Raw genomic sequence first — 57671 nt, forward strand, 5'->3', positions numbered from 1 at the left:
TTTTCTGTATAGACAACCGTATATGGACCAGTACCTGCCGTAGCCGTAAAGGTAAGCTGTCCGGTGCCCGATCCGCATAAGGGACTTACCGATGTCAGGCTTCCCTGTGGAAGAGGATTAACCGTGATAACCGCTGAACCGCCCGTAAAGCCGGAACTTCTGGTACAGTTCGCATCGGTAACAGAAACCAGTGCGTATGTGGCCGATGCGGTAACGGGAGTAGTAAAAGGCGTAAAAGCTGTTCCGCTCACAACTCCTGTCGCTGTTCTGTTCACACCGCCGTTTTCTGTATAGACAACAGTATAAGGTCCTGTTCCTGACGTAGCCGTAAAGGTAAGCTGTCCGGTGCCCGTCGCGCAGAAAGGACCGTTTGCCGTTAAGCTTCCCTGAGGAAGTGGATTTACTGTAATAGTAACAGGATTGGACTCTATAGCAGTACAAGTTCCACTCTGTACTACAGCCTTAAATTGAGTTGTTTGTGTTAAGGCGCCTGAAGTGTAAGTAGTAATACCAGCTGTACTTGCAATATCTGTCCAAGTAGAAAAGGGACTAACAGAAGATTGCCATTTTAAAACTGTCCCTGTTTGTCCAGACAATGTTAAAGTCCCACTTGTAGACCCACTACAAATAGTAGCATTTCCCGTTACTGATCCTCCAATACTAGCTGGAAAAACTGTAAGATTTGCTGTATATGCAGTATTTGGTAACGTAAGTGTTGAGGAGCAAGTACCGGATGCTATTCTTGTTATAGATATACTGCTTGCACCAGCTGTGCTAAATCCTCCAACTGTAAAAGTTCCTACACCAGAAGCATTTACGGTCATTGCAACAGTTAATCCAGTAGCAGACGGACTACTGCGATTGTAAGTAACCGTATAATTTCCCTGAGGCAGAAGAGTTGTAGTAGATGTTACTTGCACTGAAGAATATCCATCAGTTACACAAGTATTACTTGCTGTTGTTGCTGTAATATTATAAGTAGGACATGTATAAGTTATCTTTATCTGTCCATTTGCCCCATTTCCACCATTAAAATTACCAGCTAACAAAACCAAACCGCCACCACCGCCACCACCTGGCACAGCACCATTGGCTCCATTTCCTGCTAAAAGTACACCTGCACCACCGGCTCCTCCGCCTGCAACAGCAGCTCCACCACCACCCAATCCAATTCCAGGATTACCATTTGAGGCAGTACCCGCACTACTTCCACCCCCTCCTGAATATACAGCTCCAAGAACAAGACTTCCATTAGCTCCGTTTCCTCCTGAAAAATTAGTAGCTGGAGCTGTTGTAATACCTGCACCACCTAATCCACCAATACCTGGACCACCACTTGTTCCACCTTTACCTCCATTTGCAGTTACAGTTGAAAAAATAGATGCAGGTCCATCAAGACCACTTGCTGTAGTTCCTGTAGGCCCGACACCAACCGTGTAATTTATTGTTGTATTTGGAGTCACAGAGATTGTAGCTTTGCTATAACCACCACCACCTCCTCCTCCTCCTGAAGTGCCATTATTATTTCCTCCTCCAGCGCCACCTGCTCCCCAACATTCTGCAGTTACAGATGAAAGACCAGCCGCAACTACAAATGAACCACTCGAAGTAAAAGTATTAGTAGTTTGAGCTTGCAAAGTGTTGGAAAAAAAAATTAAAAATAAAATCAGAAAGTATTTAATGTCTCGAAAGAAAACAAATTTTAATTTTTCTTTAGTTTGCTTTCGAAATTTCGTAAGATTAAAGAAATTGAATGTAGTAAGTAAATCTTTTTTCATATCGTGGTATTTTAAATTGAAAAAAATTCTAACTCAAACAAGATTAACTAATGAAAAAAATTTAGGTGATTTTTTTCTCAATTAATTAAAGCCGATAAAAACAGCTTAAAACTGCATTTTCTAAAAAAACATAAATCAACTTAAGCTCATATAAAAAACTAGCTTTTAATCTAATTTTATTACACTTAATCGATTAAAAACTATAACAAGGTACGATTTTATTTACACACTAATTCACAATGTAGTATTAAACATATAATTTTAACAGCTAAAACGAATAAAATACAAAAAATAAGAAAAAACTGTTAATTTAAAACAAAAATCACAACAACTAACTGATTTTAAACATATTAAAAACACGGAAAGCCTTTTACAAAATTTGTAAAAGGCTTTCTTAAAATCTTTTCTTAATGAGATATTTATAGAATCAAAAAATCACTTTTTTAGAAGTCATTTCACCATTTTCATGAATTACCTTAACTAACAAAACTTGATGTGAAAAGTTTAAATTAGTAATGATTATCTTCTTCGTGTCTATTTTATCTTTTTTATACAATCTATTTCCTGCAATATCATAAATTTCAACTTTTTCAAGATTCTGATTCAAAGATTCAATGGTTATTATTTGATTTTTAACTGATATCAATGCACTGTCTAATTCTTTTTCATTTCTTTCAGTTCCTAGAGTTTTGTCTGTATAGATTATTGAAAAACGATCATTGAAGGTTCCAGCTTCCGAAATGAATTTGTAGGGTACATTACTAATATTATGAACTTTGTCTAAAGTTTTATCAAATAAAAAAACAGCAACACTATCAAAAAAAATGTCCTGATGATCAATTTCTAAATAGAAAGTTCCATTCTCATTCGCCTTATATCCCAAACGAATTGAATCACTTTTGAGCAAAGGTTTTGCTCTTCCTTGGATAACGAGTTTCTTGTTTTCAATAATGCTATAAAAATCCAGTCCTTCATTTGAACTTAAAAATTCAGCATCATAAATCAAGTCCAAGTCATTTGAAGCTTCGTCTGCGTAACCCAATAAAATCTGTCTAAATCCATTATTCTCATCCTTTAGATTTAACCAAAAACGATACTTTTCTTCCTGAGTTGTCATCTCCATCTTTTCCGCAGGTTTAAGAAAAGTGCTATTACTTCCCGAAATTCGCATACTATTGTTAAATTCCAAAATACTAACAGTATTGCTTTTTATGAAAAAACCTTGTCCAGAAGCTATATTACCATCTGGAGTTTGAGTACTTACACCAGAGTTCAGCGCTGCCCTTGTTCCTACACCTCCTAAAAGGTTATAAGCAGCATAACTATCATTGGAATACTTGAGATTAAACGGCGGTTCATTATGTGTCCAAAAGTAAATGGCACCTTTTGTTTTTCCCAAATTATGCTTTAAAAAAGCATCTGCACTGATTGCGGATGGGTAAGGATTTCCAATCAAATAATAACGATTTGCATTTTCAAAATTCACTTCGACTTTTCCATTATTTGGGATTCCTTTAAAAGTACCTTCGAATATTGCACGTTCAGTAATAGAATAAGTCTGCGGTGCTCTAATATTGTAACCATGACCAGGAATCATAATCATTCCTCCACTATAACTAATCATCCAGCCCAAAAGCGGATCAAACCAATAAAATTTATCAAAAAGAGTTTCTGGAGAAAAATCAAATAACTTCTGATTCTTTACTGGTGAAGACCAAAATGTAAAGTCATATCGTACAACAGGTGTTGTTTTTCTTTTTAGATGAATAATTCCAGTGTTTATGATATCATCATCTGTTTGATATAAACTGGCAGCATTTTCTAAAACCAGAGTTCCCAAACCTGTATATGCAAATTCTATCCCTAAGGTGTTATTCTTTAACAATACAACCTTTTTACCTTCATCAATAGTACAACTACAAATGTTTGCTGCTGTTAAATTTGGATAATTTTCTTTGAAATACACCTCTTTTCCAGCCGAAGGAAAACCGTTTGACCATGAAATTCCGTTCCAAGTTGTTGCATCGACGCAAAGTTTTAAACGAGCAATTCTATGTTTTGTAATGTTAGAAACAGCATTAAAATTACCTCCAATTAATAATCTATAATTTTTTGTAAAATTCATTGTGAAAAGCGTATTATTTAAATCTGCTTCAAAAGAATTATCATAACTTCCTGATGGCATCAATCGAATAAGTCTTGAAACGATAGCATTTTTATAAGTACCCGAAAAAGTTCCGCCTAAAAGTATTTTTCCGTCCGGCTGTAATAAAATACTTCGCACATCTCCTTTACTAAAACCTGTTCCAGATTCGAAAGTTGAATCAAGACTTCCATCATTGTTTAATCTAAGAATCCTTTTTTGGGAAACTCCATTGAAAGTTAAAAACGATCCACCAACAATTATTTTGTTATCAGGCTGTATTGCTAATGCATAAACATATTTATCAAAGCCATCATGAATCTTAAAACTATTATCAATACTTCCATCAGAATTTAAACGTACTAAACCTGCAAAAGGAAAACCGTTAAAAGTTTTAAAATGTCCTCCTATCAAAATTTTTCCATCGGGTTGTATCATTACCGTTTCAACAATTCCATCTGCACCGGATCCAGTATTAAAATCTGGGTCTATTAATCCACTCATAAGCAATCTTACAATTCTTCCAGAATTCACTTCCAATCCATTATATTTTGTAAAATTTCCTGCGACTATAATTTTTTGATTGGTTTGAATTGCTAAAGAATAAACCTGTCCATTACATCCTCCTCCTATGTTAAAAGATTCATCAATTTGTCCATTTTCATTAATTCTAACAATTCTGTTAATCGTTTTATCATTGTATTTCGTGAAATTACCAGCTAAGATTATTCTTCCATCTGCTTGTAAGACTGTCGTCTTAATCAGATTATTGGCTCCCAAACCTTTATCATTAAAGCTTTCATCATTAGAACCATTCTCTAAAAGACAAGTAATTCTTGAAGCTATTTCTCCATTAAATTTTTTAAAATTTCCTCCAACAATACTCTTCCCATCTGGCAGAGGCAAAATGCTGAAAACTGAATTGTCAAAACCAATTCCTGAAGACAAATACGAGGTATCGTGTTCTCCTTGATTATCAACCTTAGCCAATCGTCCTTGATTTAATCCATCAAAAACAGAGAAAGAACCGCCAATATACCAAGAACCTTCTTCATCAAATTCTAAACTTAAAACTGAAGCCGAGGCCGGTCCTGAACCAATATCAAAATCTGATTTCAATGTTCCATCAGCATTTAGAAATACCAGTCTATTTACCGTCTTATTATTGTAAAGACCTGTGAAAGATCCTCCAATCATAACATCTCCATTGCCATTGGTTTTTATTACCTGAACACCTTCTTTACTAAAACCTGTACCTGTTTGAAAACTCTCATCTATGATTCCATCTTCATTTAAACAGACTATTCTGTTTGCCGAAATATCATTGTAAGTGGTAAAATTTCCACCCAAAATAATTTTCCCATCAGGACGTAAAGCAATGGCATTTACATCATCATCAAATCCATTTCCATAGTTAAAACTTTCATCAACACTACCATTTTCATGAAGCTGGATTATCTTATTTGCGGCAGTAGTATTGAATTTAGCAAAATTACCTGTTAGGATTATTTTATTGTTAGGTGTTATGCGGACATGGGTGATATTTAGAGCCGAACCGTTGCCTGTAGAAAATGAGGAATCTAGCTTTCCATTCGGAAGTATACGTGCCACTCTATTAACTGTAGTGGCATTATATTTTGCAAAGCTTCCCACAATTATTATTTTACCATCTTCCTGCATGGCGATATCATAAACAATTGCTGTAGCGGCAACTGTTACTCCAGCTGCCCCAACAGTTGTATCAAAACTGCCATCATAGGAACCATCAGGATTTAAACGAATAAGCCTTCCAGCACTAACTCCATTATAATTTGTAAAACTTCCCCCTAGAATAATTTTACCATCTTCTTGTAAATAAGACGCATAAACTTTACCGTTGAAACCTGTACCAGTATTGAAACTGTCATCAACTGATCCGTCAGGATTCAAGCGCGTAAGATAGGTAACGGGTGATCCATTTAAATTTAAAAATTCACCTCCTACAATTAAATTTCCATCTTTTTGTAAGAGAAGTGTTCTTACCGGAGCATTAAATCCGTCCCCATTTTGTCCGTCATCTTTTGTATTAAAAGTAATGTCTACTTTACCTTGCTGGGCAAAAAGGCTTTCATTAATAAATACAAAAAGAACTAAAACTTGTAAATAAAGTATTTTTTTAATCATAACGATATAATAAAAGTTAATATTTGTAAGTATTAAACTAAAATTATAAAGTATTACGAAAAAGCACAATACCAAGATTTAGGGATATTTCAATAAAAAAGTCCATTCATAAAATGAATGGACTTTTTAAATTTATCGGATGTACTATTTTACAAATTACTATAAATAATTTTCTTAGTAAATGAATGACCGTTTTCTAAAGTAATCTTCACCAATAATGCTTGATCACTTGATTGTAAATTCGAAATCTGCAATTCTGATGAATTCACATTATTTTTATTATACAGTAACTGTGCACCAATATCAAAAATGTTCACGTCCCTTATTGTTTCTTTTGAAGAAGTAATTTTTACTACTTTATTTTTTACAGAAACTAAAACACTATTTTCTAAACTTTCAACATCATCAACTCCTAATGTCTTGTCCGTGTAACGTATTACAAAACGGCTGTTGAATGTTCCTGCCACAGATGTAAAGGTGTAATCTGCAAGACGCAGGTTGGTTGTTTTTCCAGTTGTTTTATCTTCTAAAAAAACATCCTGGCCGTTATTGAAAATTCCGTCTGCATGATCGATTGAAATAGTATAATCGCCTTGTTTTGCAACCATGTATCCAAACGTAACAACATCTGTATCAACAAAAGGAAGTGCACGTCCCTGTATGATTAATTTTTTAGACGAATTGATGCTGTAAAAATCTGCCAGAGTATTTGCTGACATTGATACCGCATCGAAATCAGTATCCAGTGTGTTGGTTGCTCCTGTAGCATACCCGACAAGAACCTGCTTGAAGACATCTTTCTTATCGGACATATTCAGCCAGATGCGGTGTCTTTCAATGCCTGATGCGGTAGTTTTAAAGAACTGTGAATTCTCGCCTTTTTCTCGCTGGCCGTTGTTGAAAACTATCGTATTTGTCGGCGGTTTTATGATGAACCCCTGAGCAGCCCCGATATACCCGTCAAAAGTAGTTCCATTGCCGACATCGATATTCCCCATGCTGTTAACCGCAACGAAGTCATCGTTGTAATGAAATAATCCATCTGCACCTTTCACTGGAAGATTTACGTGTGCCCAGAAATACAATGTTCCAACCCCTGAATTATCGGCTAAAAACTGGGCCGAATTTATGGCAGAAGGATATGGATTTCCGATCAGGTTCCATTTGCCGGGAGCGACAATTACATTGTAATCACCGTTATTAGGAACACCTGTGAATACTGCTGTAAAATTTTCTCTATCTGTTAATGAAACAGTCTGGGGAGCCCTTATGCTGTAGCCGTAACCGGTAAGCATATCCTTTGTTCCGTTATAAATAATTTCCCAGGCTGATGCAGTGCCGGTGGTATTAAGATGGAAATATTTATCGAATAAAGTCAGCGGAGATAAATTGTACATTTGAAAACCTGCTTTTTCAACCGGCATTGACCAGTAGGTTGCATCGTAACGGCGTACAAAAGTCTGTCTTTCATAGACTATTTCTCCCACATTCGCCACATTATCTTTCTGTTTTAGACTGGCTCCGCTTTTAAAAACGAGTTTACCATTTGATGTTACTATATTGGTAATATTTAAAGTTACTCCGTCAGGAACAATAAGGTCTGGATCTGATGGACCATTTGGAACATTAATCGTAAGTGAACATGCATCAATATCCGCTGCCAAAGGATTACCAAGCGCAGAATTTATAATAACACTTTTAGAACTGGTAGGAGGTCCGTTTGACCAGCTTGCTCCATTCCATGTAGTTGAAGATTGATCTAAAACAATCACCTCCGTTTGTGCTGACGCGCAAGTCGTTCCTGTTTGAACTGTAAAATAATAAGTTCCCACTGCTAAACCTGTTACTTCATAAGTTGTTCCCGTAGAACTTGCAATATTTATAGTTGCTGATGCATCCCCTGTCTGATTAATTTGATAAGCACCAGACGAAGGCAGATTTCCTAAAATTACTTTTCCTTGCGCTAAACAGTTTACGTGTGTTATAGTTTTTGATGGGGCTGTTTGTAATGGACGTACCGTAACTGTCCAACTTCCCGTTGATAATGTCGAACCGGTATTACAAGTTCCATCGTGTGCTGATCTTGTATATGTCGTTGTTGTGGTTAATCCTGCTGGAGGTGTATATGTGGCGCTATTTGCACCTGTTATATTAACTCCATCTGCCAGCCATTGATAAGTAATTACTCCGTCGCCACCACTTGCAGCTGTAGTACTTCCAATTTGAGAAGGATTTTGTCCAGAACAAATTGTTTCTCCAGTTGTTTGAATTGCCCCTGCTGTAAATTGAGAGCGAACGGTTACAGCCCAGGCATTTGTAGAGTTTGTAAATGCGCTACAAGTTCCGTCTTTTGCCTGACGTCTGTACCATGTATTTACTGTCAATCCAGCTGGTGGTGTATAAGTAAGAGTATTACTTGAAATTGTCGTTGGTGTGGTAAATGCAGCATCTGTACTACTCTGCCATTGATAAGTAATTGTTCCATCACCACCGCTTGCAGCTGTAGTATTTCCAATTTGAGAAGGATTCTGTCCATAACAAATTGTTTGTCCTGTTCCCTGAATTGCTCCTGCAGTAAATTGAGGACGAACGGTTATAGTAGCACCTGCCGATATATCAGATGCTATTGCTGTACAATTAGCATCACTTAAAGCTGTAATAGAATAAGTTGTTGTACTCGTTGGATTAACATTTACATTGTATGGATTTGAATTAGTAGAAAAAGTACCCGAAACACTTCCATATGTGTATGATATATTCCAAGGTCCTGTTCCTGTAAATTGAACAGAAACTGGTGTACTTGTACCGTAGCATGTCGTTGTTGTACCGCTTATAGTTGCTGTAGGTCGTGGATTTACTGTAATTACAGCACTTCCTGTTCTACCTCCTGCAACAGACGTACAATTTGCATCAGATAATGCAGTAACTGTATAAGTCTTTGTACTTGTAGGATTAACACTAAATGTATATGGACTTGCTGTGATATTATTAACATTTGTAGAAGCTGAACCATCTGAATATGTCAAATTCCAAGGTGCAGTTCCTGTTAATGCAACAGAAACTGTCGTACTTCCACCGTTGCAAATTGGAGTTGTACCACTAACATTTGATGTAGGTAGCGGATTAACTTTTATCAAAACAATTGCCGATGTACTAGAACACCCATTTGAAGTTACTACTCTTCTATAATATGTGCTTTGCGTTAAAATTCCTGGTGCGTAATCTTTAGTATTACTACTTGCAATAGGAGTAAAAGTCCCAGTTGCCGATGTACTACTCTGCCACTCATAACTATAGGTACTACCTCCAATTGGATCACTTCCTATTATAGTACCAGGTGTTGTTCCTGCACATATTGGCATAGAATAAGACGCATATCCTTTATAGTTTTTAACAGTGCCAACACATGGATCTCCGAAAACTCCATTACTTGCTAAGAAAGAAACGGTATTAGAATTTCCTAAAAGACGCGTTTCTGTTGCTGACTGGCTCGTATTAGAATGACAACTTCCAATTGAATATGCACCACAATTACCATCTGGCAAACCATAACTAGCAAATTGAACAGTATTAAAATAAGTACCAGATGGAGCAACAAAATTTACAGTTCCATTTTCTGATGCGAATCCACAAACTGATCCTGATGTACCATTTGAATATGAAATGGTATTATTTCCAATTCCAACGTTTATAGTCCCACTCGTAGTAGCCGCAGCACAAGAATTTCCCGTTGTTGCAACATTATAAGTAAATTGACCTGTAACTGTTGGTGTTCCGCTAATTGTTAAAGTAGTCCCACTAACTGAATATGTAACTCCGGCAGGCAATCCTGTAATAGTTGCTCCAGTAGCTCCTCCTCCTAAAGTCATCGTTATGTTAGTCATTGTATTGTTTTGACAAACATTTCGATTCGCTCCTGATGTTATAGTGTGAACAGAATTAATAGTTACTGTTCCACCTAAACTTGCAGGAGTACATGGTGTTGTCTGCCCAGTAGTAGCGACACTGTAAGTTCCTCCTGCTGTAGGAGTACCACTTATTGTGACTGTACTTCCGCTTACATTTGAAGTCAAACCAGCAGGAAGACCTGTGACATTTACACCAGTTGCTCCTCCTCCAAAAGTATATACTATGTTTGTTATTGCTGTACCTGGACAAACTGTAGGTGATGCTGTTCCACTTGTTAATACCAAAGTAGCCGCTGGATTTACTGTAATTGTACCATTTGCGGTAGTAGCAGTACACGGAGATGCTTGTCCTGTTGTTGTAACAGTGTAAGTTCCACCTGCTGTTGGCGTCCCACTTATTGTCAATGCATTTCCACTTATACTTGAAGTCAAACCTGCTGGAAGATTATTGACGCTTGCACTAGTAGCGCCTCCTCCAAAGGTATAAACAATGCTTGTAATTGCAGATCCTGAACAAACTGTTTGCGATCCAGCGCCACCTGACCTTGTCAAAGTTGCCGCTGGATTTGTCGTAATAGAAATTGGATCGCTGCTGTATGAACACGACGCACTCGTAGCCGAAGTTACAGTTCTTCTATAATAAGTAATATTTTGAGTCGCATTACCTGTAATAGCCGCTGGCGTATAATCTTCACTAGTCATTCCTGTACCAGTAGTAACGTTTGACCATGGTCCCGCAGCACTTGCTGCAGATTCCCATTGAAATCTTACAGTAGGATTTACTGCAGTACCATTATATTGATAAGAAGATCCGTCTATTAGGCCAGGAGTAGTACCGCTACAAACAGTAGTCGTTGCTGGTGCAGTTATTGTATTAGAACTGGCATTAAAAGGCGTCATACTAAATTCTACTACGTTACTTCCAGAGTTTTCATAATAATCAAGTACCAGTACACTACTTCCTGTAAGATTTACAAATACATTTGAATAAGTTGTAGCCGATTGTTCCCGCCATTCGTTGGCAACCCTTACACCGTCAATATACAATCTAACACCGTCATCACCTCTCACCGTAATCAAATAACAGCCGGTTTTTGTTGATTTCATTCTATAACGTACCGCAAATTGTTCTGTACGAATAGAACCTCTCTGAACTCCACCTGAAAGAACAGGAAAACATACATCATTACCTCCAAAACTTTGTGTGATAGACTCTCCTGCTTCATTATAATAACCTACATATTCTGCTCCACTAAAAGGAGTTGTTGTAGTTACAGAAGTGGGTGAAGTACCTCCAGGAGGTGTCGTAGCACTTGTCCAATTATAAATATGTCCTCTCCAAGTATTATCTGTTGTACCTGCTAATGTCTGGTCGTCTAAAGTATTTCCAACTGAAATTAAAGAAAGAGTTAACCCTCCAGTTCCCGTAATTCCATTATTAGAACAACTGCCTGTAGATACAACAACCTTTACCTGTCCTGAATAAGGTGCAACCCAATTAGTAATAGTAGCTCCAGTACTACCAGTATTGGTTGCTGCAGGTGAAACATCTGCATCTGTTGTCGCATTCAAAATATTTATTTTTTCATTATTCCCTGAAAAAATATCTCCAACTTGAAATGTATAAGTATATCCTTGAATAACATTTAACAATGCGTACTGACCAGCACTTATATTTGCTGTTGTCTGTGTATTATTTGAATCAACACAAAATGAATAAGTAGATCCTATTTGAGAAATTGGAGTATTATTTCCATTAATTGTAAAAGTTGCTGGTGTTCTAGTACATGCTGTTCCACCAGAAGAAGCATAAAAAGTAGTTGTTCCTAGTGTATTAGTATCTGCCAATCCACCAGCAACTCCCACAGGATTAAAAGGAGAACCTCCGCCAATCAATGTTCCTCCAGAGTTATACCATAAAATTGGTGATAAAGTAACCTGCCCCCCTGATGGAGGTGTTACGGTCCATGTATAATTACCTGAATAGGCCCCTGAACTTCCTGACCAAGTTGTTGAAATCAAAGTATAAACTGTACCCGCTGTTAAATTTACAGTCAATCTCGGTTCAGTCTCAGGAGCTGTATCATCATCAGACCCTATCCACGTTCCTGTTCCTGAACAATTTCCAGGGCTATAAGAACCCGAATAAATATAAGCCATACCATCGTAGTTATTATTATCAGTCATCTTGAAAGTATAAGAACCACTTGTATTAACTGTAAAATTCACTGATGTATAATTTCTTACAATCGTATTATCAAATCCACAAGGAGAAGAATTTATTACACTACTCACAGGCCTCGGCGCAACTGGATCAATATTTGCATTCCAAGATCCAGAAAATGTATTTCCTGTAGTTGCTCCACTTGAGGAAGCAGCTAAAATCCCTGAACCTCCCTGACAAATTGTGGCTGAGGTAGTAGTAGTTGGAAAACAAACTGTACCATTGAATGTGAAATCATTAATACTGTATTGTCTTGTTCCATTTCCTCCCCAAGCGTAGATTCTAAAAGTTATTGAACCTACAACACCTTGAAATGAAGTTCCTGTTAATGGAATAGTTCCACCTGACAATCCTGGAGTTGCAATATTATTAGTATATCCATCTATACTCGATCTTATCGCAAAACTAGAAACATTTGCTGACCCATTCCCACTACTAGAAGCTTGTGCACTATAAACAAGACTAAGAAAATTTATTGTATTCCCAGAATTTGGCGTTATTGTAAATTCAAAATAATTACTTGTATTAATAGAGGTTCCACTCCATCCAGAAGTATTATATCGATCAGCTCCACTCGCACCAGTCACTCCTGATTTTGAAATTCCAGAAACGGTAATACCTGGGACGACTATTTGACCTGTTGTATACTGACCTGTAGTATTTCCTGGATTATTACCATCGATATTGTTATTCCATAAAACCTGCCCAGAACTGGCAGTATGTAAAAAAATAAAAAATAAAAACGAGTAAAGTAGTTTTCTCATCATATTCAGTAGGTATTTGTTTTAAATTTGTTTTTGGCTGCTAAAAAGCAAAAAAGACAATATTTCTTACATACGAAGTATTGGGGTCTTTGGTTTTTAACTCGAATCTAAAGTGTTAAAATTCTGATTTTAAGCAGAATCGGAAAACTGTTAAATTCTCGTACAAAAATATCTAAATTAGCCTAATACACAAGGTTATAATTTATTTCTTTTTATAATATTTTAACAAATTTTAGAATTATTTTACAACTAATTGATTACTATTACATTTAATCGTTAAAACGAATGAAAAAACCGACGAAATACAATTTCATTATCAAAGAAGCTTTACAAAAATTAGAGCATTTTTGTGCGTATCAGGAGCGCTGTCATGACGAAGTTGTCGAAAAATTGTATAGTTTAAAAATGACTTCTGACGAGATTGACACCATCGTCGTTCAGCTAATAGAGGGGAATTTTCTTAACGAAACTCGTTTTGCCTGCAGTTTTGCCCGAGGCAAGCATCGAATCAAACAGTGGGGTAAGATTAGAATTACAAACGAACTAAAAGCGAGACACATATCATCGACGAACATCACTTTGGCTTTAAAAGAAATCACTCCAGAAGAATATTTTGAAACTTTTGAACGCCTAACTGAAAAAACTTGGAACAATTTGACCGAAACCAACCTCTTAAAAAAGCGTAAAAAGTTTTGCGACTATATCCTTCGAAGAGGTTATGAAAGTAATTTGGTTTACGAAAAAGTTCAAGAATTAGAACAAAACTAGATTATCACTTTTACTTCAAAAAAGAGCTCGTGTTAACTCCTTCAAAATCATTTTTATCGCCTAAAAAAGCACTATAAATTCCTTACAGAACTTCTAACAACTTTTGGTTGTAAAATATTCCTTTTTTGAAGAATTTATATCAAACACGACGTTTTTTAGTCGAAAATCTCAAAAAAGCACGTTGAAAAATGTTAAAATTTACGATTATTCCTATATTATTTTTTAACATTTTATAAGAATATTTGGCGAACATTAAAATTTTTAATGTATTTCGTCGAGTATTTTAACATATCATCGAAAAAACACCCTTTCTAAAAACTTGAACTATTTCTCGCTCGTAGATGTGTATATATTTGCGCGGGCAGTAATTATTATGCCAGCATAACAAACTGATAGAAAAAGATCTAGTATGAAAAAAACTCTACTTTTAATTTTATTTTTATTGCCTTTTTTGGGATTTTCCCAAAATGTTGAATTGGTGAAATGGGATAAACCAAATGATAATAGCGCAACACTTTATGCTTCTCACATAACGGCTCCAGCTATTACTGGGACAAATTTTAGCACACTAAATTACGCTGGTTTCACTGGAACAGAATGGCCTGTTGGAAATTTTATCAGCAGTTCAACTTACATTGAGATTGCTATTAAAGCAGATGCCGGATACAAAGTTGACTTGGCATCGTTAAAATATGCCTACTTCCCTTACGATGGTTCGCAAGGCCCTAGAAAATATCAGGTTAGATATTCTAAAGAAAGTTCATTCCCATCAAATGGAACTTTATTATCAGATGTTCAAATTCCTTCGTATAGCAAAACTAATGTTGATGTAAATTTCCCAACTGGTGTATTCCTTTTACCTGGAGAAACTATGTACATTCGTTTTTACGGTTATGACCGAGGAAATTCTTGGAGCGGAGCTCGCTGGTCACTATTGTCATCACATCCTGATGTTAACAACGGTAGTTTCTATACTCCAACTATTATTGGAAAAGTCAGCACTTATGTACCAACCATAAAAGCAAATGATGATACCGCAACAAGTACTCAAAATAATTTTACAATAATCAATGTTTTGTCAAATGACACACAAGCAACGAATCCAATTTCTTCGGTAACAATTGCCACTCCATCAGCAAATGGAACTGCAGTTGTAAATTCAGACAGAACAATTAAGTTTACACCAACCCCAGCATTTACAGGAGCAACCTCTTTTACTTATACAATTGGTGACGGCACAAATACATCAACAGCTACTGTAAATGTAACTTTAACAGCTCCAACCATTAATCCTCTTGTGGAATGGAAAGGAACTACAACGTCCACAGCAACTGTTAGTAATCCTGCTGCAATTACAGGAAATGATTTAGTTTCGGGATCAAAATCGACTGTAACACCTATTGATTACGAGGGTTTTAAAGGAACTGGATGGACTACTAATTTTGCTAAAGATGACGATAGATATTTTCAGGTTTCGGCTACAGCAAAAACAGGTTACAAACTGAAACTAAATGCTTTCAATTTTACTTATAATGGAGAATCTCAAGTAGATGTTCAGAGATATCAGGTACACTACTCAAAAGATAATTTTGCAACTAGCACTTTACTTTTAGATGAACCTACTACTACAGGAAAAGTGAACAAATCCCTAAGTTTAGCCAATCTTACATTAACAGCTGGCGAAACCTTAACTATTAGAATTTATGGGTATAAATTAAAGGTTTATGGTAATCTAGGAGCTCCTATCTTTTTAGCAAACTCACATACGATAGTAACTGCAAATGGAAACACAGTACCAACCATTACAGGAACTGTTTTAAACTACGATGCCAGCGATATAAATGCAAATGATGACAATGTAAGCACTAAGAAAAACAGATCTATTACAATAAACGCCTTAAATAATGATACCCCTGGAACAAGTGCTATTACAAATGTTTCTGTTACACAGCCAGCATCTGGACAAGGAACGGTATCAATAAACCCAGATAGAAGTTTTACTTTTAATCCTGGAAATAATTTTACTGGAGCAACATTTTTTACTTACACGATTTCCAATTCGACAAAATCGTCTACAGCTACTGTGTTTATAAATGTTGAGGAATTTACTCCAAGTCTTGTGATCTGGAATGGATTATCACAACAACCAACTGCAGCAGTTTCTGACACCAATGTTACTGCTTCAAATATCTCTGCAACTGGTATGTCATTTGGTCCAACATATGGTGAATTTAGAGTTAACAATATCCCTTCAACTCTAGACTATTCTAAATATGTTCAAGTAAGCGTAGCCCCTAAAGCAGGTTATAAATTAGATTTAACTAAATTTAAATTTACTTATAATTCACCTTCAAACAATGATTCAGGACCAAAAAAATATCAAGTAAGATACTCAACTGACCCATCATTCCCTGGAAATGGAATTGCACTTATCACTGAAACCAATGCTGTTATTGATACACAAACAACTGTAAGTGCAAACTTCCCAGCTGGAGTGGTAGCTACTCAAAATCAATCTGTTTATATTCGTCTTTATGTATATGACAATACCACAGGTTATACTGATTATCATCTAATTCATGACAATGGAGGTGAATTAGGGCCAACAATAGAAGGAATATTATCCGATATTAATACATTGACTGCTAATTATGATACCGCAACAACAGTTGCTAATCAGGCGGTAACAATTCCTGTTTTAGATAATGATATTCGTGGTAGTCTTCCTTTACAGCCAATCGTCATTTCGACTCAATCAACAAATGGAACTGCAACTGTAAGTGGTGAAAACATAATCTTTACACCTGCTAATGGTTTTGTGGGAGAAACTTCATTTGTATATACGCTTTCAAACGGAAGTACTTATTCTTCAGCAGCTGTATTTGTTACAGTAACAGCTCCTCCTTGTGTAGGTTCTACAACTCCAGGAATTAATTACTGGAAAGGATATGTATACACTTTTGCAAACGGTGGCACGCCAGCAACAACTACTTATGTTGGTTCTGTAGCTGAAAAAGCAAATTTTGACAGAAACGTTGGTGAAGGAACTATTACCGGAGACGCAACCGCTGAGCCAAATAACTTTTGCGGTACAGTTCCAAGCAACTATTTCTTAGTTCGCTACTACATGCAGGTTAATATCAGTACTGAAGAAATCTACAATTTTACAATTGGAGCTGATGATGGCGTAAGATTATATATTGACGGAAGTTTAATTACAGGACTTACTACTGGATGGGGAGGAAGTAATAGTTATGCAAAATATGCCGCACTACGTAATTTGACCGCAGGAACACATACTTTTCTTTTAGAATATTATGAAAATGCCGGATCATCAAGAGTATCATTCTCTTATGCACCTATAAAAGGTGATCCTGCACTTCCATTTGGTGATAAGAAATGGAATGTTTATGGTTTTACTACTCTTAACATTACAGGTAACGGAACAAACACGAAAGTGAATATTCCTGCTAATTCATACGCTGGAATGTATGTAGATCCTCTTACCAATGTAAATTCAGAGACTTACTGGAACTCTTCAAAATCACCTTCTGCTTATTCAGGATGGCAAGGGGCACCAATCAGCGATGATGATTTTACTGTTACTTATAAACGTAAAGGATTTCCATGTGGACGCTATCAAATTCAGTTAGCTAAATGTGATGATGTTGGAGAAATCTATCTTAATGGACAGCAAATTTATCTTCAAAATGGCTACACTACAGCTTTAAGCAATGTTGGAGTTTATGTATTAAATTCAGCTTCAGAAGTTGAGATTCGTTTAGGAGAAAGAGGCGGAAATGCTAATATAGCTGTAAATTTTGTACCAGTTCCAACTGTTTATGATGGAACAGGAACTCCAACCCCTGGTTCTGGAATAGAAATCAATTCCAATGTTACATTAACCTCAGACCTTACAGTTTGTTCTTGTACAGTTAATCCAAATTATACTTTAACAGTAAAAGAGGGGGTTACATTAACAGTTGATGAAGATATTACAGTAAAAACTGGAGGAAAATTGCTAATAGAAAGCGGCGGATCCTTATTCCAAACTTCTACCAGTAAAAATATGTTTTCAGGAGATACAGACTCTTTCGAAATTCAGAGAAAAACTTTAATGCGTCGTTATGATGCAACTTACTGGTCAATGCCAGTTGAAAAAAAGGATTTTCAAATGTACAATTTATCTCCGCTGACTTTATATGATAAATATTTCTACCTTAATACCACTGGTACAGCATCAACATGGGAAGTTATTAATTATGGAAAAAAAGACATGCTTACTGGTTTCGGTTACAGCATCAGGGCTCCCCAAACTTTTTCGATAACAGATAGAGAAGAATTTAAAGCTGTTTTCAAAGGTATTCCTAATAACGGGGATATCAACATTACTGTTGCACCTGGGAAATGGAACCTGATTGGAAATCCTTATCCTTCTGCCATAAGCGCTGCTCAATTTTTAGCAGATAATTCAGGTGTTGGAACATTGTATTTCTGGGCACACGTAAATCTTCCGCAGAAGGGTGCTGACGGACTATATCATTACAACGATGATTTTATCGCAGTTAATAGTATGGGAAGTATCGAGGTGGGTAATGGAATCTCTTTTGATGGCTATATTGGTGTAGCTCAGGGCTTTATTATTAAACCTCCGACAACTACAATAGTCTATAACAACAAACAGCGTGAAGCAGGTAATAACAGTCAATTCTTTAAAACGGCTGAATCAAGTGTTGAAAGACATCGTATCTGGCTAAATATATCCGATAAAAAAGATGTTTTCAAACAAATTCTGGTAGGATACGCAACTGGAGCAACCAATACACTGGATGCTGATTTCGATGCTGTATCAATGTCTTCAAACACCCTTGTGGATTTTTACAGTATTAATTCATCTAAAAAATTAGTGATTCAGGGACGCACGCTTCCTTTTGTTAATACAGATGTCGTTACGTTTGGATACATGGTTGCAAAACAAGGCGATTACACAATTTCAATTGATCACGCAGACGGAATTTTCAATAACGGACAGGATATTTATTTAGAAGACAAAACAACTGGAAAGATAACCAACCTGCGTCTTGCAGATTATACCTTTACATCTGCTGCAGGAACATTCAACAGCCGTTTTGTAATGCGTTACACTAATAAAACATTGGGAGTTGATGATTTTGAAAATAGCGAGGACGGTGTATTGGTTTCTGTTAAATCTAAAATCATAAATGTAAATTCTGCTGTCCAAAATATCAGTGAAGTACAGATTTATAACATAGGCGGACAGTCGCTTTACACTAACAATAAAATTGATTCTAATGATTTACAGATTTCAAACTTACAATCTAGCAATCAAGTTTTATTGGTAAAAGTTATTTTAGAAAATGGCGCGACAGTTACCAAAAAAATCATCTTTAACTAATCTATAGCAATAGGAAACATAAATCCGGCATCTAATCAATGTCGGATTTTTTCATAATTAAACACTATTAAATATTAAAAAAAGCATACCCAAAAACAACCCCATTATTAACCAATCTTAACCGTAAAAACTTCATGAGCACAAAAAAGCCATTGAATTTTCGTTCTTTATTATTAAAAAAAATTAGCCTTTTCTTTTTTTTAATATCAATAAAAGTTTTAGGTCAAAGCAATACCATAACCCGAATCCATACCGACTGGAACAGAAATGGAACAGGATATTGGACTTCAAACGCAGCGACAGCAGCTAATAATCGTCCAGACAGAGAAAATAACTTGTTAGCTTTTCAGTGGAGAGGAAAAACATTCTCCACGGGTGTAGATGATGCTAAATTAACGGCCAACAGCGTTTCTTTTGACGCGCAACGGTATAGAGCTTTAAAAATTCAATCTTTAGGTTTTACTGTAGACACCTATTTTCTACAAGGCTCAATGATTGATGAATCCGCTACTAATAGAATTTTGACTCCCGCGATGGCAGGAAGCAGTGCCTCTGGCGCAGAACTTGCCGCTAGACTTACTGATGGTGCTAATGGATTAAGTTTAGGAACTGGTATTGCAAACATTGCACCTGGCATGGCAGAGTTTAAAATTGGAACAAACAATTTAAACTTAACAGGAATAAATGATGATATTCCAGACATATTAATCACCCAAGTTGCAGCTACTGGAGGAACAGCCGACGTCTTTAAGTTTGTTGATGCTGCTGGCCATACTGTAGGTAATGAAATCTCTGTAAATTTTGGTTCTGTAACAGTAATTGGAACCTATAGTTTAGATTTATTTAGAGCCAGCAATGGTGCTCCAGCTTTTGTCGCAGCAGATAATCGCGAAATTAGAATGCTGGGTCTCGAAACCAGTTCTTTTGGAATCAACAGTACAAATGCTGCCCAGGTTGATCGTTTTGTGGTAGTTTTTTCTGGAAACTCAGATTGTGCTTTTATTGCTGTAAATACAAAATCTCTAAAAATTGCCGAATTAAGCATGATTAAAAAAGCTACATTATCATCATGTGGTAAAGCTGGCGACGTTATTACGTATAATTTTGACATCAAAAATACTGGGGAAGTTCCTATTACCGATATCAGCGTTTCGGATCCTATGCCTGGAGTTACATTCGCAAGTAATCACATTTCAAGTTTGGCAGTAGGCGAAACCGCAACAATAAATGCGACTTACACCATTACAGCCAATGATGTTACTGCAGGAAGAATAACAAATTCAGCCACAGTAACGGGAACAGATCCAGCATTGAATACTGTTACAGACATTTCAGGTGACGACTATAACAATAATTTACCAACTACAACTATTTTGTTAGCACCACCGACAATCAGTGCTGTGCATAATGTTACTTGTCCAAGCTTAGGCAGTATAGATTTAACCAACCTTCCCACTTCAGGAACTTGGCTGATAACTCAAACAGGACATGCCTCCACTACTTACAATGGTACAGGATCTACTTTTACTGTACCTGATTTAACTGTTGGATCTTACTCATTTAGAGTAAGCATCGGTGGTTGTAATTCACCCACAACAGTTGCTACATCTATTGGTGATGATTCTACCACTATATGGAATGGTTCTACCTGGTCAAATGGCCCACCTACTATCTCTAAAAGCGTAATTATAAATTCTGCAGTCGGAAATCCTCTAGCCACTAATATTGATGCCTGCTCGCTTACCATTAATGTTCCAAATGGAGCATCAGACCCAATCGTTCTAATTCCGGCAGGAGTAACTTTAAATATTACCAAAACAGTAACATCAAATGGCAAACTGGTTTTTAGAAGCGGTTCTAGTTTAAAACAGAAAGATAATGTGGCGAATGTGGGAGAAATAGTCTATGAGAGACAGACTTCTGTACGCCGTTACGATGCAACCTACTGGTCAATGCCGGTTGAAAAAGCAGGTTTTGAAATGTACAATTTATCTCCGCTGACTTTGTTCGATAAATACTTCTATCTTAATACCAGCGGTCCGGCATCAGCCTGGGAAATTATTTATAACGGAAAAAAAGAAATGCTTACCGGTTACGGCTACAGCATCAGGGCTCCCCAGACTGTTTCATTAACAGTCCGAGAAAATTTTACAGCAGTATTTAAAGGTGTTCCTAATAACGGGGACATCAATGTAACTGTTGCTCAAGGGAAATGGAACCTGATCGGAAATCCATATCCTTCTGCCATAAATTCAGCCCAGTTTTTAGCCGATAATTCAGGTGTTGGAACATTATATTTCTGGGCACACGTGAATCTTCCAGTGAAAGGTGCAGATGGACTGTATCACTACAACGACGATTTCGTAGCAGTTAACAGTATGGGAAGTATTGAGGTCGGCAATGGAACTACTTTTGACGGATATATTGCGGCAACACAGGGCTTCATCATAAAACCTCCGGCAAATACTATAGTTTTTAACAACGGCCAGCGTGAAACAGGCGAGAATTCGCAGTTCTTCAAGACAGCAGCATCAGGTATTGAAAGACACCGCATCTGGCTGAATATGTCCGATAAAAAAGATGTTTTCAAGCAGGTTCTTGTTGGGTATGCTACAGGAGCAACCAACACACTGGATGCTGATTTCGATGCCGTATCAATGTCAGCAAATACTCTGGCAGATTTTTATAGCATTAATTCGTCTAAAAAATTAATCATACAGGGACGTGCACTTCCTTTTGTTAATACAGATGTTGTTACATTTGGATACATGGTTGCAAACCAAGGCGACTATACTATTTCAATCGATCATGCGGACGGAATTTTCAATAACGGACAGGATATTTATTTAGAAGATAAAACAGCCGGAAAAACAACCAACCTTCGTCTTGCAGATTACACCTTTACATCTGCGGCAGGAACATTCAACAGCCGTTTTGTAATGCGTTACACGGACAAGACATTGGGAGTAGACGACTTTGAAAATAGCGAGGATGGTGTTTTAGTTTCTATTAAAAACAAAATTGTTCAAGTCTCTTCTTCAAAAGAATTAATCAATGACGTAACAGTTTACAACCTTTTAGGTCAAAAGATTTTCCATAAAGAAAAAGTCAATAGCGCCGATTTAGAAATTTCAAATTTACAAACTGGAAATCAGGTCTTATTGATAAAGGTTAATCTTCAAAACGGATACACATCAAATAAAAAAGCAATAATGAATTAATATTCCTAATCATTATTAAAAAACAGAAAACCCATCTTTAAAGATGGGTTTTCTGTTTTTTATTCCTCTTTTAATTCGTCAATTACTTTTTTTATTTCTTTTGCAAACTTCCCATAAAAATGATGTACCCATAATTCCAGTGAAACTCCCATAGAAAGCACAACAAAAACCACTATTACAAAAAAACCTATCAATTCACTATTAGAAAACTCTAAATCAAAAAAGCCCGGTATTTTAGAAAACCTGTAATAGTAAAAACCTAATAAATACAAAACTAGAAATGGCGTTAATGCAAAACCAAATGTTTTATAAAGCTCCATGTTTAATCTAATATCAAAATACGTTTCATACAAACTGTCTTTTGTTTTCAAGGTTATATTATTCAATCGTTTATAAAAAAAATAAAGCTTTGTTAAATAGTAAACACAAACTGCTACAAACAGACTGAAAAGCAAATAAAAGAAAAAAGCTGCTTTTGATGAAAAGCCACAGATTAAAGGAACAAATCCAATCGAAATAATTGCAAAAGTCTGATAAACAAACTCTATTCTTAGATTTTTTTTAATTTTATCTAATGGCGTATTCGCTGATTGAATCTTCTCCAAATTTGTTGGCAGCATAACGTTTTCCGTTTTTTCGTTATTCCATGCATTTTGTATATCGTTAAAATCCATACCCTTGATTTTTAATTATTTCTTTTATTTTTTCTTTGGCTCTGTTTAATTTTACTCTAGCATTTCCCTCAGAAATACCAAGATTCTCCCCTATTTCTTTATGTGAAAAACCTTCTAGTTGATAGAAAATTATAGCCTTATCAATTTTTTCCAGTTTTTGAACTGCTTTATAAAAATGATCCAACTGACTTTCTTTTATATGCGAATCGCTTTCATCTTCTTTAATATTCTCTGAAGCAATTTCATATTTATCTACCTTTCGCTTTTCTTTTCTCAAAAAAACTATTGCAGTGTTTATTGCAACTCTGTACATCCAAGTCGAAAACTGACTTTCGTTACGAAATGTATCGTATGATTTCCAAAGCTGGCAGACAATTTCCTGAAACAAATCTTGTTGATCATCATGATTGTCCATGTACATCTTTGAAACCTTATACAGAATCCCTTTGTGGCTTTCTATCCGATTTAAAAACTCTTGTTCTTTTTCTTTCAAAACAATCTTAATTCATGATTGGTTTTACACTATGTTCATTTTTCTCCATAAATTAATTTCAGCTTTAGCAAAATATACTGAGCTTAACTACTAAAAACAAACTTTTTTCATCATTAATAGCATTGATGTTATAAATATTTTTTTTGATTGATGACTGAAACTCCTCTATATTACTTATTATTTTTCTTCCACAAAACTGTAATAAGTAAAACTAATAAAATGATGCTGAGAATTTTGATTAAAAAGAAACTTACTAAACCCAGAATAAATCCTATTGAAGAAAAAAAGACAAGATTGTATATTTTTTCTTTAGAAAAAACTGCTGTTGTTTTCATAATTATTTTAGTTTATTTGATTACAGCTCGTAAGTAATCAAACAATGAAAACGTTACAAAAAAAAATTAGGCTTTATTCAAAAGCCTAATAAATACAATACTTTACGAAGTGTTTTTTTTGATTTAAAAAATAAAATCCCTAATCAATTCTAAAACACGATTAATTTCTTCTTGCGAATTATAACTGTGAAGGCACAAACGAAGCCGTTCCTGTCCTTCAGGAACCAATGGAGGCAGAATTGATTGTACATCATAACCTTTATTCTGAAGTTCTTCGCTCAATTGCTTTATATTCTCATAACCTGGCACAATAGCAGCATGTATAGCCGATTTACTATGAACAAACATTGGTTTCAGACCAAGTAAATTTTTCTGTTGATTGAAAAACACAACATTTTCACGAAGCTTTCTGATCGCTTCATTTTCAATTTTCAACTGCTGATAAGCCATCAAAATTGTTGCAACCGAATGTGGAGACAAAGCTGCACTCTCCATCAAATTTTCTGAGAAATTAACTAGATATTCTTTCAGTTCCAACGAACCTAAAATAACTGAGCCATAACATCCTAGACCTTTTCCAAAACTTATAATTCTGGCAAAAACATGATTATGCAATTGCAGATACTGAATCAAACCTTCCCCTTTTTCTCCAAAAACTCCCAGAGCGAATGATTCATCAACAATAAAATAACAGTTGTACTTTTCTGAAAGCATAATCCATTCTTCCAAATTAGGACTATCACCATCTAAAGAAAAAACACTTTCTACAACAATATAAACATTTGAATTTGGGAATCTAAGAATAAGCTGTTCTAAATCTTCAATATCATTATGAATAAATTTAAATGATATAGCTTTTGACATTTCAATTCCCTCCCTTATCAGAGCATGACATAATTCATCGTACAAAACAACATCATTTTCCTGCATTAGAGCTTCGAAAAAGCCAACCTTGGCATCATAGTCCGAATTAACAATTAAAGCCATTTCTGCACTATGAAAATCAGCAATAAAGTCCTCTGTAATTTGATAAAGTGAATGATTCCCAGAAATCAATCTAGAACCCGTAGCCCCATTTTGAAAAATTTCATTTTCGACTAAATAAACATGTACCTGCCTAAAAATAATTTCGGCTTTTGAAAAACCAATATAATCATCAGAAGAGAAATCGACCAGATTATTAAAAACCGGCAATTTTCGAAAAGTATTACTCCGTTTACAATTCTCAAGTTTCTGATTTAGATTTTCAGGAAGTTTCATAAGGTAAATTTACAAAATTGAAGTTGGAACAAAACAAACTGCGAATCGAGTTGATCCGCAGTTATAAATTTAGTTTTTACAAAGTACTAATAAAAGGCGATTGTCTGCTATATTTAGATTCCATCATCTCTTTAATCATAAACTTCGAAATATCTAAAGCAGTAATTTTATCTCCTAAACAATCTTCTAAACTTACTGTTATTTCAGAACTATGGTCTATAAACTCAATAAAAGGAACACGAACTTGTGTCCAATTGACATTACTTTCCTCTAAAAGTCGATAGGCTTTTTGACGATCTTCCTGAATAATTGGAAAATTAGCTTTCATCCAATCTGTTGCCATTATCGTTTTTGGGCTTTTCTTATCAAAAGGAGTATCAATATTCAGGCCTGCCAGCAAAACATATCGATCAATTCCGAATTCACTCATTGCTTTCAAAATATAATTTGTTACTTCACTTGCAACTAAAGGCTCGTCCTTTCTTTGACCTATAGTACTTAAAACAGCATCAGAATCTTTTAATAATGATTTTATGTTTTCAAAATGGAGAGCATCACCTTTGATGATTTCAATTTTATTATTCTCTATTTCGAATTTTTCAGGATTTCTAAGTAAAAGTTTCAAACTAAATCCTTCTTTCAATAACTGGTTTACAAGATAATTTCCAGTTTTTCCACCGCCGCCCAGAACAGCAATTTTTGATATATTTTTCATAAGTATTCTTCATAAAATTTGACATAAATAATTTTCGCTTTATTAATCCAATAAAGCGGAAAAGACAAAAGCTTACTGAGCTTTTATCATAGTATCAATATTTTATAAAGAGATTTTAATACTTCAAAAGTAGAAAAATAAAAAAAGCCAGACAAATACTGTCTGGCTTTTAACTTATTTTAAAATTGTCTTAGTCCACTAAAACAATAATTTTATTGTTTTTCATCTCGATTGTTCCTGACTTAATCTCTAAAGTATAAGTTTGGTCATTTACTCTCGTGAATTTTTCAGCTGCATCCTTAGAAAAACTGAAGCTTGGAGCTGCAATTTTAATTGTTCCTTTTTCTAAAATAGAAACAATCGGCGCGTGATGATTCAAAATCTGAAAGCTTCCATCAACTCCTGGTAAAGTAACCGAAGTTACTTCTCCTGAAAATAATTTAGCTTCTGGTGATACTATTTCTAAAATCATAACTTTTTTTTAAGTTCCAAATTATAAAATTCCAAATCCCAATTTTGGAATTTGGAATTTTTATTTTTTGATGTTTGTCAAGCTATGCTTGATTATGCTTCAGCTAACATTTTCTCTCCAGCTTCGATTGCATCTTGAATAGAACCTTTCAAGTTGAAAGCTGCTTCTGGAAGGTGATCTAACTCACCATCAATAATCATGTTAAATCCTTTGATAGTATCTTTAATATCAACTAATACACCCGGAATACCTGTAAATTGCTCTGCTACGTGGAATGGCTGAGACAAGAAACGCTGTACACGACGTGCTCTAGATACTGCAAGTTTATCTTCTTCAGATAACTCTTCCATACCTAAGATCGCGATGATATCTTGTAATTGTTTGTATTTTTGAAGAATCTCTTTAACTCTTTGTGCACAGTTGTAGTGCTCATCTCCTAAGATATGTGGAGTTAAGATTCTTGAAGTAGAATCTAACGGGTCAACCGCTGGATAAATACCTAACTCAGCAATTTTACGAGATAATACTGTTGTAGCATCTAAGTGCGCGAAAGTTGTAGCTGGCGCAGGGTCAGTTAAGTCATCCGCAGGAACGTAAACAGCTTGTACAGATGTAATAGATCCTTTGTTTGTAGAGGTAATACGCTCTTGCATTGCACCCATCTCAGTTGCCAATGTTGGTTGGTAACCTACCGCAGATGGCATACGACCTAAAAGTGCTGATACCTCAGAACCTGCTTGTGTAAAACGGAAGATATTATCAACGAAGAATAATACGTCTTTTCCTTGGTCTGATCCAGCTCCATCACGGAAGTACTCAGCGATAGATAATCCTGAAAGTGCCACACGTGCACGAGCTCCAGGTGGCTCATTCATTTGTCCGAAAACGAAAGTAGCTTTAGACTCTCTCATTCCTGGCATATCTACTTTAGATAGATCCCATCCTCCATTTTCCATAGAGTGCATGAAATCATCACCATATTTAATAATTCCTGACTCTAACATCTCACGAAGCAAGTCATTTCCTTCACGTGTTCTTTCACCTACTCCAGCGAATACTGAAAGTCCACCGTGACCTTTTGCGATATTGTTGATCAACTCCTGAATCAATACTGTTTTACCAACACCAGCACCACCAAACAATCCAATTTTACCTCCTTTTGCATAAGGCTCGATCAAATCGATTACTTTGATACCTGTAAATAAAACTTCAGATGAAGTTGATAAATCTTCGAATTTAGGAGCCTGTCTGTGAATTGGCAGACCGTTTTCTCCAGTTTTAGGTAACTCACCTAAACCGTCAATTGCATCTCCAACAACATTAAATAAACGTCCATATACGTCTGGACCGATTGGCATTTGGATTGGATTTCCAGTTCCAACTACTTCATATCCTCTGCTTAAACCATCTGTTGAATCCATAGAAATGGTACGAACAGTGTTTTCACCAATATGAGATTGTACTTCAAGAACTAAAATTGTTCCGTCTTTTTTAGTGACTTCTAGAGAATCATAAATTTTTGGAAGTTCAACATCTTTACCGTTGAAAACTACGTCTACTACTGGTCCAATGATTTGAGCAACTTTTCCTATTACTTTTGACATTACTTATGTATTTATTAAATAGCTATTTAGGTTTATCGAAAATACCTCTTTTTTCAGAGCGCAAAGATAATTTTTTAAAATATAAAATCAATTTTTTTTTCATAAAAAATAGCATGATTTTGTTTGATTCATAAAACTGACCCAAAAAATAACAAAAACAGCATTTTTTTAATAAAAGAAAAAACCGCTTCATTTTATAAAATGAGCGGTTTTTACATCAAATTTGTTTTATTTCTTATTGTAACGTAGCTGAATATTGAATTGGATAAACTCCTAAATCAACATGGCGCAATGTCGAACCATATTTCGCATTGATAGCATCTATAAAGATATTAGCAATTAAACCATAACCTCTTGCACTTGGATGAACTCCATCTAAAGAGAAAGCACCACCAGTTGCAAAAGAAGAACTCATTGTAAAGTTTCCAAATCTAATTCCTCCATTAGCTAGTTGTGTTAAAGTTGCTTTCGTATCGACAAATGCCAGTCCTTTTTCTTTAGCAACAGCATCTATTGTTACATTATAAGCATCTGTAGCTTTTTTAATCTCTGCGATTTCTGTTGGAATTAACACATGTTTATCCTGTAAAGGATATGATATACCAAACGCGTTTAGTGGAGCCGGAGGAGCAATTCCAATCCCAGAATTTGCTGCTGTTGGAGCAGTACCAATATCCGCTCTCGTAGTAAGCACAACTAAATCAGTAGATTTTGCTTGTCTAGCTTGTCCAAAAATAGCACCATAAAAAGCTGCGTTCTGTGCTCCTAATGTAGGCGTAAACGCTACGGTTAATTGCGCAGATAAATTAGTCAACGTTTCATCTTTTATCAACAAAGGACTCGCCCCTGTTTCAGAAAGTAAATTAATTCTATCCCCTGCATCAAAAGCAGTAAGCGCTTGTTTCAACGGACCATACAACTGTGCATTAAGTGCTTTTATAGTTGCCACACCCACCGCTTCATTATTCTTCCCTATAACTTTAGCCGTTAACGGATTGTAAGGAACTGTCGTAAAATGAGGCAAAGCCGTAATGTATGGTAAGTTTGCCACAACCCCTTTAGCTCCTTTTGCAGTTAAAGCCGTTACTAAATTACCATATACCGAGGCAAAAACCGCTGGATCCGTAATATCATTACTTCCATAAGTAGCTGGATTAGGGTTTCCTGTTTGATCCTTGCCTGTACCTCCAGAAGTTGCATACGCTAAAACATCATTCCCTCCAATAAACAAAGAGAAAAAAGTTGGATCCTGAGTTACTGCATCAGCTATAACAGTTGTCGAGGAAGTACTTGCAAATCTTGCAAAATAAGGATTCGAAGCACCAGTTGCCACACCTGCAACATTTCCATAATTTGTAGCTAATAAATGAAAACTTTTAGCACCTGGAACACCCAAATTATTAAATGTACCCGTTAGATGAGCTGTAACTTCTGTAGTTGGTTTTCCCGTCACATTTACAGGCGTCTGAGTTGGCCCATCAAAATACAAACGCGTACCAGCTATTACATTTCCTCCCAACAACAACCCTCCAATATTATCATTCATTAGTGGCTGTGTAAAAGCTCCTCCTCCTGCAGCAGCAAATTGCTGCGATAATATATTTGGATATGAATTCTCCTGTCCTTTTTTAAACAACGCATTATCACTATAGCCCGCCGCAAAAGAATCTCCTAAAGCAATATACTTTGTAAAAACCGCAGAACCAGGAACCACTGGCACTTCTACAGGTGCGTCATTATCATCATTATTACACGAAGCCATAATGGTTAAAGAAACCAAAAAGAGCCATTTTATATTTTTTTTCATCTTAATTCATTTTTAAATTATTACCACTTTCTCCTGCAAATCAATTATCATTACGGATTAATTGTCCAAGAAGCAAACCACATTTGACCAATCATACCAGCACCAATTACCTGTAGATAATCTGATCCAAAAAGGTTTGTAGCCCCAACCTTAATAACAGATTTCCATTTTGGAAGTGCATAATTTACTTGAGCATCAAGAACTGTATTTTCTGGTATCATACCATCTCCAAAAGAAGACTCCCATAAATACTCAGAATTCCATCTTACATTTACATTAAAACCTAAGTTTTTAATCACTTTTGCATTTCCTAAAGAAGCTTTGATTCTATGCTTTGGAGTATTAAATCCTGCTACGAAATCTGGATCATCTGCCTGATTAAAATTAAACTGTGCATAGTTATAGTTTACTCCAACCTCAAAATCTTTATACACTTTTTTAGACAATCCTGCCCCAAAACCAAAAGAAGAAATCTGAGCAGTTGTATTAGTATAAACTTGATACACTCTTCTGTCTCCAAACGCAAGAGCCTGGTAAGATTCCGGCGTACCCACTGTTCCATAATATGGAGAAATAACTCTTGCAGTATTCATAAAGTCATTATAAATATTGTAGTAAGCATTCAAATCCACAGACAAATCATTTTGAACCACTGTACGATATCCTGCTTCAAAAGCCTGAACTTGCTCAGGTTTTACTAGACCAATATCAGCAATTTGCAAATCTCCAACACTACCTGAAGCAGCAAAAGCCTGAACAGAAGCTACTGTATAAGCATTATTATAAGCATTTTGCCCTGACATATTAACTGTAGCCGGATGTCCTTGCGCTTGTCCCGCAGCACTAACATTTACTGTTTCCTGAAAACGATCTAAGTTTTCTGGAGCCGAACCAATTAACGCAAATGGCCCTAAATCCAAACCAATATATTGATCCTGCGTAGTTGGGTTACGGAAACCTGTCTGATAAGACAATCTGAAATTATGATTTTTTGACGCTCCTGCCGAATACACAAAAGAAACTCTCGGTGAAATATTTCCATCAAAATTCTGGCTTTTATCATAACGTAAAGATCCTGTAAATTTCAATCTGTCATCTAAGAATTTTTTCTGTAATTGAGCATACGCACCATATTCCTTATATTCGATTGGACCATCATAATCTGTAAAAATTGTTCCTTCTGAATCCATTACATATTTTCTCCAAGAACCTCCTACCTGAATTTCAGCCCATTTTATTATATCCTTGAAATTATAATTCACATCTGAATGGTACAACTTAGAGTGATCAATAAATTTAGCCCCCTGAGTTAAATCAGGATTTGCAACCACAGTTTTCAATGCACTATTAAATTGCGCAGAACCTGGTTCAAATCTTGCAGAACCTGTTGGCTGCGGAATAAATGATATCTGCGCAGGCAACACATTATAATCTGCAAAATTTCTTGCTATAGCAGCAGATTCGTTTGCATTAGTCCCCATAACAGCGCCAGCATATTGATAAGCAGTAGCGTAATTTGTAAACCATTCTTGATCTGATTTAGCAGCTCTGTTAACATTCCATGCCGCAAATCTCATATCATACGAATTTCCAGCATCTTCACTTGTAAAATAAACACGCCCAAAAAAGTTCTTCCCTTTTACTTCAAATTTACCTTGCTGCATTAAGAAGTCTTTCAAAGCATATCGGTTTGCTCCTTGATAAATTGTACTTCCTGTACCAATTTTATATTGTAAAATAAATTCTGTATCATTTGCCCAAGGTTTAAAGTGAGCACTAAAGTCCGCTTTCATACTCTGAACTTTATTATCAGTCAAATCTTGTTCACGATATCCTGTTCTACTAACCTGTCCAACATTCGGAATAAATGTCGTAACCTCGTCCCCATAGATATTCAAACCATCATAATTCTGATTCATTGCATGCCCAACAGAACCTCCAGTCATACTTCTAGCATCATTTGCAATCCACTCACTGGCCTCCATGTAAGTAAAATTAGCTTTCATTGCAAAATGTTTGGTAAAAGCTTTTGCTGCTCTAATTCCAAAATCATTATAATCATTTGTACCCGCCGCATCTTGACTTGTCTGACCATATTTATAATAAACGCTTATTCCTTCATTTGTAAAAGGGCTTTTACTCGTCATAAACATAATCCCGTTAAAGGCGTTTGCACCATAAAGCGCAGAAGATGCTCCTGGAAGCAACTCAACACTAGCCACATCGATATCTGAAATACCAATAAGGTTTCCTAAAACAAAATTCAATGCTGGAGAAGAGTTATCCATTCCGTCAACCAACTGCATAAAACGAGTATTTGCTACAGTAGCAAAACCACGGGTATTTATCGACTTGAAAGAAATACTACTCGTATTAAAATTCACCTCTTTCAAGTTTTCTAAACCGTCATAAAAAGTTGGAGCCGTAGTATTCTTAATCTCCTGAAGCCCCATACGTTCGATTGTAACCGGCGATTCAATAACCCTTTCAGGTGTTCTAGATGCCGAAACTACAATTTCATCCAATTTAGTTTCTTCATCTTTTAAAACTACATTTACTTTTTGATTTGCCGAAGTAACATTAATTGTTTTTGATTCAAATCCTATTGCCGAGACTTTTAAAGAAAAAGGCAGTTTAGAACTTGTAGTCAATTTGAAGGATCCATCAAAATCAGTAGACGTACCACTGTTTTCCCCGACAACAACAACATTAGCACCAGGAATAGATTGTTTGTTACCATCTGTAACCGAACCTGTTATTGTATTCTGCGCAAAAGATATTCCGCTGAACAACAACATAATTAGCAAGTAGACTCTCATTTGGGTTAGTTTTTTCGTTAGTATATATAGCCAAAATAAGCAAATATTTTAATATGTATAAAAAAACGTTAAATAAAATTAATATTTGACATCATTTTTTACAATATTTTAACTATTTGGTAATTCAATTTCTTAGAATAAAAACAAAGAAACACAGAAGAAAAACCAATATACTATGCATACATATAAATTTTTATCAAAAAAATTGAAAAATTCATAAAAATACACATACAGAAAAAAAATTATGACAATAAAAAAAAGCGAGACCTAAATCTCGCTTTTTTAACATATTTATTTAAAATAAAATCTATTCTACCGTAACTGACTTTGCCAAGTTACGTGGCTGATCCACATTACATCCTCTCATAACCGCAATATAGTAGGAAAGTAATTGTAACGGAATAGTTGTAACTAATGGAGACAATGCATCTGAAGTTTCTGGAATTTCAATAACATAATCTGCCAATTCGCGAACTTGAATATCACCTTTTGTAACTACAGCGATGATTTTTCCGCTTCTTGATTTGATTTCCTGAATATTACTTACAATTTTATCGTAATGTCCTTGTTTTGGAGCAATTACAATAACTGGCATTTGCTCATCAATCAAAGCAATTGGGCCGTGTTTCATCTCTGCAGCAGGATATCCTTCTGCATGGATGTATGAAATCTCTTTTAGTTTTAAAGCACCTTCTAAAGCAACTGGGAAATTATATCCACGCCCTAAATAAAGACAGTTTGGCGAATCCTTAAATGCAGCAGCAATTTCTTTCGCTTTATCATTAGTCTCTAATGCTTCCGCAACTTTTTCAGGAATAATTTCTAGCTCCTGAAGGTAAGTATGGAAATCTGTATTTGATAATGTGCCTTTTGCTTTTCCAAGTTTCAAGGCAATCATTGTTAAAACAGTAATCTGAGTTGTAAATGCTTTTGTTGAAGCCACCCCAATTTCCGGTCCTGCGTGCGTATAAGCACCTGCATGGCTTTCTCTTGAAATAGAAGATCCTACTACGTTACAAACGCCAAATACAAAAGCTCCATTTTCTTTAGCTAATTTGATAGCCGCCATTGTATCTGCAGTCTCACCAGACTGAGAAATAGCAATTACCACATCGTCTTTATTAATAATTGGATTTCTGTATCGGAACTCAGAAGCATATTCTACTTCTACTGGAATACGCGTAAATTCTTCAAAGATATATTCCGCAACCAAACCTGCATGCCAAGAAGTACCACAGGCAACTATTAAAATACGTTTTGCATTTAAGAATTTCTCCAAATTATCCTCGACACCGGCCATTTGAACAATTCCTTCGTTAGCATGAAGCCTTCCTCTGTAAGTATCTTTAATAACACTTGGCTGTTCGTAGATCTCTTTCAACATAAAGTGATCGTACCCACCTTTTTCAATCTGCTCCAAATTCATTTGAAGTTCTTGAATATAAGGATCTACCAAAGAGTCATCTTTAATTTTTCTGATTTTGATTGGCTTATGAAGTCTGATATTAGCCATTTCTCCATCTTCTAAATAAACTGCATTAGAAGTATACTCAATAAATGGTGAAGCATCAGAAGCAACAAAATACTCATTCTCTCCAACACCAATCGCCAGCGGACTTCCTAATCTCGCCGCCACAAGTTCGTTTGGATTTTTTTTATCAAAAACAGCAATTGCATACGCTCCAACCACTTGGTTAAGCGCAACCTGAACAGCTTTACCTAATTTAATATTTTCTTTCTTTTGAACTTCTTCTATTAAATTAACTAAAACTTCTGTATCTGTATCTGATTTAAAAGTATAGCCTCTTTTTATCAATTCTTCTTTTAAAGGAGCGTAATTTTCAATAATTCCGTTATGGATAATTACTAAATCCCCTGAGTTAGAAACATGGGGATGTGAGTTTACATCATTTGGAACTCCGTGTGTTGCCCAACGTGTATGCCCAATTCCAATATTTCCATTAATAGTAAAACCTTCACTTGCTTTGGCTTCAAGATCAGAAACTTTACCTTTTGTTTTACAAACCTTTATGCCAGACTCTTCGTCATATAGCATAACACCGGCACTATCATAACCTCTGTATTCAAGACGTTTTAAACCCTTGATTACAATAGGATATGCGTCTCTATGACCGATATATCCAACAATTCCACACATATATATTTATTAATTTGGTTTCGTGTAGTAAATCTGGAGTTTCAATCTTTTATCACCAGCAGAAGTTTTTCCACCGTACAAAACTGTCCCCAGAGGACTCATCACCGATGTTCTTGGTGTTTGAGAAAAATATTCTACAAGTTTAGGATCAGCATTATCTTTAATCAGAGCTTTATTCTTCAATACATTTGAAGCAGTTACACCCGAACTTAAAGAAACAGCGAGTCCTAAATTAACATTTTTTAAGGTAGAATCTTTTATAAGATTACGAATATGGCTCGTAATTCTCATTTTATAATACTTCCCTTTTTTATTAGAATCAAGTGTAATCAAACCGTTAAGCGTAACATCTTCTGTTGCATAATCTGCCAATACAATATTATTAGTTAAATCATACAGATAAACTCTCTGCGGTTCTTTTGTATTAGCCATTTTATCAGCATCGATATAAAAAACAAGATTAGCTTCGTTTACTTTCCAATTTTTCTTTGTAACATTATTTCTGATCTCATCTAATTGGTCAGGAACTTGATTTGCTCCGCTTTTAACCTCTCCATTAGCATCATAACTAATAACGTCTGTTTGATCAAAAAGTTTTATCACTGCAACAGATCCTTGACCTCCTTTTAAATAAAGCCTTTCATCTCCTTCAGTCTTATTTACATTTGTAATTGCACTTTCATAATCAGCATTCCTAGTGTTTTGAAGAAAACTTGCTGTATTTGCTATACCTGTTGAAACACCAGTTTTTAAAAGCACCACAAGTTCTTTATCTTCTGTTGCGTTAGCATCATCCGTAGTAGAAGCTGTTTTTGCTTTATATTTTATTGTAATTTTTCCTTCTGTAAAATTAAGCAAAGCCATGTTTGAAGGAGAACTTCCAGATTTTTCGACCTTAAAGTATAATCCTCTGAAGTATTCCTGAAAAAGATCCTCCGTAGAAAGCTTTGAAGCCACCGCCTTTAATATTTTATCTTGAAAAAACTGTTTATTAAGATTCAAAGTCATTTGAGGAGCTGTTCTTGTAGTTGTCTTCACTCCTTGGTCATCAGTAGTTTCGACTCTTATTTCATTCGCATCAAAAAAGAACTGCTCATTTTCTGAAACGCCACCGTCATTTAATAAAACACTTTTATTAGCAATACTAAAAAAATCATTATCCTGATCTGTATAATAATATTGAAACAATTGAGAACCACCACTGAAATAAGTATTTCTCATCTGCATTGTTGATTCGTAAACACTTAATTTTAATTTGTATTCACTACCTTGTCCACCATAAATAGAATCTAGTTTATAAGTACTGTTACCCTCTGCATCAGTGGTTTTATCCTTAGTAAAATAGGGAATAGTAAGCTGAACGCTTTGTATTTCTGGAGATTCACCAATTGTTGGCGCATACTCTTTAAGCCCCAACTGTGTTACAAAATTAGCCGTTGTAGAACCAAACAACGGATTATCAAAAATCCCCAAGGGATTTATTGCTATATTATTAGATTGAACTGGAGTTACTTCCTGATTGAAAGCTAAAACATTATACTCTTCTGGTTCAAGCCCAAAATGATCATCTCCAACTATACCATCACCAATTGCATTGAAATCTTTGTCGCAAGAATATAAAAAAACAATAATTAAAGCTAAAAGAATTTTCTTAATAAAAGAAGTATTATACATGTTTTATAATAAGGTTAAAATTTAAAGTCCAAACATTCTGTAGAAATTTGTATATGCGTCTGCAAATGCATCTTTCGAGGCGAAAGGTAAAAAAGGTTTTCCTGAAGATTCTATAAATTTTGTTAAACTTGGGGAAACATTTTCTGACGCGATAATTACTCCATCTGAATGCAGGATACTCGCTTTTAATACATTCTCGTAATTTGGAACTTCTAAATCTGATACTGCATCATGAGGAACACCATCAAATTTAACTTTATTAATCATCTCTAAATCCAAATTCTCATCAAAAGACTGTCCGTAAACAGAAGTAATAATTTTGGTTTCAGAAAACAAAGCTTCGTGTTTATAATAATGTTTCATGTAAATTGGAAGCATTGCTGCCAACCAGCCATGAACGTGAATGATATCTGGAACCCAGTTCAATTTTTTAACAGTTTCCACAACACCTTTAGCAAAGAAAATTGCTCTTTCGTCATTATCAGGATATAAAACGCCCTCCTCGTCTGCGAAGGTTGCTTTACGTTTAAAATATTCATCATTATCTATAAAGTACACCTGAATTCGCTCTTTCGGAATTGAGGCAACTTTAATAATCAACGGCATGTCTAAATCATTCACTACCAAATTCATCCCTGAAAGCCTGATAACTTCGTGTAATTGATGTCTTCTTTCGTTGATATTTCCGTATCTTGGCATGAAAATTCTTATCTGACCGCCTTGGTCATTAATCATTTTCGGAACGTCATAAGACATTAAAGAAACCTCATTTTCAGCCAAATAAGGCACGACTTCAGATGATACATATAATATCCTCTTATCTTTCATAATAGTATTTTACTTAATTTTGGTAATAAAAACGTCGCAAAATTACAAAAATTTATGCAGTTTATAACTAATATATTATGTTTGCATAAAATTTTAATAATACCTCAATGCATATTTTCTACAGTAAAGCAGCTTTGATAGCTTATATTAAAACTATCAAAACCGCAAATTCAACTATTGGATTTGTACCAACAATGGGCGCTTTACACCAAGGACATTTGGCTTTAATGCAGCGTTCACTAAAAGAAAACGACGATACCGTTGTAAGCATTTTTGTCAATCCAACGCAATTCAACAACCCTGAAGATTTAGCAAAATATCCGAGAACTTTAGATGAGGATATTAAGAAAATGCGTACATTAAGTGATAAAATCATTTTATATGCTCCTTCAGTCGAAGATATTTATGAAGGAAATACTGTTTCTCAAACTTTTGATTTCGACGGATTGGAAAATCAGATGGAAGGAAAATTCAGGCCAGGACATTTTAATGGTGTTGGAACAATTGTAAAAAGACTTTTTGAGATTGTCACTCCAACCAATGCTTATTTTGGAGAAAAAGATTTTCAACAGCTTCAAATTGTTAAAAAAATGGTCGAAAAAGCTGATTTACCTGTAAATGTTGTTGGCTGTCCTATTTTCAGGGAAGAAAACCAGCTTGCAATGAGTTCACGTAATGAACGCCTTTCTGCACAAGAACGAAAAGATGCTGCTATTATCTACAAAACATTAACTGAGGCTAAAGAGATTTTTAAGAATCATAGTCCAGAGGAAACATTGGAATTTGTAGAAAATTCTTTCAAAGACAATAACGAATTCGACCTTGAATATTTTGTTATTGCTGACGAATCAACACTTTTACCTATCGATCAGAAAGAGAATGGCAAAAATTACCGTGCATTTATAGCGGTATTTGTTAATTCTATAAGACTGATAGACACCATTTCATTAAATTAATCTAACTTTGCAGCATGCAAATTCAAGTTATAAAATCAAAAATTCATCGCGTTAAAGTAACGGGTGCCGATTTAAATTATATTGGCAGCATTACTATTGATGAAACTTTACTGGAAGCTTCAAACATTATTGAAGGCGAAAAAGTATCTATTGTGAACATTAATAATGGCGAACGTTTTGAAACTTACGCTATTAAAGGTGAGAAAAACTCAGGCGAAATCACTTTGAATGGTCCAGCTGCGAGAAAAGTTCAGAAAGATGATATCATTATCATTATTTCTTACGCAACCTTGGATTTTGAAGAAGCGAAGACCTTCAAACCGTGGATTATTTTCCCTAACGAAAATGACAATTCGCTAACCTAAACCAATTCTTTCTTTTTTAAGAATTTACTTTCTTTGTCCAAAGCTTTTTGTACAAAGAATTCTTCTTTTGTCTCAATCGAAAAGGATTTTGACCCTAAATTTCTGTGCTTCAATTTTGATCCCGTTTAACAAAGAAGCAAATAAAATAGTATATTGCTACACTATTTTCAATACATTTTTAATTTACTGAAATGCCACAAATCATGAAAAAAGTTTACCTACTAACACTTTTGATTTCATTCTCGTCGTTTGCCCAAAAAACGTTCGATAATATTAAATCAGAAAAATTGGGAGAAGAGCGTAGAATTACAATTGGACTTCCGGCTTCTTATGAAGCAAACAAAGACAAAAAATATCCTGTTCTTTATTTATTGGATGGCGATTACTTATTTGATCCTTTTTCCGGGGCTGTAAGTTATGGTTCGTATTGGGATGATATTCCGGAAATGATCATTATCGGAATTCATCAAAATAAAGATGGAGAACGTTTTGACGACACCACAATCGACCAAAACGAAGGGCTTCCTTTTGAAAAAGGTTCCAAATTTTTCGAATTCGTCGGAGCAGAATTAGTGCCTTATATTGAAAAAAAATACCGTACCTCCCCTTTCAGACTTATTGCAGGCCACGATATAACAGCAAGTTTTGCTAATTTTTATCTGTATAAAGAAATGCCCCTTTTTAATGCATACATCTGCTTAAGTCCAGAACTTGCCCCAAAAATGGAAGTGCGTATTGCTGAAAAGTTTGCTAAAATAAAAAAACCGGTGTTCTATTATCTTTCTGCAGGAGAAGGTGACATTAAAAAGATAAAAGAGCCGATTGAAAAATTAAACAATAATATTAAAATCGCTAATAATCCGTTAGTGAATTATAAATACGATGTTTTTAAGGGTGCTACGCATTACACAGAAGTATTACATTCTATTCCAAGTGCATTATACCAGATTTTTGAAGCATACCGACCTATAAATTCTGCCGAATACAACGACAAAATTGCGGTTCTTCAAGAAGGTTATGCTGAATACTTAGAAAAAAAATATGCTGACATGTCTGAAGTTTTAGGAGTTCAGATTCCAGTTCGAATAAGCGATTTTAAAGTAGTAGAAAATCTTATTTTAAAAAGAAACGCCTATAGCGAATTAGGAAAAATGGCCGAAATTGGAAATGTAAATTATCCAAAAGCCATGTTGGGAGAATATGAATTAGGATTAATGTATGAAAAACAAGGCGATCCGAAACATGCATCAAAAAAATACCAAAATGCTTCACAAATGGAGCCGATTGGCGATTTGAACAAAGACATGATGTATGAGAAGATTGACGAAATGAATACGCTTGCCAAAAAAAGTAAATAATGTCAAAAGTTAAAACTTCCTTTTTTTGCCAAAATTGTGGCACTCAATACTCCAAATGGCAGGGACAGTGCAATGCATGCAAGGAATGGAATACAATTGCTGAAGAAATTATTCAGAAGCAGGAAAAAGTGGCTTGGAAAAGCGAACCCACTTCAACAAACAAAGCGCCAAGGCCTTTAAAAATTGACGAAATTGATTCGGCTCAGGAAATTCGAATGGATACAACTGACGGCGAATTGAATCGTGTTTTAGGAGGCGGAATCGTTCCGGGATCTTTGACACTTTTAGGCGGAGAACCTGGAATTGGAAAAAGTACACTTTTACTTCAAATCTCATTAAAATTACCTTATAAAACTTTATATGTTTCTGGAGAAGAAAGTCAGAAACAAATCAAAATGCGTGCGGAAAGAATAACGCCAAACAGCGACAACTGTTACATTTTGACTGAAACCAAAACTCAGAATATTTTCAAACAGATTGAAGCGATTCAGCCAGAAATCGTAATCATCGATTCGATCCAAACTTTACATACCGATTATATCGAATCGACCGCTGGAAGTATTTCTCAAATCAGAGAAACAACAGCCGAGTTAATAAAATTCGCTAAAGAAACTAACATTCCGGTTATTTTAATTGGACATATTACCAAAGACGGAAACATCGCCGGGCCAAAAATTCTAGAACATATGGTAGACACTGTTCTTCAGTTTGAAGGCGATCGGAACCATATTTATAGAATTTTACGTTCGCTGAAAAACCGTTTTGGTTCTACATCTGAACTTGGAATTTATGAAATGCTTGGAAGCGGTTTGCGTGAAGTAAGCAATCCTTCAGAAATTCTGATTTCTCATAAAGACGAAGAACTTTCCGGAACTGCCATTGCCACAACTCTAGAAGGCATGCGTCCGCTGATGATTGAAATTCAATCTTTGGTAAGCACCGCAGTTTACGGAACACCTCAGCGAAGCACAACAGGGTACAACGCAAAAAGACTAAATATGATTCTGGCTGTTTTAGAAAAAAGAGCCGGATTTCGTTTAGGTGCAAAAGATGTTTTTCTGAATGTAACTGGAGGAATTTCTGTTGATGATCCAGCGATTGATTTAGCCGTTGTGGCGGCGATTTTATCATCAAATGAAGATATTCCGGTTGGTAAAGGTTTCTGTTTTGCAGGTGAAGTTGGTCTTTCTGGCGAAATTCGTCCAGTTAACCGAGTAGATCAGCGTATTCAGGAAGCCGAAAAATTAGGTTTTGATACTATCTTTGTTTCCAAATACAATAAAATTGCTTTAAAAAATACAGGAATCAAAATCGAATTGGTCGCTAAAATTGAAGATGTTGCGAGCATTCTTTTTGGGTAATTTTTTGTTAGCCACGAATTCACGAATTATATTTAAATCTTTATGGAAAAAAAAATTCGTGAATTCGTGGCAGAAAAAAATATTTAACATCACAGACTGTTCTATTCTTTAAGAAATTAACTTTATGAATTTTCCAAAACAAAAAATATACAAAGCACTAAAAATACTGGGAATAGTAATACTCGTGCTTTGCATTGGGTTGTACTATTTCCGAAATTCTCTTTTAAAGCAGGCTATTGCCAAAGTTACCCACAAAATGGCCGTACAGTACAACAGTAATTTTTCTGTAGAATCGGCTTCTTTTGATGGATTATCGACTATAAAATTGACCGATGTTGTTTTGGCTCCGATAAATGCTGATACACTGGTCAAAATAAAAAATGTAGAAACCAGCATTAGTTTAAGCAATTTATTGATTGGAGATGTTCAGGTTGGAACTTTAAAAGTGGATAATGGATATATTCAATTGGTAAAAAAAGGTAAAAAGCGAAATTTTGATGCTTTTCTAAAAAAAGACCGGGAAGAAACAGAATCAAACGAAAAACGAAAATATGCTTCTTTTGCTTACAGAATCATTTCAAAAATTCTGAATTTGGTTCCAACCGATATGGATTTGAAAAACTTCAAATTCAAAATCGACGACAACGGAAAACAAACTAATATTGCTGTAAACAAACTGGTTTTAAGCGACAAACAACTGGAAACAAATCTTCATGTTCAGGCAAAAGATTTTGATCAGCGCTGGAACATTAAAGGATTTGCAGATCCTAGAAATAAAAAAGCCGATATTCGATTTTTCAATCTCGATACAGGAGCAATTCGTGTTCCGTATTTGGATCAGCGTTATAACTTAAAAGCAAGCTTCGATTCGATTCGCTTAAATGTTCAGAATATTGATAAAAGCGGAAGCGAACTTCATATCGACGGTTACACTTCTATTGCTAATCTTAAAATCAATCATCCAAAAATCGCGAGCAAAGATGTCGTAATAAAAAATGCCCGTTTTGATTACCGCTTTTTATTGGGAGACAGTTTTATTTCGATCGACAGCACTTCAACTATGCAGTTGAATAAAATTAAAGTCCGTCCGTACATTTCTTACGATACCGAAAAAGATACAGTTTATACTTTAAAAGTCGGCATTCCGAAAATGAAAGCGCAGGATTTTATCGTTTCGCTTCCAGATGGTTTATTTACGCATTTTCAGGGTATGCAGGCGACTGGAAACTTCGATTATAAACTAGACTTCAAATTCAACAAAAACAAACCGAATACGCTTGTTTTTGACAGCAAGTTAAATAAAGAAGATTTACGAATCACGAAATATGGCGAAGCCGATTTAAATAAGCTAAATGGCGAATTTGTCTATCGTGCTATTATTCAAAATGTATTGCAAAGACCAGTTTTGGTTGGAAATGCAAATCCGAATTATACGCCTTTAGACCAGATTTCTCCTTATTTGAGAAAATGTGTTTTAACAACAGAAGATCCATCTTTCTTCTCACATCGAGGTTTTATAAATGAAGCTTTCAAACAATCGATTCTGAAAAACATCAGAACTAAGAAATTCTCTCGCGGCGCCAGTACCATCAGCATGCAGTTGATTAAAAACGTATTCTTAACAAGAGAAAAGACACTTTCGCGAAAGCTTGAAGAAATTCTATTGGTTTACATTTTAGAAAACAACCGAATTGTAAGCAAGGAAAGAATGTTGGAAGTCTATTTCAACATCATCGAATGGGGACCAAATGTATACGGAATTGGCGAAGCAAGTCATTTCTATTTCCAAAAAAGCCCAGCGGATTTAAATATTGATGAGTGTTTATATCTGGCAACGATTATTCCGAAGCCAAGAAAATTCATGTATCAATTTAATGATCAGGGAAATTTGAAAGATTATGCGATTAAAAACCAGAAATTCTTAAAGAATTTGATGTTCAGAAGAGGGCTTTTAGTTCCTGAAGATACGCTTGGACAATTACCCGTTTATATTTCAGGAAGTGCGCGTTCGTTTATAAAAATTAAAGCTCCAGATTCTACTGCAGTCAAAAATGATTCTTTGTCTGTGGACGATGAATTTGATTTGTAGTTTTGCCACGAAGACGCTAAGACGCTAAGTTTTTTTCTCCTGCAAGGTTTTCAAAACCTTGTAGGTGTTATCCTTTTTACTTCTACGCATATTATACCTACAAGGTTTTGGAAACCTTGCAGGAAACTAATTATTTAAAGTTCCTTAAAAACTCTTCCTTGTAAGTTGGAGAAACTTCAATTTCAGCACCGTCGTTAAGTGTAACAATTCCGCCTTTGTTATACGATTTAACGCAATTGATATTGATAATATGCGATTTATGAACTCTAATAAAAGGCAATGGCAGAATTTCCGAAAAATGCTTCAGGAAACGGCAGACCATTTTTTTGCTTCCGTTGTTGAGATGCAAATCGGTAAAATTTCCGTTACCACGAAGTCGTACGATTTCTTCCATTTTTACGACTTCAAAACCTTCAAGCGTTGGAAGAATGACTTGTTGTTTTTCTGGTTTTTGCTCGTGGAAATTCTCAACAATAATTTTATTTCGATTGAAAATTTCATGATTCATAATTTGATGCTGAACCTTATTTACCGCCACAATCAACTCTTCAATACTAATTGGTTTTAAAAGATAATACGCGGCACTCTGATTCAAAGCTCGAAGCGAATATTCAGAAAATGCCGTGACAAATATGGTTTCAAAATGCAAGTCTTTACAAGCTTCCAAAACATCAAAAGCATTTCCGAAAGGCATTTCGACATCCAGAAAAACCAATTGTGGGTTCAGTTCGTGAAGCAACGGAACAGCTTCTTTGATATTTTGCGCTTCGCCAATAACCTCAACCTGCGGACAATATTTACTCAAATAATTTTTGAGCACTTCGCGCGCTGCTAGCTCATCTTCTACAATTACACTTTTTATCTTTTGGAGCGTCATCATATTTTGTCAATTAATGGAAAAACAATCTGAACAATTGTACCAGATTCCAGTCCTTCTTTTTCTACAATTCTAAATGTAATTTCCTTTTTATACAATTCATTCAAAAGCGCAATTCGTTCTTTAGTGTTGTTCAAACCTCGGGATTCGTATATTTTTTGGTTTGTGGTTTTGAGTTCACGGCTTTTCGTTAAACCTATTCCGTTATCTTCAATGGTTACGATGATTTTTCCATTTTTCACATCGAATCGTAAAGACAGAAAACCTTTTTTATCCAAATAACGTAATCCGTGCCAAATGGCATTTTCGAGATGAGGCTGTAAAATCATATTCGGAACAAAAACCCTTTCCGGATCCAGCGAATCATCAACTGTAATTTCAAAATCAAATTTATCTTCAAAACGCAGATGTTCTAAATCCAGATATTTTTTCAATTGCTCGACTTCTTTATCCAGAGAAATGAAATCTTTATTGGAGTTTTCCATCATATTCCGCATCAGATTCGAATATGAAGTCAGATATTTATTCGCCTCCAATTCTTTATTTTCCGAAATAAACTGATTGACACTATTCAAACTATTAAAAATAAAATGCGGATTCATTTCGCGACGCAAAGACTGAAGCGCAATTTCTTTATTTTTAATTTTAATAGAATACAAGGCTTTCACGATAAACAAAAACAAAAGCAGTAACAAACCAACCGAACCAATCAGGAAATAATTGAAGGTATTTTTCTTCGAAATCAGTTCGTCTTTCAGTGTTTTTTCTTTTTCCAACTGACGGATTTTCTCTTCCGTAATCTGAAAAGTTTTAGCATCAATTAAAGTTGTATCAGAATGAATCAGTTTATCGAAATTTTCAAAAAACTGTTCATACAAAGCCATACTTTCTTTATCCTGACCTTTGGTTTTATAGTATTTCACCAAAGATGATAAACTCTTTTTGGCTTCCGCCGAATTTCCTTTTTGAAAAGACAAATCATACGCTTCTTTTAATGATGAAATCGCCTTCTCAGGTTCTTTCTTTTCAAAATAAAGGGATGAAAGCGATTGAAGCTGTTTTATTTCGGTCGTGTAATCTTTATTTTTTCTGGCTTCTGCCAATATTTTTTCACTTATCAGAAGCGCTTTATCAAACTGATTGTCTTCGGCATAAACTTTAGCAATTTCGTTTTTGATTTTTATAGCTTCTTCAGGTTTGTTTTTGGTATAATCTAAGGCTTTGTTGTAACTCTCAATCGCTACTTTTTTATCATTTAACTGAAGTGAATTCTGCGCTTTTTGTACATAAGCTTCTTTAACTTCGCCTTTTTTGTTTTCCTTTTTCAGCAAACCAATATTCGAATCTACATAATCTGCCTGACTTGCCGGATCGGACTGATTTTTTAAACGGTTTGCATCATTTAAATTGATTTTTTCTTCAACTGCATCTTTTGTCAACGATCCCGCTTTTTCATAGTTTTTAATCGCCGAACCAAAGTTTTTCTGATTTTCCTGTGCTTTAGCAAGACTTCTGGTAACACGGGTTTTGTCTTCTGTCAGTTTTAATTTAGTATAACTGTTTAACGCTCTTTTATAGTATTCTTCTGCTTTGGCATTATCTCCATTATTCAGAAATTCATTGGCCAGTTTTTCGTAATTCTGAGCAATTTTCGATTCATCGTTATCATCCAGTGATTTGGATAATTCTTCTGCCGTTTTACTGATTTTGGTACTGCTTTTCTCCATTTTTTTGTCAGGAATAGCTTGTGCTGTCATTCGCTGTGGAACTAACAACACTAAAAAAAACAGACTAAAAACAATTAACACACTATGCTTCACAACAAATAATTTAGAAAATGTAAAGTAACCTAATTTCAGATTCCCATCCTATATCTTTCACCAAGTCAAACGGCCTGTTGACCCATTCTGCCAAAAATACGTTTTTTCCTGCAATACATTTGTTTCCGAATCAAAAATCAAAATCATGAAAAAACTATCCTTATCTCTTTTTATCATTCTATTTTCTCAGTTTGTAGTTGCACAGGTTTCAGGAAATGTCAATTATCAAAATCATTATAATGACCAAAATACGATTAACATCAATTTTCCTTCTAACGATGGAATTGTTGCAAGCGTAAAAGGACTTGCCAATGTCAAGGCAGATTCTTATACCGCTATTTTCAGCACCACTCAAACTGGCAAAACAACCAAAGAAGTCAACGAATTACTTGACCAGAGAATTACGCAGGTGCTAAACGAAATCAAACTTAAAAAAGGCGTTGAAACTTTTGTCGATATGATTTCGTTTGTTCCGGTTTATGAATACGAAGCCGAAAAAAAAGTATTCAGCCGAAAAACTTATAACGAAGTTCCGGTTGGATTTGAATTGAAGAAAAACATCCACATCAAATTTTCGGATCCGAATCAGTTAAATGAATTTATTTCCATTTTATCCAATAATGAAATTTACGATTTGGTAAGAGTAGATTACTTTTCAAGTGCTTTGGAAACCATCAAAAAAGAAATGATGACCAAAGCCAGACTGCTGATTCAGGAAAAAATAAAAAACTATGAAACGCTGCTTGGCGAAACATTTACAAACGCCGAAAAAAGAATCGCTGATGATTTCATTGTAAACTTACCCGTAGAAATGTATCGATCTTATGAGGCATACAACAGCTCCTCTTTAAACTTAAAAAGAAACTCAAATATTAACCAAGCTACCAAATCGACTACGCTTTATTATCAACCAGTTTTTGGTAAAGAGTTTGATTTTATCCTTAATCCTTCGGTTTTAGAACCTGTTATTCAGGTACAATACGAAGTAAAAATTGTCATTAACAGAGAAAAGAAACAAACTGTAAAAGGAAACAAAGAGTTTATTCTGGTTACACCAAATGGCGATTTAAAAACCCTAAATATCAATTCGCCAAAACAAAATTAATTTAACACATAGAAACATAGATTTAAAAAAAAGCACAAAAAGATAATTAAAAAAAATCTTGATTTTCACACATAGCTATGTTTTTTATTATGAAGTAAAACGCCTTTTGTAAGTTACAAAATCTATGTTTCTATGTGTTGAAAATAATTACACCTATTATGCTGAGATCGTTTCACCAAGTCAAAACACCGTTTCACCCTTTGTCCGAAAAATAGGCCTTTTTTGTTTCTAAGTTTGATCTGTAATCATCAGTAAAAATTAAAAATTATGAAATCAAATCTTTTTATTTCCGCGCTATTTGCAATTACATTTTCTATTACAAGCTGTCATACTTCCAATGCCAAACCAAAACCGGCAACAGCTTCCAACACTAAAATACAAGTTGCCCTTTTGCTGGATACTTCGAGCAGTATGGACGGTTTAATCGATCAAGCAAAATCACGATTGTGGAATATTGTAAACACACTGACCACTTTAAAATATGAAGGGAAAACGCCGGATATTGAAATTGCTTTATATGAATATGGCAATGATGGACTTTCTGCAAAATCAAACTTCATCAGACAAATAACACCGCTTTCAACCGATTTGGATCTAATTTCTGAAAAACTGTTTGCGCTTAGAACCAACGGCGGAAGTGAATATTGCGGAGCCGTTATTCAGGATGCAACGAAAGATCTGAAATGGGCATCAGAAAACAACAGTATGAAACTGATTTATATTGCCGGAAATGAAGAGTTCAGTCAGGGAAAAATCAGTTATAAAGAAGCCATCAGCAATGCTTTGAAAAATGGCATTTATGTGAATACTATTTTCTGTGGCAATAAAACCGAAGGCATCAATATTCTTTGGAAAGATGGCGCAGACCGCGGAAAAGGAAAATATTTCAATATTGACTCGGATAAAGCTGTAGAATATATCGCAACTCCTTATGATGAAGAAATTGCAAAATGCGATGAAAAAATGAACAAAACCTACATCAATTATGGTGCAAAAGGAGCTGATAAAAAAATGAATCAGATAAAGCAGGATCAAAACGCAAAAATGGTTTCAGCTTCAAATTATACAGACCGTGCCGTAAGTAAATCCAAAGCAGTTTATAAAAACGACAGCTGGGATTTGGTTGACAAAGTAAAAGACGATGCAGGAGCTATTTCTAAAATCAAAAAAGAAGAATTACCAACAGAATTGCAAAACAAATCGACTGCAGAATTGCAGAAAATAGTAACTGAAAAGACAAAAGAAAGAGAAACTATCCAAAAAGAAATCAGCGTTTTGGCCAAAAAACGTCAGGAATATATTGATACCGAATCTAAGAAAACCAAAAAGCAGGATGATTTAGGAAATACTATCAATTCATCTATAATAGCTTTTGCCAAAGTAAAAGGTTATACCGTTGAGAAATAAATCTATATATGAACAGTAAAGTTTTCACTTTCTTCTTGCTCTCGATTTTCTGCACCGCATTTGCCTGCAGGAATAAAGAAGAAAAACCAACAGTCAGTAAAACTTCAAAACCGATTTATTCCTACGAAGAGAAACTAAAGAGTGAAGTCACTGAAATCAGGAGATTCTTGGGGAAATCTCCGAAATACAATTCAGATGTTGCTTTCTTTTTAGACATGAAGGTAAAATCCGGAAGAAATCGGTTTTTTGTTTATGATTTAAAAAACAACAAATTACTCGACAAAGGTTTGGTTGGACATGGTTCAGGCTCTGAAACTGGCATTTATGGAGAATTGAAATTTAGTAATGTCAAAAATTCCAATTGCAGTTCGCTTGGCAAATACGCCATTGGTGGTTCCTATACAGGAAGATTTGGAAAAGCCTATAAATTGTACGGTTTAGATAAAAGCAACAGCAATGCCTTTGATCGAAATATAGTCCTACATAAATATGAAGATATTCCTTTTGATGAACAGCCTTATCCAATTTGCAACAGTTTGGGATGTCCGATGGTAAATGAAAAGTTTTTTAATGTTCTCGAAAAACAGATTGATACTTCTAAAAAGAAAATCATCTTAGTAATGTATTATTAATTCAACTAAAAAATCTCGATAATCTTAATTATCGGGATTTTATATTCAGTCGGAAACCTAACAGGTTTTTAAAATGGGTTAGGTTTGATTTTGAACATTAAGACGCAAAGTTCTTTTGTTTTTAATCTCGCAATCCCGATAGCTATCGGGAGCAGAGTCGCAAAGTTTAAATTTTTAATTTCAATTGCGTCCAGCTTTAGCTGGATGAAAACATAAACAGAAAGAAAAGGGCTTTAGCCAAACTTTATTAGTTTGGCTAAAGCCCTTTCCACTTTCGATCTTGTTCCCCTAGCTAAAGCTAGGGGCTATTGAAAACTTTGCGACTTTGCGAGCAAATTCCACAAGCTTAAAAAAAACTTTGTGTCTTAGCGCCTTCGTGGCAAAACTTAAGGCGCTGGATCAGGAATAATTGCCTGAACCGCATCAATTTCATTCAAAATTTCTTTTGAAAGCACCACATCAATGGTATCGATGTTTTCTTTTAATTGTTCCAAAGTCGTAGCGCCAATAATTACACTTGTCAAAAATGGCTGTTGCAATACAAATCCCATTGCCAGTTCGGTTAATGTTAAACCATGTTTTTTTGCAATTTCCTGATACAATTTAGTTGCCTGCGTACATTGTTCGCTATTGTAACGTTTGTATTGCGGAAAAAGGTTTATTCTCGCTTTCGGGTGAGCTTCTCCTGTCAGGAATTTTCCAGTCAAAACACCAAACGCTAAAGGCGAATATCCTAACAAACCAACATTTTCATATTTTGAAACTTCGGCAGAATTTACTTCAAACAAACGATTCAATAATGAATACGGATTCTGAACAGTTTTGATTCTCGGCAGATTGTTGTATTTGCTTTCTTCCAAAAGACGCATCATTCCCCATGAGTTTTCATTTGAAACTCCAATATGTTTTATTTTACCTTCTTTGATTAATCCATCAAAAGTTTCCAAGATTTCTCTAAAATTATCTTCCCAAACATCATCGTGTCCATGAAAAGCACGCTGTCCAAAATTATTGGTTTTTCTTTCCGGCCAGTGCATTTGATACAAATCGATATAATCTGTCTGCAGTCTTTTTAAGCTATTTTCAACCGCATATTTAATACTCGCAGGCGAAAAATCCAATTTCTCACGCATATAACCAAAATTCGGATTTGGCCCTGCAATTTTAGAAGCCAAAATCACTTTATCGCGATTTCCAGATTTCTTAAACCAGGTTCCAATTATTTTTTCGGTGCTTCCGTAAGTCGATTCATTTGCCGGAACTGAATACATTTCGGCTGTATCAAAGAAATTAACTCCTCTTTCTAAAGCGTAGTCCATTTGAGCATGACCTTCCGCTTCGGTATTCTGTTGCCCGAAAGTCATGGTTCCAAGGCATATTTTACTAACTTTTATATCGGTGTTGGGTAATGTAGTGTATTTCATTTTTTTCTTTAAAGGTTCAAAGTTGCAGAGGCACAAAGGTACAAAGGGATTTAGCAAATCGAAATTTCACAAAGGTTAAAAAAAGTACAAGATTTTTTCGATCTCTCCTGCAAGGTTTCCAAAACCTTGTAGGTGTTTCTTTTTATTACAAACGAACTTATACCTACAAGATTTTGGAAACCTTGCAGGAAAGCAAAAAGGGTCCAAAGTAAAACTTTGAGCCCTTTTTTAAATCTTAGCATCTTAGTATCTCAGAACCTTAGCAAATTAATCTATTTCAAACTTTTTAACGGATTTTGATATGCATTAAAAATTCTAACCACAAAAATCGAATCCTCTTTAATCTGATACAAAACTTTATAATTTCGAATTACAATTCTACGACAATCCATTCTATAATCATCAATTTGAAATTGCTTAGGAAAAGTAATTTTATCAGTAGAATGGTATAATTCTTCTCTAATTTTTAAAGCAGTTTCTTTAGAATAACTTTCTTTCAAATACAAGTAAATATCTTTTAAATCCAGTTTGGCACTTTCACTCCAAAAAACTTCTAATTTACTCATTATCCCAATCTTCCATTTCTTTCAACAAATCATCTTTTGAAATTATTCGATTGTATTTAATATCATCTAAACCTTCTTCAACTTTATTATGATATTCTGACAATGTTAACGGATTCCCTTTGGCATCATAAGAAACCACTTCATTCAAATAGTTATCAAAAACCGAAGAAACAATTCTCAAAACTCTTTCATCTGCTAATTCCAATTGATTTTTTATCTTTTCTTTTAATTCAGGAAGTCCCATAGCTTAATCTTTTGAAATCCAAAGTTACGAAAATAATAAAAACAGAAATTCCAATTGGAAAATTCCAAATTCCAAAACTAAACTTTTATACCTACAAGGTTTTGGAAACCTTGCAGGAAAACAAAAGGCTCAAAAGTAAAAACCTTTGAGCCTTTGTAACTATGTCCCTTTGAACCTTAATTAATACTATTAAGCATCTCCGCAATCTCATCTAATCTTGGAGTCAAGATAATTTCGATTCTACGGTTTTTAGCTTTTCCTTCTGGGGTAGCGTTGCTTGCTAAAGGAGAAAACTCGCTTCTTCCCGCGGCAGTTAATTTTTGTTTGTTGATTTTTGGGTTTTCGCTCAAAATCGCAACGATTGCAGTTGCTCTTTTTGTAGATAAATCCCAGTTGTTTGCAATTGGTCCAGAACCAGCATACGGATCATCATCTGTATGTCCTTCAATAAGAACCGAAAGATCCGGATTGTCTCCTAAAACTTTTCCAAGTTCTACAACAGCTCTTTTACCTTCTGTTCCAACAGCCCAGCTTCCTGAGTTGAATAGCAATTTGTTTTCCATAGAAACATATACTTTTCCGTTTTTATGCTCAACTGTTAAACCTTTGCCTTCAAAACCAGTTAATGCTTTAGATAAAGTTTCTTTTAACTTACGCATTGCTTCTTCTTTAGCCGCAATCATATCTTCCAATTCTTTCAAACGGTTTGCTGTTTTATCTAAACGAGCTTGTTCGTCTGCAAGGGCTTTACCTTTTGCTTCTAACTGCGCTAGTAATTCACGGTTTTTAGCCATGTTTTTCTCCAAAGCATCGTTACTGTTTTTCTCTAAAGCATTATATGAATCCTGCAGTACTTTAAATTTCTTTTGTTCTGCAGCTAAATCGGCTTTTTGTTTTGCCAAATCATCTTTTGTGCTCGCCAAATCTTTAGTCAATTTATCGCGATCCAATTCTAACTGATTTTTTGCTTTTTTCAAATTATCATTCTCATCAGTGATAGAACGGTTTTCTTTCTTTAAATCTGAATATTTTGTTTCTAAATCATTATAAATTTTCTTAGAAACACAAGACGTTGCGGACATAGCTAATACTAATAATCCGATGGAGGCTTTTTTAATCATCTTTCTTTAATTGGTTTTTATTCTGGGGCGTTTAATACTTTTTCAATCACAATATCAAAATTCAATCACAATGTTTAAACTCTAATATCAATTTTAAAACTTAAATTCTTTCAGCAAGAACAATACCAAACTTTAATCAATTTCGACTAAAACCGGACAATGATCTGAATGCATAGCGTCTGGTAGTATAACAGCTCTTTTTAAACGGTTCTCTAACGCATTGCTTACCAAATTATAATCGATACGCCAGCCTTTATTGTTTCCTCTTGCTCCTGCACGGTAACTCCACCAAGAATAATTATGCGGTTCTTTATTAAAATGACGGAAACTATCAATAAAACCAGATTTCATAAAAGCATCTAACCAAGCACGTTCTGCAGGTAGAAATCCAGAAACTGTCTTATTACGGACTGGATCATGAATATCAATTGCTTCGTGACAGATATTATAATCACCGCAGATAATCAAATTTGGAATCGTCAATTTCAATTCATTAACATACGTTTGAAAATCATCCATAAACATAAATTTATGATCTAATCTTTCGATGTTTGTTCCTGATGGAAGATATAAACTCATTACCGAAACATCGTCAAAATCAGCACGAAGATTTCGACCTTCAAAATCCATATGATGAATTCCTGTTCCGTAAACAATGTTATTCGGTTTTGTTTTAGACAAAATTGCTACGCCACTGTATCCTTTTTTAGTTGCAGGATAGTAATATTGAAAAGGATAACCTGCTGCTGTGATATCGTCAACTGGAATTTGATCCTGCGTTGCCTTTATTTCCTGAAGGCAGATTACATCAGGACTTGCTTGTTGCAGCCACTCGATAAAACCTTTGTTTATCGCGGCACGAATTCCGTTTACATTATAAGAAATAATTTTCATCAGTGATTTTTTTAGGATTTCAAATGTAATAAAAAAGTGCAAAGTTTATCTTGGAAACAATGAAAAGTAGAGTTTTTTGTTATCTTTGTTCGCTGTTCTAATAAATTAAAAGTACTACATGGGTTTAGTTACCGCGAAAGAAGTTGCAAAGGCAATAAATGTTGAAAAGTACGGAGTTCTCGGTACATTTTCTGGCTGGATTCTTATGAAGGTTCTTAAGATCTCTACCCTCAATAAAATTTACGATCGTAATAAACATTTGGAAGACCTTGCGTTTTTGAACGGAATTTTGGATGAGATGGAGATCAAATTTGAAATCCCGGAAGAAGATTTAAAACGTCTGCCGAAAGATGGTGCCTATATCACTATTTCTAATCATCCGCTTGGAGGAATTGATGGTATTTTGCTTTTGAAATTAATGCTTGAAAGAGAACCAAATTTCAAAATCATTGCCAATTTCCTGTTACACAGAATTGTTCCGATGAAAAAATATATTATGCCGGTTAATCCTTTTGAAAATCATAAGGATGCAAAATCGAGCGTAATTGGAATAAAAGAAACGTTACGTCATTTAAGTGATGGTAAACCCTTGGGAATTTTCCCTGCTGGAGAAGTATCAACTTATAAAGATGGAAAATTAGTTGTAGATAGACCTTGGGAAGAAGGCGCTTTAAAGTTAATTAGAAAAGCCAAAGTTCCGGTTGTTCCGATTTATTTTCATGCTAAAAACAGTAAATTATTCTACTGGCTTTCTAAAATTGATGACACTTTAAGAACTGCAAAATTGCCTTCTGAATTGTTAACTCAGAAAGACCGTGTGATTAAAGTTCGTATTGGAAAACCGATTTCTGTTAGTGAACAAAACGAAATCGAATCTTTTGAAGAATACTCGGAATTCTTAAGAAAGAAAACCTATATGTTGGCTAATCCGTTTGAAAAAGACACCAAACTGCTTGACACAGCCAGCCTTAAAATACCGAAAGCACCTAAAAAAATCGTAACCCCGGCAAGCGAATCAAAATTGATTGATGAAGTTCAGGCTTTAAGAGACAGCGATGCAAGATTTCTACAAAGCAAAAACTACGAAGTTTTCTTTGCAAGTGCTAAACAGATTCCGAATATTTTACACGAAATTGGACGTCTTCGCGAAATCACTTTCCGTGAAGTTGGCGAAGGAACAAACGAATCGATTGACTTAGACGAATACGATCAATATTATCACCATATGTTTTTATGGGATGATGAAACCAAAAAAATCGCCGGAGCTTACCGAATGGGATTAGGTTCTGAAATTTATCCGAAATACGGAATTGAAGGTTTTTATTTAACAGATCTTTTCAGATTTGAGCCGGAACTTCACGATATGATGCACAAATCGATCGAAATGGGACGTGCTTTTATTGTGAAAGAATACCAGCAAAAACCAATGCCATTGTTTTTATTATGGAAAGGTATTATTCATACGACTTTACGTCATCCTGAACATAAATATTTAGTTGGAGGTGTAAGTATCAGTAATCAGTTCTCCGATTTCTCTAAATCGCTTATGATTGAGTTTATGAAATCAAACTATTACGATCCGTATATTGCGCAATACATTCATCCGAAGAAAGCCTATAAAGTTAAACTGAAAGATGCCGACAAGGATTTTATCTTCGACGAAGCAGAATCTGACTTGAATAAATTCGATAAGATTATTGACGAATTGGAACCAGGAAACTTACGTCTGCCGGTTTTAATTAAAAAATACATCAAACAAAATGCACGTGTAGTAGCTTTTAACGTAGATCCACTTTTCAATAATGCTATCGACGGTTTAATGTATATCAGAATCGCAGATATCCCAGAAAGCACTATGAAACCTGTTATTGAAGAATTTCAGATTGAATTGGAAAAGAAATTATCTGAGAAAGAAGATTAAAAGCAATCTAATCTATCATAAAAAGAAAACTCATAAATTTAAGTTTATGAGTTTTCTTTTTTTATACAATATTCTTAAACAACTTCTTGTCGTTCAAAACTAAATATTTCTTCACCAATTATGTCCAGTTTATCCAGTATAACTTTCGAACCAGATTCTTTCATTACCGTCCATTCTCTATCTGAAACAGGTACAACCCATAAAAAATTTGTCTGTGAATCTCCAAAAGCTGGGACATTCATTTGAGGCAGAAATTTTAATTTATTAGTTAGCACTGCATACTTAAATTTTTCACTAACAATGGTTTGAAATTCTACTGTATGGCCTTCCCCCACAAAAGTGACATAATCCCAAGGTATTGCTGTAATCCCACTTATTAGACTTGCAACATTGTTTATTTCATCATTTGTCAATCCTGATTTCAAAATAATTCCGAGTTCTATTCTATTGACTTTGTCAGGATCTTCATAATACATCTCAACTTTTGGCTGTGGTCGTAATGATACCGCTACAGTTGCAAAAACAATTTTTTCTTGTCCTTCGTACACATAAAGACCTTTTGGAGGCCATTCTGAATTATCTATTGCATAATACTTCTCGCTTTGTCCAAATACATCATCGTAATAATGCAGAATTTTGGGCTGTAAAGACTGAAAAGGATTCTCTTCTTCGTTCCATTCTTTAATAAAAGAAATTGTATTTTTTACCCTTTTCCTCATTTCATTATCTTCAGAAAGCTCCCAGGCAAAATTACCTTGACCAACACAATCTCGAGCGTATCCGAAGAATCCTTCCTCTCCTCCCCAACTTGGAATTACAGCTAAAATTTCTCCATTTTCCAATAATGCAGCTCCATCTCCTTCTTCCAACCAGACAATTTCTAAGTTCTTCTCATTAAGACTTTCTTGACCATCAGGAAATTTGCAAAATTCTTTGGGTAACATTGGTGGCACACCTTTTTCCATCAATTTCACCTCGATTTCTTCAGGTGCTTTACTCAAATTTCTAATCCAACAGCTTTTTACACCAAAGTCGTCATTATCGCCAAACAAATAAAAATAGGCTGTTCTATTATCTTGCTCTACAATGGCAGTTATTGGACAACTTGGACTTCTTAATTCAAGAAGAACTTTGGGTTTTTCAATTTTATTACTTCTGCTAAATAATCCCATAATTCTTTGCTTTTCTTAGATTAAAATTTAGATTGAAGTAACAACTTTTATTTTAAAAAACATATCCTAAAACAAAACTCTTCTCTTATTATTATTAATTACTTTAAATCAAAAATCCCATCTGCGGTGGCGAATGGGACTTTTTAATCAACAATTTTTATTTAAAACTAGTTAAGATCTTTTCCTATCTCCTTTAAGTCCTCGAGTTGGCTTTTAGGGTCTGCACCATATTGATTTGGACCTCTTTCTCCTTCCATAGCAGCCAAATATATATCATACAATGGAATGAGAATATACCAGCCACTTTTACCAACATCATGCATTCTTCGAACTCCAACTGCAATTGAAGGAATTAAAACTGCCAAACTAAATATGTTGGCAAGCATTGCAATACTAGACGAGATTATGCCAAGTACTACACTCAGAACTACACTAATTATAACATTCACTAGAACAACTGTCCAAAATTCCTTTCTTCTGGCTCTACCTTTAAAATTTGCGTAATTCTCAAAAACTACTTTTTTGTAAATTTCTAACATAATATTCTTTTTTTTCAATTATCCTACTCTTATGGATTTTCGGTTACTCCATACTTACTAATAAAAAGCAAGATTACCGACTGTTGAATTTATTCGTAGGAATTAAAAGTTATTATTATATCAGATGAAGACATTTTTTAATGCATAAAAAAACCATTCATTTCTGAATGGGTTTTTAAATTTTGCTTCTTTTTATCTAAAACCAGCCTCTCTGACCAGCTTGGTATGTTTGATAAAACTCATCGTCACTTTTGGTCAAATAAATAATACCTTCTATAATTCCAATTACACCGCCAATTCCTAACATAAGGGCTAGAAGAATCTGAATTACACCTTCTTTTGTGTAACCTAGGTAAAATTTATGAATTCCTAAATATCCTACAAGTATCGCTAGAATTCCAGCTACTATTTTTTTATTCTCTTGCTGATAACGCGGATTATTCCAGTCTTCTCGTTTTGTATTTTCCATTTTTATTCTCTTTTATAGTTAATAATATAGTTTTACAAATAGTCAGCCTTAAGTCAAATCCGCCTCCTGCGAATAACTTATTATTTATCTACTACCATAGTTTGGGCAGCCAAATCATGAAGTGCTC

General features: G+C 34.9%; 38 protein-coding genes (1 of these 38 running past the window's edge). 12 read left to right on the top strand and 26 right to left on the bottom strand.

Going from position 1 to position 57671, the window contains the following annotated elements; translation table 11 throughout:
- The 3 genes from GSY47_RS20830 to GSY47_RS20840 all read right to left on the bottom strand — a co-directional run.
- On the bottom strand, positions 1–1778 hold a 1778-nt coding region (locus GSY47_RS20830; RefSeq protein ID WP_455429033.1), incomplete at its 3' end, for a glycine-rich domain-containing protein.
- A gap of 427 nt (positions 1779–2205) precedes the next feature.
- Entirely contained in the window at positions 2206–6084 is a 3879-nt protein-coding gene (locus GSY47_RS20835) for a T9SS sorting signal type C domain-containing protein (protein ID WP_219071523.1), read from the bottom strand.
- A 149-nt stretch (positions 6085–6233) separates the two neighbouring features.
- Positions 6234–12983: a T9SS sorting signal type C domain-containing protein gene (locus tag GSY47_RS20840; RefSeq protein ID WP_179002947.1), complete on the bottom strand. Its 6750-nt coding sequence runs from the start codon at positions 12981–12983 to the stop codon at positions 6234–6236.
- A gap of 282 nt (positions 12984–13265) precedes the next feature.
- Between GSY47_RS20840 and GSY47_RS20845 the strand changes: the two genes are divergently transcribed.
- The 3 genes from GSY47_RS20845 (at position 13266) to GSY47_RS20855 (ending at position 22385) form a co-directional block, all read left to right on the top strand.
- On the top strand, positions 13266–13748 hold the full coding sequence (locus GSY47_RS20845; RefSeq protein ID WP_179002948.1) for a regulatory protein RecX: 483 nt from the start codon (positions 13266–13268) through the stop codon (positions 13746–13748).
- Positions 13749–14157: 409 nt separating this feature from the next.
- Positions 14158–19164: an Ig-like domain-containing protein gene (locus GSY47_RS20850; protein ID WP_219071524.1), complete on the top strand. Its 5007-nt coding sequence runs from the start codon at positions 14158–14160 to the stop codon at positions 19162–19164.
- Between the two features lie 134 nt (positions 19165–19298).
- The gene (locus GSY47_RS20855) at positions 19299–22385 is read left to right on the top strand and encodes a DUF7507 domain-containing protein (protein ID WP_219071525.1); all 3087 of its coding nucleotides are present in this window, start codon (positions 19299–19301) and stop codon (positions 22383–22385) included.
- Positions 22386–22444: 59 nt separating this feature from the next.
- Here GSY47_RS20855 and GSY47_RS20860 read toward each other — a convergent pair whose 3' ends face one another.
- The 12 genes from GSY47_RS20860 to GSY47_RS20915 form a co-directional block, all read right to left on the bottom strand.
- Positions 22445–23059 carry a hypothetical protein gene (locus GSY47_RS20860; protein WP_179002951.1) on the bottom strand — a complete coding sequence of 205 codons (615 nt, stop codon included), beginning with the start codon at positions 23057–23059 and terminating at the stop codon, positions 22445–22447.
- A complete protein-coding gene (locus GSY47_RS20865; protein ID WP_179002952.1) occupies positions 23049–23552 on the bottom strand; it encodes an RNA polymerase sigma factor in 504 nt (167 codons plus the stop codon). Before GSY47_RS20865 ends, GSY47_RS20860 begins: the two co-directional genes overlap by 11 nt.
- A gap of 170 nt (positions 23553–23722) precedes the next feature.
- Positions 23723–23887: a hypothetical protein gene (locus GSY47_RS20870; protein WP_179002953.1), complete on the bottom strand. Its 165-nt coding sequence runs from the start codon at positions 23885–23887 to the stop codon at positions 23723–23725.
- 123 nt (positions 23888–24010) lie between these two features.
- Complete coding sequence (locus GSY47_RS20875; RefSeq protein WP_179002954.1) at positions 24011–25147, bottom strand: aminotransferase class I/II-fold pyridoxal phosphate-dependent enzyme; 1137 nt, start codon at positions 25145–25147, stop codon at positions 24011–24013.
- Positions 25148–25223: 76 nt separating this feature from the next.
- On the bottom strand, positions 25224–25862 hold the full coding sequence (locus tag GSY47_RS20880) for an NAD(P)-dependent oxidoreductase (protein ID WP_179002955.1): 639 nt from the start codon (positions 25860–25862) through the stop codon (positions 25224–25226).
- 190 nt (positions 25863–26052) lie between these two features.
- Complete coding sequence (locus GSY47_RS20885; RefSeq protein WP_179002956.1) at positions 26053–26334, bottom strand: FoF1 ATP synthase subunit delta/epsilon; 282 nt, start codon at positions 26332–26334, stop codon at positions 26053–26055.
- A 92-nt stretch (positions 26335–26426) separates the two neighbouring features.
- Entirely contained in the window at positions 26427–27938 is a 1512-nt protein-coding gene (atpD, locus tag GSY47_RS20890) for a F0F1 ATP synthase subunit beta (protein ID WP_179002957.1), read from the bottom strand.
- A gap of 235 nt (positions 27939–28173) precedes the next feature.
- Positions 28174–29745 carry an SGNH/GDSL hydrolase family protein gene (locus GSY47_RS20895; RefSeq protein ID WP_179002958.1) on the bottom strand — a complete coding sequence of 524 codons (1572 nt, stop codon included), beginning with the start codon at positions 29743–29745 and terminating at the stop codon, positions 28174–28176.
- Positions 29746–29795: 50 nt separating this feature from the next.
- A complete protein-coding gene (locus tag GSY47_RS20900; RefSeq protein WP_179002959.1) occupies positions 29796–32564 on the bottom strand; it encodes a TonB-dependent receptor in 2769 nt (922 codons plus the stop codon).
- Between the two features lie 307 nt (positions 32565–32871).
- Complete coding sequence (gene glmS, locus GSY47_RS20905) at positions 32872–34722, bottom strand: glutamine--fructose-6-phosphate transaminase (isomerizing) (protein ID WP_179002960.1); 1851 nt, start codon at positions 34720–34722, stop codon at positions 32872–32874.
- A 9-nt stretch (positions 34723–34731) separates the two neighbouring features.
- The gene (locus tag GSY47_RS20910) at positions 34732–36396 is read right to left on the bottom strand and encodes a DUF4270 domain-containing protein (RefSeq protein WP_179002961.1); all 1665 of its coding nucleotides are present in this window, start codon (positions 36394–36396) and stop codon (positions 34732–34734) included.
- Between the two features lie 21 nt (positions 36397–36417).
- Complete coding sequence (locus GSY47_RS20915) at positions 36418–37224, bottom strand: glycogen/starch synthase (RefSeq protein ID WP_091489624.1); 807 nt, start codon at positions 37222–37224, stop codon at positions 36418–36420.
- A 107-nt stretch (positions 37225–37331) separates the two neighbouring features.
- Between GSY47_RS20915 and panC the strand changes: the two genes are divergently transcribed.
- The 5 genes from panC to GSY47_RS20940 all read left to right on the top strand — a co-directional run bounded on the left by panC (position 37332) and on the right by GSY47_RS20940 (position 43353).
- Positions 37332–38180 carry a pantoate--beta-alanine ligase gene (panC, locus tag GSY47_RS20920; protein ID WP_179002962.1) on the top strand — a complete coding sequence of 283 codons (849 nt, stop codon included), beginning with the start codon at positions 37332–37334 and terminating at the stop codon, positions 38178–38180.
- 14 nt (positions 38181–38194) lie between these two features.
- A complete protein-coding gene (gene panD / locus GSY47_RS20925; protein WP_008465481.1) occupies positions 38195–38545 on the top strand; it encodes an aspartate 1-decarboxylase in 351 nt (116 codons plus the stop codon).
- Positions 38546–38748: 203 nt separating this feature from the next.
- Positions 38749–39903, top strand: coding sequence for an alpha/beta hydrolase (locus GSY47_RS20930; RefSeq protein ID WP_179002963.1), 1155 nt, complete (start codon positions 38749–38751; stop codon positions 39901–39903).
- Positions 39903–41264, top strand: coding sequence for a DNA repair protein RadA (gene radA, locus GSY47_RS20935; RefSeq protein WP_035652862.1), 1362 nt, complete (start codon positions 39903–39905; stop codon positions 41262–41264). Before GSY47_RS20930 ends, radA begins: the two co-directional genes overlap by 1 nt.
- Before the next feature lie 124 nt (positions 41265–41388).
- Complete coding sequence (locus tag GSY47_RS20940) at positions 41389–43353, top strand: transglycosylase domain-containing protein (protein WP_179002964.1); 1965 nt, start codon at positions 41389–41391, stop codon at positions 43351–43353.
- Positions 43354–43483: 130 nt separating this feature from the next.
- Here the strand turns inward: GSY47_RS20940 and GSY47_RS20945 are convergent, their stop codons facing one another.
- A complete protein-coding gene (locus GSY47_RS20945; RefSeq protein ID WP_179002965.1) occupies positions 43484–44233 on the bottom strand; it encodes a LytR/AlgR family response regulator transcription factor in 750 nt (249 codons plus the stop codon).
- A complete protein-coding gene (locus GSY47_RS20950) occupies positions 44230–45987 on the bottom strand; it encodes a tetratricopeptide repeat-containing sensor histidine kinase (RefSeq protein WP_179002966.1) in 1758 nt (585 codons plus the stop codon). The genes GSY47_RS20945 and GSY47_RS20950 overlap by 4 nt, the downstream gene beginning before the upstream one ends.
- Before the next feature lie 208 nt (positions 45988–46195).
- On the opposite strand from GSY47_RS20950, the gene GSY47_RS20955 reads away from it, so the two are divergent.
- The 3 genes from GSY47_RS20955 (at position 46196) to GSY47_RS20965 (ending at position 49194) form a co-directional block, all read left to right on the top strand.
- Positions 46196–47155 carry an SIMPL domain-containing protein gene (locus tag GSY47_RS20955; protein ID WP_179002967.1) on the top strand — a complete coding sequence of 320 codons (960 nt, stop codon included), beginning with the start codon at positions 46196–46198 and terminating at the stop codon, positions 47153–47155.
- 267 nt (positions 47156–47422) lie between these two features.
- On the top strand, positions 47423–48562 hold the full coding sequence (locus tag GSY47_RS20960; RefSeq protein WP_219071526.1) for a vWA domain-containing protein: 1140 nt from the start codon (positions 47423–47425) through the stop codon (positions 48560–48562).
- 8 nt (positions 48563–48570) lie between these two features.
- On the top strand, positions 48571–49194 hold the full coding sequence (locus tag GSY47_RS20965; RefSeq protein WP_179002969.1) for a murein L,D-transpeptidase catalytic domain-containing protein: 624 nt from the start codon (positions 48571–48573) through the stop codon (positions 49192–49194).
- A 386-nt stretch (positions 49195–49580) separates the two neighbouring features.
- Here the strand turns inward: GSY47_RS20965 and GSY47_RS20970 are convergent, their stop codons facing one another.
- The 5 genes from GSY47_RS20970 to GSY47_RS20990 form a co-directional block, all read right to left on the bottom strand.
- Complete coding sequence (locus tag GSY47_RS20970) at positions 49581–50618, bottom strand: aldo/keto reductase (protein ID WP_179002970.1); 1038 nt, start codon at positions 50616–50618, stop codon at positions 49581–49583.
- Between the two features lie 272 nt (positions 50619–50890).
- Positions 50891–51184, bottom strand: coding sequence for a type II toxin-antitoxin system RelE/ParE family toxin (locus tag GSY47_RS20975; RefSeq protein WP_179002971.1), 294 nt, complete (start codon positions 51182–51184; stop codon positions 50891–50893).
- Entirely contained in the window at positions 51177–51428 is a 252-nt protein-coding gene (locus GSY47_RS20980; RefSeq protein WP_179002972.1) for a hypothetical protein, read from the bottom strand. Before GSY47_RS20980 ends, GSY47_RS20975 begins: the two co-directional genes overlap by 8 nt.
- A 176-nt stretch (positions 51429–51604) precedes the next feature.
- The gene (locus tag GSY47_RS20985; RefSeq protein ID WP_179002973.1) at positions 51605–52549 is read right to left on the bottom strand and encodes an OmpA family protein; all 945 of its coding nucleotides are present in this window, start codon (positions 52547–52549) and stop codon (positions 51605–51607) included.
- A gap of 132 nt (positions 52550–52681) precedes the next feature.
- Positions 52682–53443, bottom strand: coding sequence for an exodeoxyribonuclease III (locus GSY47_RS20990; RefSeq protein ID WP_109191027.1), 762 nt, complete (start codon positions 53441–53443; stop codon positions 52682–52684).
- A gap of 118 nt (positions 53444–53561) precedes the next feature.
- On the opposite strand from GSY47_RS20990, the gene GSY47_RS20995 reads away from it, so the two are divergent.
- On the top strand, positions 53562–55364 hold the full coding sequence (locus GSY47_RS20995) for a GNAT family N-acyltransferase (RefSeq protein WP_179002974.1): 1803 nt from the start codon (positions 53562–53564) through the stop codon (positions 55362–55364).
- A gap of 74 nt (positions 55365–55438) precedes the next feature.
- On the opposite strand, the gene GSY47_RS21000 is transcribed toward GSY47_RS20995, so the two are convergent.
- The 4 genes from GSY47_RS21000 to GSY47_RS21015 form a co-directional block, all read right to left on the bottom strand.
- Complete coding sequence (locus tag GSY47_RS21000) at positions 55439–56536, bottom strand: suppressor of fused domain protein (RefSeq protein ID WP_179002975.1); 1098 nt, start codon at positions 56534–56536, stop codon at positions 55439–55441.
- Between the two features lie 167 nt (positions 56537–56703).
- The gene (locus GSY47_RS21005; protein WP_179002976.1) at positions 56704–57075 is read right to left on the bottom strand and encodes a DUF805 domain-containing protein; all 372 of its coding nucleotides are present in this window, start codon (positions 57073–57075) and stop codon (positions 56704–56706) included.
- A 196-nt stretch (positions 57076–57271) separates the two neighbouring features.
- Positions 57272–57544: a TM2 domain-containing protein gene (locus GSY47_RS21010; protein WP_179002977.1), complete on the bottom strand. Its 273-nt coding sequence runs from the start codon at positions 57542–57544 to the stop codon at positions 57272–57274.
- Positions 57545–57624: 80 nt separating this feature from the next.
- Positions 57625–57671 carry the 3' portion of an RDD family protein gene (locus tag GSY47_RS21015; protein ID WP_179002978.1) on the bottom strand. Its footprint extends 601 nt past the window's final position, so 47 of the gene's 648 nt are visible here — the last part of the coding sequence; its start codon lies off the right edge, out of view; the stop codon is at positions 57625–57627.

The organism is Flavobacterium quisquiliarum (assembly GCF_019308285.1).
Lineage (GTDB): Bacteria > Bacteroidota > Bacteroidia > Flavobacteriales > Flavobacteriaceae > Flavobacterium > Flavobacterium quisquiliarum.

Excerpts from the sequence above, each read along its gene's own strand:
- GSY47_RS20835 (WP_219071523.1), bottom strand. The coding sequence starts at position 6,084 with ATGATTAAAAAAATACTTTATTTACAAGTTTTAGTTCTTTTTGTATTT.
- GSY47_RS20840 (WP_179002947.1), bottom strand. The coding sequence starts at position 12,983 with ATGATGAGAAAACTACTTTACTCGTTTTTATTTTTTATTTTTTTACAT.
- GSY47_RS20845 (WP_179002948.1), top strand. The coding sequence starts at position 13,266 with ATGAAAAAACCGACGAAATACAATTTCATTATCAAAGAAGCTTTACAA.
- GSY47_RS20850 (WP_219071524.1), top strand. The coding sequence starts at position 14,158 with ATGAAAAAAACTCTACTTTTAATTTTATTTTTATTGCCTTTTTTGGGA.
- GSY47_RS20855 (WP_219071525.1), top strand. The coding sequence starts at position 19,299 with ATGAGCACAAAAAAGCCATTGAATTTTCGTTCTTTATTATTAAAAAAA.
- GSY47_RS20860 (WP_179002951.1), bottom strand. The coding sequence starts at position 23,059 with ATGGATTTTAACGATATACAAAATGCATGGAATAACGAAAAAACGGAA.
- GSY47_RS20870 (WP_179002953.1), bottom strand. The coding sequence starts at position 23,887 with ATGAAAACAACAGCAGTTTTTTCTAAAGAAAAAATATACAATCTTGTC.
- GSY47_RS20875 (WP_179002954.1), bottom strand. The coding sequence starts at position 25,147 with ATGAAACTTCCTGAAAATCTAAATCAGAAACTTGAGAATTGTAAACGG.
- GSY47_RS20880 (WP_179002955.1), bottom strand. The coding sequence starts at position 25,862 with ATGAAAAATATATCAAAAATTGCTGTTCTGGGCGGCGGTGGAAAAACT.
- GSY47_RS20885 (WP_179002956.1), bottom strand. The coding sequence starts at position 26,334 with ATGATTTTAGAAATAGTATCACCAGAAGCTAAATTATTTTCAGGAGAA.
- atpD (WP_179002957.1), bottom strand. The coding sequence starts at position 27,938 with ATGTCAAAAGTAATAGGAAAAGTTGCTCAAATCATTGGACCAGTAGTA.
- GSY47_RS20895 (WP_179002958.1), bottom strand. The coding sequence starts at position 29,745 with ATGAAAAAAAATATAAAATGGCTCTTTTTGGTTTCTTTAACCATTATG.
- GSY47_RS20900 (WP_179002959.1), bottom strand. The coding sequence starts at position 32,564 with ATGAGAGTCTACTTGCTAATTATGTTGTTGTTCAGCGGAATATCTTTT.
- glmS (WP_179002960.1), bottom strand. The coding sequence starts at position 34,722 with ATGTGTGGAATTGTTGGATATATCGGTCATAGAGACGCATATCCTATT.
- GSY47_RS20910 (WP_179002961.1), bottom strand. The coding sequence starts at position 36,396 with ATGTATAATACTTCTTTTATTAAGAAAATTCTTTTAGCTTTAATTATT.
- GSY47_RS20915 (WP_091489624.1), bottom strand. The coding sequence starts at position 37,224 with ATGAAAGATAAGAGGATATTATATGTATCATCTGAAGTCGTGCCTTAT.
- panC (WP_179002962.1), top strand. The coding sequence starts at position 37,332 with ATGCATATTTTCTACAGTAAAGCAGCTTTGATAGCTTATATTAAAACT.
- panD (WP_008465481.1), top strand. The coding sequence starts at position 38,195 with ATGCAAATTCAAGTTATAAAATCAAAAATTCATCGCGTTAAAGTAACG.
- GSY47_RS20930 (WP_179002963.1), top strand. The coding sequence starts at position 38,749 with ATGAAAAAAGTTTACCTACTAACACTTTTGATTTCATTCTCGTCGTTT.
- radA (WP_035652862.1), top strand. The coding sequence starts at position 39,903 with ATGTCAAAAGTTAAAACTTCCTTTTTTTGCCAAAATTGTGGCACTCAA.
- GSY47_RS20940 (WP_179002964.1), top strand. The coding sequence starts at position 41,389 with ATGAATTTTCCAAAACAAAAAATATACAAAGCACTAAAAATACTGGGA.
- GSY47_RS20945 (WP_179002965.1), bottom strand. The coding sequence starts at position 44,233 with ATGATGACGCTCCAAAAGATAAAAAGTGTAATTGTAGAAGATGAGCTA.
- GSY47_RS20950 (WP_179002966.1), bottom strand. The coding sequence starts at position 45,987 with ATGACAGCACAAGCTATTCCTGACAAAAAAATGGAGAAAAGCAGTACC.
- GSY47_RS20955 (WP_179002967.1), top strand. The coding sequence starts at position 46,196 with ATGAAAAAACTATCCTTATCTCTTTTTATCATTCTATTTTCTCAGTTT.
- GSY47_RS20960 (WP_219071526.1), top strand. The coding sequence starts at position 47,423 with ATGAAATCAAATCTTTTTATTTCCGCGCTATTTGCAATTACATTTTCT.
- GSY47_RS20965 (WP_179002969.1), top strand. The coding sequence starts at position 48,571 with ATGAACAGTAAAGTTTTCACTTTCTTCTTGCTCTCGATTTTCTGCACC.
- GSY47_RS20970 (WP_179002970.1), bottom strand. The coding sequence starts at position 50,618 with ATGAAATACACTACATTACCCAACACCGATATAAAAGTTAGTAAAATA.
- GSY47_RS20975 (WP_179002971.1), bottom strand. The coding sequence starts at position 51,184 with ATGAGTAAATTAGAAGTTTTTTGGAGTGAAAGTGCCAAACTGGATTTA.
- GSY47_RS20980 (WP_179002972.1), bottom strand. The coding sequence starts at position 51,428 with ATGGGACTTCCTGAATTAAAAGAAAAGATAAAAAATCAATTGGAATTA.
- GSY47_RS20985 (WP_179002973.1), bottom strand. The coding sequence starts at position 52,549 with ATGATTAAAAAAGCCTCCATCGGATTATTAGTATTAGCTATGTCCGCA.
- GSY47_RS20990 (WP_109191027.1), bottom strand. The coding sequence starts at position 53,443 with ATGAAAATTATTTCTTATAATGTAAACGGAATTCGTGCCGCGATAAAC.
- GSY47_RS20995 (WP_179002974.1), top strand. The coding sequence starts at position 53,562 with ATGGGTTTAGTTACCGCGAAAGAAGTTGCAAAGGCAATAAATGTTGAA.
- GSY47_RS21000 (WP_179002975.1), bottom strand. The coding sequence starts at position 56,536 with ATGGGATTATTTAGCAGAAGTAATAAAATTGAAAAACCCAAAGTTCTT.
- GSY47_RS21005 (WP_179002976.1), bottom strand. The coding sequence starts at position 57,075 with ATGTTAGAAATTTACAAAAAAGTAGTTTTTGAGAATTACGCAAATTTT.
- GSY47_RS21010 (WP_179002977.1), bottom strand. The coding sequence starts at position 57,544 with ATGGAAAATACAAAACGAGAAGACTGGAATAATCCGCGTTATCAGCAA.